Below are 57,671 nucleotides of genomic sequence, written 5' to 3' on the forward strand. Positions count from 1 at the left end.
ACATGAGGTATGGCGAGGCCGGACGGTTGATGCCGGCAGAACCATGCACCATGCTCATCGAATCCTCGACGCTGATCAGCTGCGAAGTGCCTTCGGCGTTGAGATCCATCTCGGTGCGGCCGAGGCAGGGCAGGATGAAGGAAACCTCACCCGGCATCAGATGCGAGTGGTTCGGCTTGGTGGCGATATTCACCGTAAGCTTCATGCGACGCATCGCCTGTTCGACGATGGCGCTATCCGGCGTGGCACGGGCAAAATTGCCGCCGAGCCCGATAAACACTTCCGCCGAGCCATCCAGCATGGCGCCGATGGCGGCGAGAACATTATGGCCTTCATGGCGCGGCATGGCGACGCCAAAATGTTTTTCCAGCGAGTCGAGGAAGGCAACCGGCGGCTTTTCGTTGATGCCGACCGTGCGGTCGCCCTGCACGTTGGAATGGCCACGCACCGGGCAAAGGCCGGCGCCCGGCTTGCCGATATTGCCGCGCAGGAACATGAAGTTGGAAATTTCGCGAATGGTCGCGACGGAATGCACGTGCTGGGTGACGCCCATGGCCCAGGTGCAGATCACCCGGCCGGCTTTCATGTAAATATCGGCAGCACTCTCGATCTGGGCGCGCGACAGGCCGGACTGATCCTCGATCTGCGCCCAATCGGTGGCATCGACGGCGGCTCGGTATTCGGCCAGGCCGACACTGTGTTCGGCAAGAAATGCGTGATCGAGCACGGCCGGTTGGCCCGCCGCGATTGCCGCATCTTCCGCTGCAAACACGGCCTTGGCCATGCCTCGCACGGCAGCCATGTCGCCGCCGAGGCGCGGCTGCAGGTAATCGCTGGCGATATCGGTTGCGCCACCGCGCAGCATTTCCAGCTTGTCCTGCGGGTCGGTGAAGCGTTCCAGACCGCGTTCTTTGATGGGGTTGAACACGACGATCTTGGCGCCACGGACCGCGGCGCGGCGAAGATCACCCAGCATGCGTGGATGATTGGTGCCGGGGTTCTGGCCGATCACGAAGATGGCATCAGCCTCTTCGAAATCCTCGAGAAGGACGGTGCCCTTGCCGACGCCGATCGACTGGCGCAGGCCGACGCCGCTCGCCTCGTGGCACATGTTGGAGCAGTCGGGGAAATTGTTGGTGCCGTAAAGGCGCACGAACAGCTGGTAGAGATAGGCGGCTTCGTTGCTGGCGCGGCCGGATGTGTAGAATTCGGCCCGATCCGGGCTGTCCAGATTCTTCAGCATGCTGCCGATTTCGGCAAAAGCGTCAGCCCAGGCGACGGGCAGGTATTTGTCGCTGACGGCATCGTAACGCATCGGATGCGTCAGACGGCCGTGAAGTTCGAGTTCGTAATCGGTCAGCTTGCGAAGGTCGGAAACGGTGTTTGCGGCGAAGAGTTCAGGGGTTGCGCGTTTTTCGGTTGATTCCCATGCGACGGCCTTCACGCCGTTTTCGCAGAATTCGAACGAAGACCCGTGCGCAGGATCGCCCCACGCACAGCCGGGACAATCAAAGCCATCCGGCTGATTGGCCTTCAGCATGGTACGCGCGCCGGAAAGCGGCGTACCACTTTTCAAGAGCTGCTTGCCGCAGCTTTTCAATGCACCCCATCCACCTGCGGCGGACGATTTCTTACCGATAAATCCTGTGTCCATTTGCCGCATTTCTGACAAATCGCAAAAATGATCAAGCGGATCAAACCCATAGGCCGATAGAAAAAATCTATCGTTGGGCGTGACATAGAGCCGCGCGGCAAAGCGCAGCAAAAAGAACGGGCCGATCTTGCGACCGGCCCGCTGATATTTTCAGTTGAATCGAGAGACCTCAGGCGGCCTTCAGCGTCGCCATGTCGATCACGAAACGGTAACGCACATCGCTCTTGATGACGCGCTCATAGGCTTCGTTGATATCCTTGATATCGATCAGTTCGATCTCGCTGACGATGTTGTGGCGGCCGCAGAAGTCCAGCATTTCCTGGGTTTCCTTGATCGAACCGATCATCGAGCCGGAGATGCTCTTGCGGCCCGGGATCAGCGAAAATGCGTGAACCGGGATGGCATTTTCCGGCGCGCCGACGACCACGAACGAACCCTCGACCTTGAGCAGGCCCATATAGGCATTCCAGTCGATCTCCGCCGAGACCGTGCAGACGATCAGGTCGAACGTACCCGCCAGTTTGGTGAAGGTCTCCTTGTCGTTGGTCGCGTAATAGTGATCCGCACCAAGACGCAGGCCGTCTTCCTTCTTCGACAGCGACTGGCTGAGAACCGTCACTTCAGCACCCATGGCGTGGGCGATCTTGACGCCCATATGGCCAAGGCCACCCATGCCGACGATCGCGACCTTCTTGCCGGGACCGGCCTTCCAGTGATGCAGCGGCGAATAGAGCGTGATGCCGGCGCACAGAAGCGGGGCAGCGGCGTCGAGCGGAAGGTTGTCCGGAATGGACATGACATATCCTTCCTTGACGACGATGCTGTCGGAGTAACCGCCCTGCGTCGGCGTCTTGCCGTCGGCTTCGACACTGTTATAGGTCTGAACCAGGCCGGGCATGTACTGCTCGAGATCGACATCGCGGGTCGCGCACCCAACGCAGCTATCGACGAAGCAGCCGACGCCGACATGGTCACCAACCTTGAACTTGGAAACCTTGGAACCGACTGCGGTGACGACACCGGCGATTTCATGGCCCGGAACGATCGGATAGACCGCACCGCCCCATTCATTGCGCACGGTGTGGATATCGGAGTGGCAAACGCCGGCGAACTTGATGTCGATCACGACATCATCGTCATTGGGTTCGCGGCGTTCGAAGGTGAAGGGAGCGAGGGGTTTGGATGCATCCGTCGCGGCATAGCCTCTTGCAATAGCCATGATGAGAACCTTCCGATTTGAATTGAATGGAAACTCGGCCCTTTCGGACCGATGGGCGAAACATAGGGCCGAGCCGCAATTTAGGCCAGTTCATTCCACCGAGATGATTGCACGATCCTCCGACGCCATGGCGCAAGAGTAAGCATCAATACGGCAGGCCGACATAGTTTTCGGCCAGCGATCTGGCGGCTGCGTCGGAATGGGTCAGATAATCGAGTTCGGCCTCCTGGATTTTCTGGCCAAAATCGCCACCCTCCGGGAAGCGATGCATCAGCGTCGTCATCGACCAGGAGAAGCGCACGGATTTCCAGACCCTTCTCAGGGCTCTCTCCGAATAGGCATCAAGCGCTGTCTGTGTGTGATCGAGATAATGGTCGCGCAGGCCTTCGAACAGGTAATGCACATCGCTTGCCGCGAGGTTCAGCCCCTTGGCGCCGGTTGGCGGCACGATGTGCGCGGCGTCACCAACCAGAAACAACGAGCCAAAACGCATCGGCTCGGCCACGAAGGATCGCAGCGGCGCAATCGATTTCTCGAATGACGGGCCGACCACCAATGCTTGTGCATGCGTCGTCGGCAGCCGGCGCCGCAACTCGTCATAAAAACAGTCGTCGCTCCAGTTTTCCACTTTTTCGTCAAGCGGGCATTGGATGTAATAACGACTGCGGCTGGCCGAGCGCATCGAGCAAAGGGCAAAACCGCGTGGGTGATTGGCATAGATCAGTTCGTGGCTGACAGGGGGCACGTCCGCCAGAACACCAAGCCAGCCGAACGGATAGGTTCGCTCGAAGGTCGCAATCGATCTTTCGGGCACGGATTTACGGCTTATGCCGTGATAGCCATCGCAACCGGCGATGAAATCACAATCGATACGGTGCGTTACGCCATCCTTCTCATAGGTGACATAAGGGCGACCACCGCCAAAGTCATGCGGCATGACATTTGTCGCCTCATAGATGCTGACGCCGCCAGTCGCTTCACGCCTGTCCATCAAATCGCGGGTCAGTTCGGTCTGGCCGTAGACCATGACCCGTTTGCCGGTGAGTGCGAACAGATCGATCCGATGATCACGGCCGTCAAAAGCAAGCGAAAAACCGTCATGCGGCAGGCCCTCTTCGCGCATGCGCATATCTGCGCTAGCGTCTTTCAGGAGGCCAACTGTCCCCTCTTCCAGCACGCCAGCACGAACCCGGCCGAGGATGTAATTCTTGGCGACACGATCGAGGACGACATTGTCGATGCCGGCATTGCCAAGCAACTGACCGAGCAGAAGGCCCGAGGGCCCGGATCCGATGATAACGACTTGAGTGCGCACGATATCCTCCCAGTACGGTGCGCGCAAAGATTGACGAATGACAGAATGGCTTACAATGGACATTTGAAGCGTATTCCTGCACAAATCGAACATCGCTCGGGAGGCGTTTTTGATGTCGCGAACAATTCCGACCTACGATCTGTTTGGCGAAGACCGCGACGACAGTGCGCATTTCCAGCTTCATTGCGAAACCATAGCGTCGCGCAGCAGTGCCTATCATTGGGAAATCGGCCTGCACCGCCATGAGCATTTTCTGCAATTTCTCTACATCTGGGATGGCTCCGGCGATGCCATGTTCGATGGCGCCACGAAGCCGCTCAAGCCACCCTGCGTGGTCTTCATCCCGCCCGGCCCCGTTCACGGCTTTCGTTTTTCGCAGGACATTGCCGGCCTTGTCATCACGGTCATGGCGGCGAAATTGCCATCCCTGCAGGCCGGTCGAGAAGCACAGGTGATCCTGCTTGATGCATCCGGCCCCGACACCGTTTATCTGGACCAGACCTTTCATCGTATCGCTGAGGAGTATGATGCCGCACGACCGGGTCGAACGACCATTCTCGACGCCTATCTTTCGGTCGTCGCCGGACTGGTTTTGCGATCGGACAGCCCTGCCTCCGCTTCAGCCGATATTGTGGTCGATGATGCACAACGTCATGTTATCGCTCTTAACGAATTGATCGGCCGCCATTTTCGCCAGCAGATGACAGCGGCGGAATATGCGGCGCGGCTCGGGCTCTCGCCTACGCACCTCAACCGGGTCGTGCGAAGGGTCACGGGCATGACCGCCCACGATATGATCATCGGCCGCTCCATCGACGAAGCCAGGCGGGCGCTGGCACTTACCGGCGCTAGCATCCAGCACATTTCCGAAAACCTCGGATTTTCCGACGCCACCTATTTTTCCCGCTGCTTTCGACAGCGCACCGGCATGTCCCCAAGCGATTATCGACGGGCGCAACGATCTCAGCAGACAGATGCCGCGTGAACATTCGCACCGCTTGTTAACCTTTTTCATTGCTCCGCCCCGAAAATGCCATGCGCATGGATCGAATTGGCGATGGATTCGTTAACGGATCGCCAGCTTGTCTCATCGCCGGAATGAAGATGGCGGCAACAGGGATTTTTAAGGAGACTGACATGAAGAAGATTATCGCCTTGGCACTCGCCGCCACACCGGTCCTCGCCAGCGCCGGCGCTGTTTATGCCGCCGATGTTGTGCGTGCAGAACGCCCCGTCGTCGTTGAGGAAGGCGCTCGCAACGGCGTCAAGATCGGCTATCTTGATTGCAACATTGCCGGTGGCGCAGGGTATGTGCTCGGTTCCGCCAAGGAAGTCGACTGCGTATTCAAGTCGACCATCGACGGCGAGCCGCTCGACCACTATTCCGGCGCGATCCGCAAGCTGGGCGTCGATATCGGCTTCACAACCCGCAGCCGCCTGATATGGGCCGTCCTTGCCCCGACAGCCGGTTATCACCATGGTTCGCTCGGCGGCATCTATCAGGGCGCCACGGCTGAAGTGACGGCAGGTGCGGGCATCGGTGCAAACATTCTGGTGGGCGGCACGACCGGCTCGATCCATCTGCAGACGGTTAGCGTCACAGGCCAGCTTGGACTCAACGTCGCAGCGACCGGCACTTCGATGACGCTGGCGTCGGTCAACTAAACCGAAGGACACTGTCCTTCTATCAAATGGCGCAAATCCGCTTGGGTTTGCGCCATTTTTCATTGTGTTCCACGGGTTTACCAAGATCTCTTGTTGAAAGCCGCTCCGTTGCAGATATCTTCATGCGACCGCAAAGCGAACGACCGCATCAGGCTTGAAGCGATAGGGAATTGTCCTGTTTGCTGAGGCCCCATCCGTTGGAATTTTGGAGCAAGCATGACCGAGACCGCCGTTACCCTCTCTTATGCCGATCTTGTTACCCTGCTCGAACAGATTTTTGTGAGAAACGGAGTGTCGGAGCAAAACGCGGCAATCCTGGCTGAAAACTGTGCGGGCTGCGAACGTGACGGCTCCCTCAGCCATGGCATATTTCGCATGGCCGGGTACGTTTCATCGCTCAAAAGCGGCTGGGTGGATGGCACGGCGGTAGCGGAGGTCGAGGATGTCGGCCCGGCATTCGTGCGTGTGGATGCAAAGGGCGGGTTTACCCAGCCGGCAATGCTTGCCGCACGGCCATTGCTGATCGAGAAGGTCAAGGCAAACGGCGTCGCCGTTCTTGCCATCCGCCGGTCACACCATTTCAGCGCGCTGTGGCCCGATGTCGAACCATTTGCCGAAGAGGGTTTTGTGGCGCTCAGCGTCGTCAACAGCATGGCCTGCGTTGTGCCGCATGGCGGCAAAAAAGCGGTTTTCGGCACCAATCCGGTCGCTTTCGCCTCGCCGCGCGCGGGTGCTGCCCCCTTCGTCTTCGATCAGGCATCGTCAGCGATCGCCCATGGCGATGTACAGATTGCAGCACGCTCCGGCCATGACCTCAAACCCGGCATGGGTGTCGATCGGGATGGTCAGCCGACCAATGATCCGAAGGAAATTCTGGACGGCGGCGCGCTTCTGCCGTTTGGCGGACATAAGGGCAATTCGATCGCGCTGATGGTGGAAATCCTCAGTGCCGCGCTCACCGGCGGATATTTTTCCGGCGAATTCGACTGGAGCGGCCACAAGGGCGCTCAGACGCCGTTCACCGGCCAGTTTTTTATCGTCATCGATCCGGCACGCGGCGGCAATGACGTGTTTGCCGAACGGGTCGCCGGCATCTGCGATCTGGTGCTGGACGCCGGCCAGGAACGACTTCCCGGCGAGCGCCGCCACATTACCCGCGCCAAGGCGGAGAAGGACGGCATTCCGCTGTCTCGCGAAAATTACGAGAAGCTGAAGGCATTGGCCGAAGCCTGACAATCAACGCTGCAGCGCCACGCCCGATGCAAATTTCCTCAGGATCGTACAATCATAGCGGCTGTCTGGGCGCTTGTGTCAGGATCGCCACGTTATCCGTTCTGAACACGGCGGCAGCATTTTCCTGCAGCATCTGGTCGGTCAGGCTGTCGGCCAATCCTCCCATCCGCGTCAGATAACCGGCATCGCCATAGCGTTTATAGCTCAGCGCCAGCCGTCGCAGCCAGGTGTTCGGGTCCGAAAGCCGTCCAGATTCCGCAAACTCGATATCCGAGCGGATGCGTGCCGTATCAGTCTGCCGCGCGTATTCCGGCATGTTCCTGAGGACGGCAAGTGCTGCCTCCGCTAGTTCCTTTGCCCTTTCCGGAGCGCAGTAGAATGACAGGCTGCCGATGGCGCGATTGCTATCCGTATCCAGTTCCAACTCGAATTGCAGGGTATAGATACCCGCCAGCCGGTACCGCAGCTCGTTTTTCAATGCCTGCTGCGCGACGGGCGTCAGAGCGGAGACAAGAAAACTTGCCTCCGGCGTCCAGTTCATCGGCGTGAAGAAGGAGAGCTGTACGCGGGCACGATCTTTTCCGGCACCTTCACTTTCCGCAATACGAACACCTTCGGCCTGCAAAAGCGGTTCCGGTGTCAGAGCCACGCCACGCGGCACGGCGCCAATCACACCGGCAAAGGCATCGCGTATGGCGGCATCCGGCGCCGGTCCAACAGCAAACCATGTGACGCGCTGCGACAGCAAAGCCCTGGCCGCTGCCTCGAAATGTTCGGCAGAGACGGATGGGGTAGAGCTAGCCGCGCCTTCGACCTCATCCTTTCCGTACAGAAGCCGGGAATAGCTATCGTCGCGACCATCGAGCGACACTCGGTCCTCCTCGACGGCATTGACGGCTTCTTCCCGAACGGTACCGAAAGCGACATCTCGCGCATAACGCTCGAGCATTTCCGGCAGATTTGCGGGTTTGGCGGCAATGGCGACATCCAGCATGCCGGCCTTGAGCGCATAACTCCAATGCCCGCCGTTCGATTGCGCCGAGTTCCAGACGTCATACTGATCCTGCGTCCAGAAGCGATATCCGCTCTGCGTCCACAGTTGCAGGGCAATCTGTGAGGTGGCGCTGCCGTATTCGGCATTCATGAAACCAACCGCCGATTGCCCGGACAGATAGGTTTTTGCGTCCGGCGTATCCCTGACCAGCCAAACAACCCGGTCGCCATTGGAAAGTGTCCATTCGCGAACCTCGGGTGATGTCCGGTGTTCCTGCGATACAATCGTTCCAGTGCGCGCCACCTGCACATCAGCCGGCCATTGTGGAACGGTTGCGGTTTCGTCTTTCGCGCTTGTCTTCAAGGCCGGCAATTGCGCAAGCACGGCGCGTGCCGACAATTCGTCCCGCATGGCCTCTATTTCGGCGGCCATTGGTGCGCTACGCGTTTTACCGCCCGGCAGCTGGTAGAACACGACCTGATCCGGCGCCGCGAGCATTTCCCGCATCCGTGCCTGCAAACCCTCAAACGTGATGCTGGCCAGAAGTTCCTTCGTGCGTTCCGCCCTTCGCGCCGGATCGTCGAGAACGGACCCCATCAGCACGGCGGAGGTGATGCGATCCTCCCATTCGGCATAGGTTCGCTGGCTGGCGGCTTCTATATTGGCTTCATTCACGCGGCGGGCCGAAGCCATGGCGGCATCGAATGCCTTCTGCGAGATGCCCTCGCGCCGCAAGCGCTCGACCGCTTCCAGCAGGATCGACAGGGCAACATCATGGTCTTGACCCGACGCATTGAAGGCCAGGATCAACCGGCGTTCTGTCGTCTCCTGCGCCACGAAACCGAGGCTTTTGACCGTGTCGGCGTAATGCGGTGACTGCGCCTGAATGGCATCGCGGATCAGCCGGGTGAGCAGATATTTCTGCAGATAGGCAAATTGCCCCTCCTCGCTGCTGCGCTCGGGCATTGCCATGCGGAATGCGTATGTCGTCTGCGATGACGAACCGGCTGGGTCCTGAACCAGACCTGCCGTCAGGCTTTCTTTCAGCGGAAGCTCGACATAAGGGCGGGCCGGCTTTGGCTTTTTGGGCGCATTTCCGAAAAGGCGGCGGATTGCCGCTTCTGCCGAGACGCGGTCTATCCGGCCCGAAACGATCAAGGTCATGTTGGAGGCGGTATAAAATTGTTCGTAGAAGGCGCGGATATCCTCGATCGATGCCGCCTCGATGCCCTCGCGTGTGCCGATCGTCGGTCGATCGACGTAACGCGAGCCAACGCGCAAAACCGCCTTCTTCTGGCGGCTGATCCTATCCGCGGCGCTATCGCCCTGCCGCAACTCCTCCAGAATGACAAAACGCTCCTTTGCCCAATCCTCGGCACGCAGTTCGGCGCCGAACGCCAGGTCCGCCGCCAATGCCAGCGATTGCGAAAGGTCCAGCGCATCGTCGGGTCGGGTGCGGATCATGTATTGCGTTTCGGTCTCGCGCGTTACCGCGTTGACCTGAACACCCTGGCGCCAGCCGATCTCCTGAATGTAGCGATGAATGCTTTGCGGATGCGCGCGGTTTGACTGGAAGACCATGTGCTCCAGCATATGTGCGGCACCGCTCGGCCGATCCTCATCGACCGAACCTGCATGGACGACAAGCCGGATATTGAACGGGTCTTCGGGCTTGCCGCTATCGTGCAGGATATAGTTCAGGCCGTTATCGAGCGTGCCGCGGGTGAGACGAGGATCCCACTGCGCCTCGCCGGCGGTGACCGGCAGGGCGATGGCGACGAACAGCAGGAAGGCGAAAAGGCGGGTCATAACTGGCATGCTTAGAACGTCGCCTTTGCACCGACCCAAAAGGTGCGACCGATTACCCACGGCCTTGTATCCGAGGTTTTGCCGTTGCCGATCTGATCGAAAACGTTCTCGACCCGCACATTGAAGCTCAGGCCGGCATTATCCTTTTTGTAGACCTCATAGCTTGCTGCAAGATCGAAGGTCATAAGCGATTTGAAATCGAAATCTTCGTAAATGGAATGCTGTTTGCCGTCGACCGAGATCGTGTCTTCCGTATCGAGCGCGGCCGTATAAGCCAGATTGTAGTTAGCCGTAACATCCAGTTTCAATGCATCGTCGAGCCAGCTGCTTGATAGCCCCGTCTGAAAACGGACAGGAATATCCATGTTTCCGGTCACAACGCTGAAGCCCGCCTTCGAGTAGGATTGCCCCTTGTAATAGATGTAATCGTCCTCGAACGAATCCTCATAATAGCTGTCGTTGGAAACTTCGCGCTTTGACCATGTCACCGATGCATTGAAGAGCAAGGCATCAAGCCCTGGCAATTCAGGTGCCTTCAACTCTTTTGAATATTCTGCAGACACTGACTGATATGCGCCGGTACCATTGTTGGTCAGCGTGTAGCTGTTGCCTGATTTGTCAGAAGCAAACTGGTCTTTGGAGCGCCGGTCCATGAAGCGCAAACGCCATTGACCTCCCAGAAGCGGTTCAATTCCAGATAAGCCGACAGTGAACTCGTCGGTATAGGGTGTATCAAGACCCGTGGCCGAGCTGGTGAAATAAGTTTCAGCAAGCTCTTTCCAGTTTTCTTCGGCGGGTTTAAGGATGTTGCGGGTGGATGTCACCGGCCGTGGTTGGCGCTCACGGATGGCATAGGCAAGGCTCTGGGCATTATAATAACGGTTGGCCCCTAGTGAGATCGAAAAATCCTGCCATGGCGTAATGGTTGCGACCACACGCGGCGCCAGGTCGACGTTTTTCATGTAATCGTCATAGCTTACCCGCCCGCCAGCCCTAAGGTTGAACCATTCCCAAGTCTGTTCCACTTCGGCATAAGCGCTGAACTGGTTGAGCTTTGCGTCGACGTCAAATGCCTTGTAGACAGTCTTGTTGCTGGCATATTGCTCTTCGTTGCATTCTTCGGTCGTTTTGCAAACGAAACCAGTGACGCCTGCTTCTCCTTTTGAGGTGTAAACACCGTAATAAGTCGCGTCTTCGGGTCGGCGGCGATATGCGTCCGTGTGGACGTATTCGCCACCCAGCTTGAAAGAGCCGTTCCCGACATCGCCGGACAGGTCCTGCGACCATGTCAACTGTTCCTGTCCCTGCTCCTTGTCGCCGGTGGCACCATCATAGCAGATCGTCGTCGTCGTAATTCCGGGAGGAGTACGGCACCAGTCGGAGATACCTGACAATTCTGTAGCTTCAAATAACTTCCGGTTAGACCGGTAAAATGTCTGCTTGTAAGCGCGGGCAACATTGCCGTTCATATCGTTGATATTGTCCGACGTGCCATATCCCAGCTTGGACTCAAGCCTGACGTTCGAAAGCGCCATGCCGGCAAGGTCGAAATCCGAAAATTCATAATCGTGTTGCAGCTTGGTATTCAGTCCCTGCGCGATCTGGTCGATCCGCATGTTGCGCCAGCTCGCGTATTCCCACGCCTGCACGTAATCGGTGTAAACACCTTCCAGCGTGAAATCACCGAGGTCGGTCGTGGCCTTGATTTGCGCCCTGTAGAATTCATTCTGGGCTTCCTCTCCGACGCGCTGACTCTCGCTATACTGATAGTCCTTGTCTTTTTCTGTCACCGCTGTCTGGCAGCTATACTGACCCAAGATCGCGATGTTGTCGGTGATCGGCCCGCTGATGGAAATGGCCTGCCGTCGCTTCAGGTAATCCGGCGTGGCGACACCGGTCGGGTTCAGGCCGCTTTTCGATGCAACATGATATCCGGTCCAGTCGCTGGTGGTGAAGTCGGTACTAACGCTGCCGGTCCAGCGATCGGTAGACACCTGCTGCATTCGATAGGACACCACGCCACCCTGAAAATTGCCGTAAACGGCGGAGGCATTGCTGTCGATAACCGTCACATCCTGCAGGAAATCGGTGGGCACATACACAGACTGTGAATGAAGGCCGAAAAAACGTTCCTGGGCGGGAGGGCTTCCCCTATCGAGGTCATCAAGCTCTGCACCCGTGCCAAATTCTTCGCTGCCTGTCACCGTGTTGATGGCCATGCCTTCAAGAAGAAAATTGTTCTCGTAGACACGCCCGCCGGCAATAGACACTTCACGCGGCTTCAGATCGATCACATCCTGATCCGACACGCCCGCATCGTCGTCGACATCGTTCTGGTACTGCACGTTCGGCAGGTTGCGCAGAATATCATTGGCATCGTTTCCGGCAGAGCGGGCGACGATCTGGCCGGCGGCAATGGTCGTCGTGCCGGTGTCGGAAACGCTGTCGGTGCCGAGGTAAACGCCCTTGTTGGTGCCATCGACGGTGATCGTGCCGAGAACCGTGCTGTCACCGCCATCGACTGCGGTTGCAGCGTCCGCTTCGCCGATCAGCGCAACAGTTTCCGGCCCGGTAACGCGCATACTGATACCAGTGCCGGCAAGCATTGCCCCCAATGCCGCCTCAGGTGCCATCCGGCCGGAAATGGCACTCGATGATTTATTCTGCAAAAGGGCTGCCGGATAACCGACCTGCCAGCCGGTAGCGCGGATGAATGCCTTGATAGCAGCGGTCAGCGGCTGGGCGGGAATAGCAAAGGAAATATCCCGGCGGGCCGTCGCTGCTGGTTTGGCAGTTTGTGCAGACGAAATCCCCGGAGTAACCAGAATGATCGCCGAAGAAGTCAACAAAATCGCAAGCTTCTTGCCAACCTTCGCGCCGTGAGCCCCCGCCCCGCGCTTCAACCCCGCCTGCAATGCCATTCCCATCTCCTGAACGCCCCCTGCCATCCGTCATGGATGGCAGGCATTTATCGTCACCAAGCCGCTGAGCCCCTCGGCTCAACGGTTGCCTGCCGTCATGCAACAGGCCTCAGTAGCGTTCGACGTGCGAGGTCGATCGATCTCACAAAAAAAGTTGAGAATTTAACGAATGATTATGTAACCGCCCGGAAGAACGGTGGTTTTTCCGCCAGCAGCGGCAGCGAGGCCGGCAATGGCGGCCTGGGCGCGGTCGGTGCGATAGTCGCCGCTGACGGTGACATCCAGCAGGCTGCGATTGAGCACCATCACCCTGCCATCGAAGTAACGGCCAACCTCCGCCAGTGCATCGCCCAGCGGTTTTGCGTCGATCACCACCCGCCCCTGTAGCCAACCAAGATCCCGCTCGTCGTCGAATTTTTCGACGGGCGACATCGCATCGCTGGAGGCGACGACCATTTCTCCCGGCACAAGATGGACCAGGGAGATCGACTTCTGCTCATGAACGGCGTCAACCGCACCGCGCTGGAGCAGGACCGTATCGGCATCACCTTGAACCTTGACGACAAAGGCGGTGCCTTTCACCTGAACATCACTGTAATGCCCTGCCACATGAAACTGCCGCGTGGCGTCATGCACGACATCGAACCAGACTTCACCCTCGATCAACCGCACGCCGCGTTTGCTTCCGGCAAAATCCAGATACACGGCGCTATCGGTATTGAGGATCATGCGGGAGCCATCCGGCAGTGTGATCTCGCGACGCTCACCGGCGTCCGTTGTGTAATCCGCCAGCATGCGCGGCATGGATTGCAGGGCGAGATACGTCGCGCCGATGACAACGGCCAGACAGGCAGCGGCGGCCCAGGCCTGCGAACCGATACGGTGTCGCGGCATTTTGCGAGCAGCATCCAGTGGCACGGGCAGGCCGCGCAGGTGGATATCCAGTTCCTGCGCCGCGACGAGCGTTTCCGGTGAGGCCCAGAGCGTCTTGATCTCCTCGAAGGCGGCACGGTGGCTCGGCTCGGCATCCAGCCAGACGTCGAACTCGGCCCTGGCGCCACGATCGACAAAGCCGCCGGCTTCAAGGCGAACCAGCCAGTCCAATGCTTCATCCATTGCCCGGTCCGGATGCCGGTAGGCCTCGTTCAATTCCTGTCCCGCCGTGTTCTCACGCATGGAAAACGCTCACATGCCTATCCATCAGGTGACCATATGAATGATGACGATTGGCCTGCGCCTTTCTCACAAAAAAACAGGTAGGACATTGCAAAAAATCGGGTCGAGCTGAAAAGCGGTCCTGAAACATCATTCTGCATCCATCTTCTTGCGAAGTTCCAATAACAAGGCCATCACCATCTTGATGTCGTTGAAAACGGTATTCGGCGACACCCCCAGATGCGCGGCAATCCGTGGATAGGGCCAGCCCTCGACGCGGCTCAAGACCCAAACTTTCTGGGCGCGAGGCGGCAATGTCCGCAAGGCATCGCCAACCACGCGGAGCTGATCCTTCTGGATGGCGTGATCTTCCGCCGAAGGCTGCGGGTCCGCATAGGTCTGCTCGCCGGTAACGCCTTCATCCAGAGGTTCGGTACCACTGCGCACCTTTTTCCAGCGGATATGATCCAGCGCCAGGTTACGGGCCGTCTGCCATAAAAGAGCCTCCAGATGGCGCGGCTGCGACGTTTCCAGTGCCTTGCGGGTACGAAGATAGGCATCGTGGGTCAATTCTTCGGCGACGGCGACATCGCGAACGATACGCAGAATGAACCTCACCAATGACGGACGCATGCCGGGAAAGATCGCATCGAGCCGCGCGATATCGCGGTCCATGGTCATGCAATGCTTTCTGTGGCGCTGGTCACTGTCAGTCCGAACAAATCTGGAGTTTTATAGTCGTGTTTCGTTATCGTCTCGTCATGGTGTTTTCAATCATCCATCGGGCGATCTGCATGAAACCAAAGACAACCTATGGACGTTGCCGATGCGCATGGGCGTGGCGCCGGTCATAAACGTTATCGATGGTGCCCATGTTGTCGGTTGACAGCGATCGTAGGACATCATATCTCTTAATACGGTTTTACTGCCTTGGAGGAGGCGGTCGTGATTGGGAGGATCGATGATGAAAAAACCGTCCGTTAAGCTGCTTGCCACCATTCTGCTTGGCTCTACCCTGCTATCTCAGCCGGTTTACGCGGCAACACCGCCGACCATGCTCGTGGTCGGCTTTTCCATGAACAACATCCTGACACTGGACCCAGCCGCTATTACCGGCAAGGAGACCGTTCAGGTTCTCGCCAACATATATGATAACCTCGTCTCGCTTAACGCCATCGAGCGCGCCAAGGTGGATCCGCAGCTGGCGGAAAGCTGGACGATCGCTGCCGACAACAGCTCGATCACCTTCAAGCTGCGCGATGGCGCCAAGTTCGCATCCGGCAACCCGGTCACTTCCGAAGATGTGGTCTGGTCGTTCAAGCGCCTGATGAAACTGAACCTTGCGCAGGCTTCGTTCCTGAAGACGCACGGCTTCACCGCCGCGAATGCCGATGCCAGCTTCACTGCTCCCGATGCGCAGACTGTCGTCGTGACGCTGCCGAAGAAGGTCGATCCGCAGATCATCGTTCAGACGCTCGGCATTGTTGGCCCCGGCTCCATTCTTGATAGCAAGACCGTGATGGAGCACGACAAGAACGGCGATCAGGGCGCCGCATGGCTCACCAACAATTCGGCAGGTTCCGGCCCGTTCACGCTCGGCCAGTGGGCTTCCAACGAACGCGTCATTCTTGACCAGAACGCCGAATACTGGGGTGAGAAACCGGCGATGAAGCGCATCATGATGCGCCATCTGGCGGAGTCCCAGAGCCAGAGACTGATGCTCGAAAAGGGTGATATCGACATCGCCTTTTCGATGTCGGCGGCAGACCTGAAAGCGCTGGAAAAAGACGAAAATGTCGAGATCCAGACCAATGGCGGCAGCGGCTTTTATTATCTCGCCGTCTCCATGAAGGACGAGAAATTTCAGAACCCGAAAGTGCGCGAGGCACTTCGTTATCTCATCGACTATCAGGGCTTGAACGACAGCGTTCTCCCCTATTTCGGCACGTTGCGTGATCGCCCGATCGCCAGCGGCATCTTTGGCTCGCTCCCAAATGCCGGTTACAAGCTCGACGTGGAAAAAGCCAAGGCACTTCTGGCTGAAGCCGGTTTCCCCAACGGTTTTTCGACCACGCTGCGCGCCATTTCCGACGTGCCGTTCATGAGTGCCGCGACCGCCATCCAGGCGACCCTTGCACAGGGCGGCATCAAGGCCGAGATCATCACCGGCACTGGTGATCAGATTTACGGCGCCATGCGCGAGCGCAAGTATGAATTGCTTGTCGGCCGCGGCGGCGGTGGCCAGTTGCCACATCCGGACTCGAACCTGCGCGCCACCGTCTACAATCCGGACAATTCGGATGCGGCAAAGCTCACCAATTTCCAGGGCTGGCGCACGTCCTTCTACGACGAGAAGATCAACAAGATGATCGATGATGCTCTCGTTGAAGGCAACAAGGACAAGCAGATCAAGGATTACGAGGCGATCCAGACCTATTACGCCGACATGGTCCCTGCCCTGCAGCCGTTCTCCGAAGTCGTCGACAGCGTCGGCTTCCGCGCCGACGTCAAGGGTCTGCAGCTGAACCCGTCCTGGTCGACGCAGCTGCGCACGGTCACGAAAGAGCGCTAACCGCTCCTTGCCGCGGCGCTGCCTCTCGTCTTTTCGCAGCGCTGCGGCCTCCCACGTCATATTGAGGAGGCTCCATGAAGTCCGAGAGTTTCACCGCCTTTGGGCGGCAGGCCGGAACGATTTTCGTTACCCTTGTCGGCTTGCTGATCCTGACTTTCTGTATCGGGCGCATGATGCCGGTCGACCCCGTTCGCGCCATCATCGGCGAAGAAGCGGATCAGGCGACCTATGAAATGGTGGCGGAGCGTATCGGCGCCAATCTGCCGATCTACCAGCAGTTCTTCCGGTATGTGACCGATCTGCTGCAGGGCGATTTTGGCACCTCGATCCGCACCGGCCAGCCGGTCATCAACGATATTCTGCATGTCATGCCGGCAACCATCGAGCTCGCCACTTTCGCCATCCTCTTCGGCGCCGGTCTCGGCATACCGCTGGGTATCCTGGCGGCGGTGCGCCGCAACAAGCCGATCGACCACGTCATCCGCTTTCTCACCCTGATCGGCCACTCGATGCCGATCTTCTGGACCGGCATGATCGGCCTGATCATTTTCTATGCGGTGCTGGATCTGGTCGGCGGTGGTGGACGCATGTCCGATTTCTACATCGGCCTTGTCCCCGAAACGACCGGCTTCCTTTTGATCGACAGCGTGATCGCCGGTGACTGGGAAGTTTTTTGGGATGCCGTCAACCATCTTCTGCTGCCGGCCAGCATTCTCGGCTACTCGTCGATGGCCTACATCACCCGCATGACCCGCAGCTTCATGCTGGATCAGCTGAACCAGGAATACATCACGACGGCGCGCGTAAAAGGTCTCTCCAAGAGCCGCACCATCTGGCACCATGCATTTGCCAACATCCGCGTTCAGCTGGTGACTATCGTGGCACTCGCCTATGGCAGCCTGCTCGAAGGCGCCGTGCTGATCGAGACCGTGTTCTCGTGGCCGGGCTTTGGCCAGTACATCACCAACAACATGCTGATCGGCGACATGAATGCCGTCATGACCTGCGTGCTGCTGGTGGGCATCATCTTCATCGCGCTCAATCTTCTATCCGACGCACTCTACAAGATTTTTGATCCGAGGACGCGCTGATGGCTATCGAAACGCTCAACACTCAGGAACACGCTATGCCGGCTTCGCTATCGAACCCGAACTCGTCCCTGCGGCGGTTTATGGCGATCATTCGCGAGCTGCTCGGCAATCCCTCTTCGGGTTTCGGCCTTGTCGTCATCACCATCCTGCTTCTGACGGCACTCGTTGCACCGCTGATTGCGCCCTACGAGCCCAATGTGATCAACCTCAACAACGTGCTGCAGCCGCCGAATGCCGCGCACTGGTTCGGCACGGATGAACTCGGCCGCGATATCATGAGCCGCATCATCTACGGCACCCGCATCAGCCTGACGATCATCACCATCGTTTCGGTCATCGTCGGCCCGGTCGGCCTGCTGGTCGGAACGACGGCCGGCTATTTCGGCGGCTGGTACGATACGGTGATGATGCGCATCACCGACATTTTTCTCTCCTTCCCGAGCCTCATCCTGTCGCTGGCCTTTGTTGCCGCACTCGGTGCCGGTCTGGAAAACGCCATCATCGCCATCGGTCTCACCGCCTGGCCGCCGATTGCCCGCCTCGCGCGCGCCGAAACGCTGACCTTCCGCAATGCGGATTATATCTCCGCCTCGTGCATGCAGGGTGCATCCAGCCTGCGCATCATCGTCAAGTCGATCGTGCCGATGTGCATGCCCTCGGTTCTGGTGCGCATCACGCTTTCGATGGCAACGGTCATCCTCACCGCTGCCGGCCTCGGCTTTCTCGGCCTCGGCGCGCAGCCGCCATTGCCGGAATGGGGCGCGATGATTGCCACAGGCCGCCGCTACATGCTCGACAACTGGTGGCTGGTCGCCTTCCCCGGTGGCGCCATCCTCATCGTCAGCCTTGCCTTCAACCTTCTGGGTGATGGCCTGCGCGACGCTCTTGACCCGAAACAGCATTAAGGAGTGACCGCGATGGACAATAACCAGCCTCTCCTGAAAGTCGAAAACCTGCGCGTCAGCTATCGCAGCGGCAAGAGCTACAACACCGTGGTCAAAGGCGTTTCCTTCGATCTCGGTCGCGAGCGCCTCGGCATCGTCGGGGAATCCGGCTCCGGCAAATCCACGATCGGTCGCGCGCTCTTGAAACTGCTGCCGACCGCCAAGATCGAAGCCGACCGCATGGATTTCAGTGGCACGGACCTTCTCGCCGCCAGCGAAAAACAGATGCTGAACATTCGCGGCCGGCGCATTTCGATGATCCTGCAGGACCCGAAATTTTCGCTCAATCCGGTGCACCCGGTCGGCGCCCAGATCGCCGAAGCTTACCGCGTCCATTACAGCGCTTCGACGCAGGTCGCCAAACAGAAGACACTGGACATGCTGGCGGCAGTGCAGATCCGCGATCCCGAACGGGTTTTCGATCTTTATCCGCATGAAGTGTCGGGCGGCATGGGGCAGCGCATCATGATCGCCATGATGCTGATCCCCGAACCGCAGATCATCATCGCCGATGAACCGACCTCGGCGCTCGACGTGACGGTGCGTATGCAGGTGCTCAACATCCTCAACGAGCTCGTCACCAACAAGGGCATCGGGCTGATCATGATCAGCCATGACCTCAATCTGGTTCGCAATTTCTGCGACCGGGTTCTGGTCATGCGCCACGGCGAGGTCGTCGAGGAACGTGCAGCGCCTGACATGCGCAACTGCACACATCCCTACACCAAGGGTCTGCTGGCCGCCCAGCCGCATATCGGCGGCAGCAGAAAGCCTTTGCCCGTGCTCAACCGACAATCGCAGATGCCGTCGCAGGAAACACTGGAGGTGCGCTCATGAGTGCCATCGAAGTTCGCGATCTTTCGATCAGCCTCGGCTACAGCGCCGCCAAGAAACGCATCCTCGGTGATGTCTGTTTTGCAGTCGAAGCCGGTGAGTCTTTCGGATTGGTCGGCGAGTCCGGTTCCGGTAAATCGACCATATTGCGCTGTATCGCGCGATTGCTGAATTCGTGGGACGGCGAAGTGCGGCTGGAAGGCACTTCGATCAACGACATGCCGTTTGCCGATTATTGCCGTGCCGTGCAGATGGTGTTTCAGGACCCATACGGATCGCTGCATCCGCGCCAGTCGATCCGCACTGCGCTGCAGGAGCCGCTGCGCATCCACCGCATGGATAGGCAGGTAGAGCGCATGGAGCGTGCGCTGATCGATGTCGGCCTCAACCCGGATTTTCTGTCGCGTTATCCGCATGAACTGTCGGGTGGCCAACGCCAGCGTGTGGCCATTGCCCGCGCCCTCATTCTCGAACCGCGCATCCTGCTTCTCGATGAACCGACGTCTGCGCTGGACGTATCGGTACAGGCGGAAGTCCTGAACCTGCTGGCGGACCTGCGCGCTAAACGGAACCTCACCTACCTGTTTGTCAGCCACGACCTTGCCGTCATCGATCATATGTGCGAGCGGCTGGCGGTGATGCAACACGGCCGCATCGTCGAGATTATGAGCCGCGATGTGCTGGCGACGGGACAGGCGAAAGACCCTTATGCCCGCGAACTCATTCAGGCCAGCCTGGAATATGATCAGGCAGTTTGAATTCAAAACCGGAGGCCTTTGCGATGACAGTTGAAGCCCCACCCGCCACCTGGGCTCGCCGGGAAAGCCTGAGCTCACAGATCGTGCGCGTGCTTTCCGACCGGATAAAGCAGGATGAATATCCGCGCGGCTCCAAGATGCCGACGGAAAAAGCATTGATGGAGGAACTGGGCGTCAGTCGGACGGTCGTGCGTGAGGCGGTCGCCAACCTGCGCGCCAGCGGGCTGGTGTCGATCCAGCACGGGATCGGCGTTTTTGTTCGCGACGATGCCGGCGTGACACCATTCCGGCTTGGCGATGCCGACCTGATGCAGGCCGGAAACATGGTCAAGGGACTTGAGTTGCGCATCGGCATCGAGTCGGAAGCTGCGGCACTGGCAGCTGAGCGTCGGAATGCGGCCGACCTCAAGGCCATGAAAGCCGCCTGCGACACCATGGAAGACGCGGTAGAGAACGCGACGCGCAATACGCTGGCGGATTTCGAATTTCACTGTGCTGTGGCGGCGGCCAGCCACAACGAGCATTTTTCCGGCATTTTCAACTATCTGGGCGAAACCTTGATGCCACGCATGCGCCGGACCACCCATGCCGTCGATGACAAGACGCTGTCCACTCTTCTTGCCCGCGTAAACAAGGAGCATCTCGCCATTCTGACCGCCATCGAGGCAGGTGATCCCGATGGCGCAAGAGCAGCAATGCGCGCGCATCTGATTGCCAGCAAGGACAGAACGCTCGCAAAAATGCGGCAGGACTGATGATCGACGCGGAGAATATGTGCGGCATCGCCCGCCGTCTTCGCGACCGCAATCATTTCGAATGGAACTTTGATCCTGAATCGCTGGATTTTCAGTCTTGGAAATCAGCAACCTGCGGGAAGGTGCGAGCTGCACTGCATGTCGATCACGTATCGCGGGCAACGTCCTCGGTCATTTCGGAATGGTCTGACGGCGACGCGCTTGGGCAGGAACTGGAACTCGGTTTTTCGAACGGCGAAACGACGCGTGCCTATTTGCTGCGCCCCAAGACTGCCGCGCCGACGGCAGCCGTCCTCCTGTTGCACGATCACGGCTCGTTCTTTTCGATCGGCAAGGAAAAGCTGATCAACCGACCGGATGAAAATCCCCAACTGCTCGCCGATATCGAGCAATGGAGTGCCAAACTCTATGGCGGCCGGTTTGTCGGCAACGAACTCGTTCGCCGCGGCTATACCGTGCTGTGCGCGGATGCGCTCGGCTGGGGCAGTCGCAAGGGTAACGGTTACGAGGCGCAGCAGGCGCTGGCGGCAAACCTGATGCAGTTCGGCATATCCTATGCCTCGGTCATTCTTTCGGAAGATCTCGAGGCGCTTGCCTTCCTTCGCGACCTGCCCGGCATCGACAAATCCCGCATCGCCAGCCTTGGCTACTCGATGGGCGGTTCACGCTCGTGGCAACTGGCCGCTCTTTCGGATGACGTTTCCGTCTGCGTTGCCGGTGGATGGATGGGAACACTGCAGGGACTGATGCAACCGGGAAACAACCAGTGGCGTGGCCAGTCTGCCTTTTCCATGCTGCACCCACAGATCGCCGGAAAGCTGGATTATCCGCATTTTGCCGCGCTTGCCGCACCGAAACCGGCATTGTTCTTCACCGGAGCCGATGACCGGCATTTTCCGGAAAGCGTGGCCACTGAAGCCTACCGGCAGCTTCAGACAATCTGGAATGCTGCTGGCGCACCGAGCCGCCTTGAAACGCGGCTGTGGCCGGGTGGCCATGTGTTCTCGATAGAACAGCAGGACCATGTTTTCGACTGGCTTGCTCAGAACCTTTGAGAGAAGCCCGGCTCTGCGTAAGCCGGGCTTCTGTCTCTAAGCGATCAACCGACCAGATTGGCGTTGATGAAGTCGAAATTGATGTCTTCGCCAAGGCCCGGCTTGTCGGAGATATGCACGAAACCGTCTTCATCCATCGGGTCGACGAGTTCGTTCAGGTATTCGAAACCGTCATCATATTCGAGGAAGGGATGCAGCAGACCACGCTCATACCACTTCGCGTTTTTCACGCAGGCGGCGACGATCAGGTTCGGTGCGCCATTGCCATGAATTTCGCAGTTCATGCCGAAGGATTCGGCCAGATGCATGCATTTCATCGCCGGGCTGATGCCGCCGACATCGTGAACACCGGTGCGGAGAATGTCGCAGGCCTTGGATGTGATCCATTCCGCACGATTGAAATGTTTGCCATGCGCACTTTCAGGGCCTACGACCGGAATGTCGAGGTTTTCCGCAAGCCACGCGTAGGAGGCCGAACTCTGTTCGTCCATCGGCTCTTCGATCCAGGCGAAATCGAGCTTTTCGAGGCCGCGGCCAAGCTCAAGCGCTTCGGTGCGCGTGTACCAGTGGAAGGCGTCGATCATCAGGTGGATATCCGGGCCAACCGCCTCGCGCACGGCCGCGCAGGCCTTCAGGTCCATCTTCACGTCCGGCGCCCAGGAAACCGGCGGCATCCAGGTGTGCAGCTTGATGCCCTTGTAGCCGCGCTTGACCAGCTTTTCGGCAAAACGACCGTAATCCTCCGGCGTTGCCAGGCCGTTTTCCAGTTCGTCGCCGCACATGATCGAGCCATAGGCCGGGATCTTTTCGCGGTAGGTGCCGATCAGCTTGTGGACCGGCGTATTCAGCTTGCGGCCGGCGAGGTCCCAAAGTGCGCAATCGACGATCGCGAGCGTCCGGTCCGTCAGCTGCATGGCGCTGCCGCGCTGCCAATGCGCCAGATCCTGCCACAGACGCTCGCGCGCGAACGGATCTTCGCCGATCAGAACCTTCTTGATGAATTTGTCGACCACATGCGGGCGAACGACTTCCGGCGCGGCAAAACAATATCCTTCGGTGCCATCATCAGCGACGACGGTCAGAAGCGCCAGATTGACCTTGTGCGGTGGACCCGGATGGGCATGACCCGCCGTATCCTGATGTCGCTGCGTTGTATGGGAAAACACCCGCACATTGACGTCTACAATCTTCACAATTTCCTCCTCACTCAGCGCCAGAAACTGCGCCATTTCGATTCTGTCTGTCCCGCTTCGTGTTGTCGACCAGGTCGCCATCAACACGCTCGCTCCCGCGGACGTTTCATGTCATCATACATCAGACGTCCTGTCATAGTATAGTCCGAAGCCGCTGCGTCAACGAATTTCTTGCATCCTCCTTGACAAGCAGGCACGCTTTCAGGCCAGTAAGTCACTGAAATGGCATCACCGGAGCGGAAACGGCCTTGACGACATCAGATAACATCACCGCCAAAGCGCCGGCTCGCAAAGGTCGCAACCTTGTCGAGACGGTCAGCCGACGCATTCGTGATGCGATCACCAGCGGCAATCTCAAGCCTGGCGACAAACTGCCGACCGAAAGCGGTCTGACGGAGCAGCACCAGGTCAGCCGCACAGTAATTCGCGAGGCGATCGCCTCCCTGCGCGCCGACAGCCTTGTTGAAGTTCGACATGGCGTGGGCGTTTTCGTGCTTCAGCCGCAGGACGGACTTCTGCAAGGCGGCCTGCGAAACGTCGATGCCGGGCGCGTATCCTCCATTATTGAAATGCTTGAAGTTCGCGCGGCGATAGAAATCGAAGCCGCCGGCCTTGCTGCCCTGCGCTCGTCGCCGGCCCAGCAGGAAACGATTTTCGAATGTCTTGAGGCGATCGAGCAGCAGATCGCTGCCGGAAACCCGACAGTCGAGAGTGACCGCGCTTTCCATCTTGCCATTGCCGACGCCACCAACAATCCCCGTTTTCGGGAGCTTCTTGAGGCAATCGGCAAGCAGATGATCCCGCGCTCCCTGTTGACCGAAGGCGACACGTCGCCTTCCCCCGCAGACTACATGGCGCAGATCCAGAAGGAGCACAGCGCCATTGCCCGTGCGATTGCGGAGAGCAACGATTCGGCCGCACGCGATGCCATGCGAACCCATCTGAAAGGCAGCCAGCAGCGCTACAGATCGCTGATCAGGCGCCCCTGAGGCTCAGGCAATATATTATCTCAATTGACAGTCATAATATCTCTTGTTAGCTTGCTGAAAATCGCAGCAACAGAGGTGCAGGATGTCTACGAACCCGAACGAACTCAAGAAGGCGCTTGGCGCAGGTCTTCTCTCCTTTCCGGTAACTCCGTTCGGCGCGGACGGCCTGTTCAACCGCAAGGCCTATGAGCAGCATGTCGGCTGGCTGGCCGGCTTCGACGCCACCGTCCTGTTTGCCGCCGGCGGCACCGGCGAGTTCTTCAATCTGGAACCTTCGGAAATTCCGGAAATCATCAAGGCCGCCAAGGCATCCGCCGGTTCGACACCGATCGTCGCTGGCTGCGGTTACGGCACGCGTATCGCCGTATCGATCGCCAAGTCTGCCGAAAAGGCCGGCGCCGATGGTATTCTTCTGCTGCCGCATTACCTGATGGATGCCAGCCAGGAAGGCCTCTACCAGCATATCAAGACCGTCTGCCAGTCCGTCGGCATCGGCGTCATGGTCTATAACCGCGACAATTCCATCCTCACGGCCGAAACACTCGCCCGCCTGTGCGATGCCTGCCCGAACCTCGTTGGTTTCAAGGATGGTTCCGGCGATATCGGCCTCGTTCGCAAGATCACCGCGAAGATGGGCGATCGCCTGACCTATCTCGGCGGCATGCCGACAGCCGAACTGTTTGCCGATGCCTATCTTGGTGCCGGCGTGACCACCTATTCCTCGGCGGTGTTCAACTTCGTACCGGGCCTTGCACAGGATTTCTACAAGGCGCTGCGCGCTGGTGATACGGCCACCACGAACAGGATCCTCATCGACTTCTTCTATCCATTCATGGAAATCCGCAACCGCCAGAAGGGTTACGCAGTGTCCGCAATCAAGGCAGGCGTTCGCCTGATGGGCTTCGATGCCGGCCCCGTGCGCGCACCGCTGACAGACCTGACTGCGGAAGAGGTGAAGATGCTCGAAGCGCTGTGCGAACCTTATCGCAACGCCGCGCCGAAATTGCAGGCAGCTGAGTAAAACCTGCGCCGATTTCGACGGACAAGGCCGGCAACGCATGCCGGCCTTGTCTGTTTTCACGCGCTGACATGCAGTTGTCAGATGTCTTCAATCTCGCCGCCATATTGTTCGTGCGACACCTTTTCCATCCAGTCGGCCGTATTGCCGTCAAACGCTTCCTGAATGGCGATATGGGTCAAGGCCGTATCGGGACCGGCCCCGTGCCAATGTTTTTCACCGGCTGGAAACCAGACCACATCGCCGGGGCGAATGGGCCGGATCGGCCCGCCCCATGTCTGGACAAGACCGGCACCGGACGTCACGACCAGTGTCTGTCCAAGCGGATGCGTATGCCATGCGGTGCGCGCGCCTGGCTCGAAGGTCACGCTCACGACTTGTACAGAACCCGGCGCTTCAGCCTTCGCCAGCGGGTCCTGGCGAACCTGACCGGTGAAATAATCCGCAGACGGCGTCAGAGACGGGCGAGCTTCGCTCCGTGTGATTTTCATGATGGAACTCCTTTAGCGGCAAACGTCCGCGCAGCGATTTGGTTTCGTCTCAAGCGACTTCTACGCTCGACAATCATCCACCGACACGCAGTTCCAGACAGGCCAGATCCAGCCAGCGCCCAAATTTCCTGCCGACTTCGGTAAAGGTGCCGACTGTGCGAAAACCCAGTGCTTCGTGGAGGCGGATCGACGCCGCGTTCTGGGCCTCGATACAGGCAACCATGACATGGATATCACCGCTCTGAGCGCGTTTGATCAGCGCTTCCATCAGCAATCGTCCCACACCATGGCCGCGCGCACCGCCATGAACATAAACCGAGTGTTCGACCGTGTGCAGAAAACCTTCAAAGGCCCGCCAGTCGCCATAGGAGGCGTACCCCATCACACGGCCATCGATCTCGGCCACGAGAACCGGAAAACGGCGTGCCATGCGCGCTGAAAACCAATCCTCTCGGTTCTTCAGGTCAACGACATTATCGTTCCAGATCGCCGTCGTGTTCAGTACGGCATCGTTGTAGATATCCATGATTGCGGGAAGATCGGCGGCGGTTGCGTCGCGGATGATGGGGGTCGAAGACATGAGCTATCCGTCTGAGAGGTGGTGGCCCATGTAAGAGGGGCAAGGCCCGACTGTCCAGCGTGCGGAACAGCCTTTACGCTCCCATTCCGGACAGACTGAAACAGGTCATCACCGCGGAATAATGGACTGCGGCAGCGGCAATCACGAAAGCATGCCAGATTGCCCTTTGGAATCGCAGCCGTTCCCAGACATGAAAGACGACGCCGAGCGAATAAATCATGCCGCCGGCAACAATCAGCCAGACGGTGACCGGTGGCAGATATTCCGAAATCGGCCCGGCGACCATCACACCGCTCCATCCCATGGCGAGATAGAGCAGGATTGCCAATCGATCATAGCGGCCGGGAAACACGCATTTCAGCACGATGCCACCGATCGCCACCAGCCAGATGGCAGCCAGCATGATGGCAATCATCGGCTCATGCGAACCGCGCTGCAGAAACGGCGTGTAGGTCGCGGCAATCAGCACGAAAATCGCGGAATGATCAAAACGGCGAAGTATCCATTTGGTGCGCGAGGTCGGCCAGATATTGTAGGTGAACGACACGGCGATACAGAGCACCAGGCCGAGACCATAAATCCATGCAGCAGCCAGTTCGCCATGGCTCGACCACAGCGTTGCGTAAAAGATCAGTGCCGTGACGCCGATAAGCGCGAATACCAGACCGACACCATGGACGATGCCATCGGCAACGATCTCTGCAAAATCATGTGCACGTCCAAAATCGAAAAGCTCGCTTATCGGTTTGGCAATCGCGTTGCCGAGCCTTTTGGTCTCGGCCGCGTCCGATAGACTGGTCATGGTCGCTCCATCTCTTTGACCGTCAGAATGACCAAGCGCATGCGGCAAGGCAATGGCTGCGTCGCATCTTCGGAATCACATTGCGTTGCACGCTGAAAGACGTTGCCCGCGCCTTCACCTGTCGATCAACACCGAACAGCGGGCATGGCGGACAACCCGGTCGGCTGTGGCGCCGATGAAGTAGTTGGAAACATCCGGCACATGCGAGGCAATCAGAATGAGGTCGGCTGCATTCTGCTCTGCCGATGCCAGTATTTCGCGCGCAGCGGCACCCTGACGGATTTCGATCTGCGCATTCACGCCGAGGCGCTCGCACAGCGCCGTCAATGTCTCATCGGCAGCCTTGCGGGCGGCAACGGTCAGATCGATAGGGTCTGCGACCGAAATATAGCTCGGCACGTCTTCAACCGCGTTGACCAGAACAAGAGCGCCGCCGGGCGCCACCATGCGCATCGCACGCCTCAAAATGCGCTCAGCCTTGTCCAACTGCGCCGTATCGATGGCGACGATAATTCTCTCGTACATGATTTCCCCCGGACGCCGCGGGTTCAGCACTGATGGCAGGCGATCCACGGCGATTGTCAACAACCAGCGAACGTTTAATCGCCAATAACTTACCTATCGTGAATGCCCAAAAACAAACATAAGCGATGGTGAAGAGGTGGCGGATCGCCACAGCGAGAGGATCGATGATGAGCAATACCCCCCTGCCCTTCGCCCTGACGCGGCCGGCCCATGTCAACCAGACCCATCTGGTGGTAACGGATCTGTCCACCGTGTCGAAATTTTATCAGGACGTCATCGGCCTCGCCTCGCTGGAGAAAACCGGAAGCGGCGAAGTGCTCGGTGTAGCCGGCGTGCCGCTTTTGACCCTCACTACAGGCAACGATGTCGTACGCGCGCCGCGAACGGCGGCGGGCCTGTTCCACACCGCATTCCTTGTGCCTGACCGTTCTGCTCTCGCAGCCTGGCTGGCGCATGCCGCCCATGCCGGCGTGCGTCTGGACGGCGCGTCCGACCATCTTGTCAGCGAGGCGATCTATCTCTCCGACCCGGAAGGCAACGGCATCGAGATTTACCGCGATCGCAAGCCCGACGAATGGACGATGTTGCCGGACGGAACGGTACAGATGGCGACCGAAGGACTGGATCTGCAGGCACTTTACGACAGCGCCGACAAGGGCAGATGGGCCGGCATGCAGGAAGGCACCGCCATCGGCCATATTCACCTGCAGGTCGGCAATGTGCCCGAGGCTGAAAAATTTTACCGCGACGTACTCGGCCTTAAGGTGATGGCGCGTTATCCGGGCGCGAGCTTCTTTGCCACCGGCGGTTACCACCATCACATCGCGGCCAATATCTGGAACAGCCGCGGCGCCGGCGCGCGCGCAGATAGCATGTCGGGCCTGTCGGATTACTCGCTTCGCTTCAACGACAAGGCAGCCTTGGAACAGGCGGTGGCATCGCTGGACAATCTGGAAATCGCCTCCGCCCGCACCGCCGAAGGCGTATCGCTGAAAGACCCTTGGGGGATAGGCCTGACACTGTCGGCGTGATCTGTTCCTGCTGATTGTCAGGCTGGCGGAACCGGATGCTTTTTGCCGCGTTAGTGGGCGTCAAGGGGAACCGGTGGAACATGGTCACGCTCAGCATCAAAAACAGCAGATACAGAAAACACAGCGCAGAGCCGCCGGTCCTGCGTGCCGATAACCTGTCGGACGATGCAGACGATCCGACAACGTTTGCGCCGCTGGGGCGCGAGGCTCTGGAGGTCGCGAGCTCCTGGGCGCTGATCGGCATTTTTCTGATCATCGGCTTTGCGGTCGTCAACCACATGTCGCTGATCCTCATTCCGGTGACTCTGGCTATCGTCGTCGGCATGATCCTCGGATTGGCGGCAGAAAAGCTCGGCCGCGCCGGCGTGCCGCGTTTCGGCATCGCCATCATCCTGTCCTCGTTGGTCGCCGCTGCGGTCTTCGCGCTCATCAATGCGCTGGCCGAACCGGTCACGACGCTGCTGGACGAAGGGCCGAATTTCGTCGAGCGTACGATCGACAAGCTGATGCCATTTCTCGAGCGCCAGCACTGGCTGAACATCAGCCCGGCCAGTTTCGAAACGGGGCCAATGTCGATGCAGTCGCTGATCGACAATAGCGGCAATATTCTGGGCGTCGTCACATCCAGCCTTACCCCCGCCATCGTGCAGGGACTGATCTTTTTTGCAGCACTTCTGCTGTTCCTGCTCGGCCGTCTGCGGCTGCGCCGCACCATCATCCTGGCTTTCCCGCACCGTCAGCAGCGGCTGGTCGCGATCCGCGTGATCAACTCGATCGAGGAAGTGCTGGGCTATTATTTCGCCACGGCAACGATGATCTATGCCGGTCTCGGCGTTTCGATGACGATCATTGCCTATGTCGGCGGTTTGGCGGCACCGATCCTGTGGGGTGTGTTTGCCTTCGTTTCCAGCTTCGTGCCCTTCCTCGGCATCACGCTGATGACGCTTTCGGTGGCTGTGGCGGGCATCATCACCCATGACTCGCTGCTTTGGGCGCTGGCTCCGGCGGCGGTGTTCTTCGCGGTCCACCTCGTGGTGGAAAATCTGGTTTTCCCGTCAGTGATGGGGCGGCAATGGGAAATCAATCCGTTCGTGGTGTTCATCGCCATCCTGTTCTGGACATGGATGTGGGGTGCGGTCGGCGCCATGCTGGCGCTACCGCTATCGCTGATCATGATGACGGTGATTTCCGAACTGTTCCCGGAACGCAAGACCGTGCCGCGCCTGCCGGCCTGATAAAATCACTATCACCCATCGGTTTGCGGAGCTGCCGGGCCTCTGGTCCGGGCGGTCTCGCGCGCCGCGTAGCGAAAGACCATATTGTGAGCGATAACAGTTTCGACTTCGAGGCAACCACGCAAACCGATCTGGTTACCGGTAAATCACCTTGGGGTGGGCATGCCACAAGCCCGGCGAGCACGCCGCTCACCGAGAGTTTTCGTACAGGCATCGCCATTATCGGCGGCGGCATTACCGGCTCGCTCGCCGCCGAACACCTGACCGCGCTCGGGCATCAGGTGACGATCATCGATCGCGAACCGGCAGGTCTTGGCAGCACCGCCGCAAGCACCGCCATGCTGCAATGGGGGATCGACGCCCCACTTGCCGAACTCACACGTTATTACGGTTTCGAGCGCTCGGCCGATATCTATCGCCGCAGCCTTTCCGCCGTCGCGGGTCTCAGCGCACTGGTCGAACGTCACGCGCTGCCTTGCCATTTTGCTGCGCGCCAGACGCTCTATCTCGCGGCCGACGAGGTGAATTCCGCCACGCTACTGGAGGAACATGGCCTGCGACAACGGGCAGGCCTGCCCGGAACGTTTCTCGACTACACCACGCTGCGCCGCGAATTCGGTTTTGACCGTGAGGCTGCCATCCATTCCGAAGGGTCAGCCGAGGCCGATCCCTTGCTCATGTCATGGTCATTGCTCAATCTGGCGGTATCGCGTGGTGCCGGATTGATCGAAGCATCCGCAACCGGGTTTTCGGAAGAAGGCGGCCGCGTGGTGATCGCCACCGACGGCCCGTATGTGATCGAGGCCGATCATGTCGTGCTGGCCAGCGGTTACGTGATGCCGCAGTTCGTGATGCCGAAACTGCATTCGTCGGCATCGAGTTTCGCGCTGGCCACCGTGCCACAGGACCCTGCAAAACTGTGGCGGGATCGGGCCTTGGTTTGGGAGGCCTCGGAAAGCTACCATTACCTGCGCGTCACCGCAGACAACCGCATCATCATCGGCGGAGAGGATGACGAGATCGCCGATCCGGACAAACGCGATGCCATGCTTGCCGACAAAGTGGCACGGCTATGGGAAACACTGGGGCGAATGTGGCCGGATATCGATCGCCGCGTATCACATACATGGTGCGGTACGTTTGGTGAAACTTCGGATGGGCTGCCACTGATCGGGCTGGTGCCCGGCACGAAGAAGATTTTTGCAGCCTATGGATATGGCGGCAATGGCATCACCTTCTCCTACATGGCATCGCGCATGATCGCCTCGATGATCGGCGGGCAAAGGCAGGCGTGGTTCGAGGCCTTTGCCCTTGACCGGGATGACCCGACCGACAAGGGTTGACGCTCAATCGTAGAGATAGAGACGATCCCATTCACTGCGCGGGATTTTTTCGCCGATCTTGTAGTCAAACGAAACGATGCCGAGCCCCTCGTCGCCGGTACGACATTTGAACTTCAGCTTGTACCAGTCGCCTGCGCTGCGAAAGACGGCACCCGGCGCGCGGATATCGTCACCCTTTTCAATGATATCGGCACGGCTATAGGCGATGACCTTGTCGGGCCGAAACCCCTCGCCTGCCTTGGCAATACGCGACATCGCCTCGATATCGCATCTCTGCTCGCGCCGCTCCTGCGGATCGAGCGCATTCAGTTGCCGTGCGATGCTGCTGTCGATGGCGTGCGCGGGTGCAATGGAGGCGGTGCTGGCTGCGATAACGGCTGCCGCCAGGAAAACTACGGTCTTCAACAATATCCCCATAGATCTGACTCGGACGGCGGCAAAACTAGAAGATGGATCAGAAATTGACCACCTATCATGACGCGAAACAGAATGATGTGAACAGATTGAGGTTCCCCCTTCAAAACCACGGCAACAGGTTTGACGTTCACATGTTGATGCGACGCTCGTATGCGAGTGCGAATTCAAGCGTCGCCCTGTCGGCGCGGGGTGGGCCAACGAACTGGACGCCTGTCGGAAGCCCGCCGGCGCCGAACCCGGCTGGCATGGCCGCAACAGGAAGCCCCGCCATTGTCGGACCGATGACAACCTCCATCCAGCGATGATAGGTGTCCATGCTGCGCCCGGCAATCTCGGTCGGCCACGGCAAATCGACGTCGAACGGGAATACCTGCGTGGATGGCATGACGAGGAAATCGTAACGTTCGAACAGCGCAAGCATATATTTGTACCAGCGCGTTCTGACGACGGAAGCGGCGTGAATATCCGCCGCAGTTTTACCCAGTGCCAGATCGAACTCGAACAGATATTGCGGATTGAGCAAAGCCCGCTTGTCCGGCTGATCATAAAATGCCCGCATGCCGTGGCTCACGTTGAAGCTGCGAAGCGTCAGCCACGCCTCCCACAGGGCCGGCAGGTCGAACTCCGGCGCGACGTCCTCGACCTCGCAGCCGATATCGGCAAGCACCGTCAGTGCGCTGCGCGCCGTATCGAGCACGCCATCCTCGAACGGCAGGTAGCCGCCGAAATCACCGAACCAACCGATCCGCATGCCCTCGGTCGCCGCGGGACCGCGCAGAGCGAGATCCTCGTTGGCGAGGCTCAACGGGTCACGCCGATCGTAACCGGCCTGGGTGGACAGGAGCAATGCGGTGTCGCTCACGGTCTTGCCCATGGGGCCGGCGATCCCGAGCTGGCCAAGGAAAAGATCCGCAGCCTTATCGCTTGGCACCCGGCCGAAACTCGGCCGAAAACCGACAACATTGTTGAAGGCGGCCGGATTGCGCAGCGACCCCATCATGTCGGAGCCATCGGCGACGGGCAGAAGCCGGGCGGCAAGGGCTGCCGCAGCACCGCCCGAGGATCCGCCTGCGGATTTGGTCAGGTCATGCGGGTTTCGTGTCGGGCCGTGAACGGGGTTTCTGGTATGCGAGCCGAGGCCGAATTCCGGTGTATTGGTCTTGCCGATAAAGATCGCCCCCGCACCACGAACCCGTTCCACATGGATGGTGTCCGCCGCGGAGACGTAGTCCGGGAATAGCGGCGAGCCGAAGGAACAGGGCATGCCCTTCACCTCTGCCAGATCCTTGATGGCCTGCGGAAAGCCATGCATCCAGCCTCGGCTATGCCCATCCGCCAGTTCGATATCGGCAGCTTTCGATTCCGCCAGAAGCTCCGGCTCTGGACGCAGATATATGATGGCATTGATATCGGGATTGAGGCGGCCGATACGGTCGAGATAGGCTTCCATCACCTCGACGCAGGATAGTTTGCGATCATGAATTGCGGTGGACAGATCCGCTGCGGAAAGATCCGTGATTTCATTGGTCAAAGATGGCACTCCAGTTCCGCGTCGAGACGCGGCTACGCCTCAACGCTTCCACGCAGGGAAAATTGAACAATCGGGATGAACCGCGACGGCAGGCAACCGCAGCAACGTGGCTGCTGTTAGGCCGCCAGGCGACGCTCGACGATCCGGGCAAGCAGGCTTGCACCCACCGGAAGGATACCGTCATCGAGAACGAAGCCGGGATTGTGCACCGGAACATTGCCCGCATGCCCGACCGTGCAGTAAGCGCCCGGCACCTTGAACAGCATGTCCGCGAAATCTTCGCTCCCCATTATCGGGCCGGTCTTGATGTAGACATTGTCGTCGCCGACAACATCGCGCGCGGCATCGGCAAAGCCGTCGACGAGCTCTTCGGTATTTACCAACACATCGAAGACGTTGCGGATATCGGTTTCGATCTCGACACCGAAGCTGGTGGCAATACCGGCTGCGATCTCCCGCATGCGATCCCTGATCTGCTCGTTCACCTCGCGGTCGAGATAGCGGACAGTCCCTGATATCGTCGCCTCTTCCGGTATGACATTGTATGCGGAGCCGGCATGGATCTGCGTGACCGAGAGCACCGCAGACTTGAGCGGCGAGACATTTCGCGACACCACCGACTGCAGGGCCGAAACAAGCTGTGTGGCGACGATGATCGGATCCTTGGAAAACTCGGGGCGCGCGCCGTGGCTGCCCACTCCCTTGATGCGGAAATCGAAGAAGTCCGCACCCGCCATCGCTGTGCCCGGCTTGATACCGATACGATACGGTTCGTCATCCGGTGCGTTGTGAAGACCATAGATTTCATCGCAGGGGAAGCGGTCGAAAAGACCGTCGGCGATCATCGCCCGTGCGCCGCCACACCCTTCCTCGCCCGGCTGGAAAATGAAAACGGCCGTGCCGGCGAAGTCGCGCGTTTCGGCAAGATAGCGCGCAGCCCCCAGCAACATGGTCGTATGGCCATCATGGCCGCAGCCGTGGAAGCGGTTCGGAGTGCGCGAGGCATAACCGAGATTGGTGCGCTCCTCCATCGGCAGGGCGTCCATATCCGCACGCAGGCCGATGGTCCGGCCCTCTCCCCTTGCACCCTTGAGAACGCCGACAACGCCCGTCTTGCCGATACCGCGATGGACTTCGATCCCCCACTCACCAAGCTTTTCGGCAACGATGCCGGAGGTACGGACTTCTTCAAATCCGATTTCAGGATACTGATGAAAGTCGCGACGGGTTGCCGTCAGCTCGTCTTTCCAGCCGGCAATCTTGTCCATGATAGGCATTTTAAGATCCTCGATTTTTCATAAAGCGAAATGTTTCAGGCAAATGTGCTGCCAAGTGGTGCAAGGCGAATGCCAGGGCGCAACTTCGTCCAGGGCAGCGACGCAGGGCTGACGGCCATCGGTCCGGGTGCCGCGCAGACAATAATGGTCTCGGCGATCGGTTCGAAATCTGCGCGGAAGTGAACGGAACTCTTGTTGACGAGAATGGCTTCCTTCTCCGGTTCAATACCGAGATAACGGAAAAGCCCCCGATCGGCCATTTGCACCTTTTGCGAGGCCACCGCGACACGCACGCCGCCGATGCGCAGGCAGGCCGAAGGCCCCAGATGCATGGGCGCATTGCCGTAAAACGGGCCTGAGACGCGGGTATTGCCATCGGAAATGGCCTCGACCACGAAATCCGCCTCGTAAGGTTCATCCCCGGCAATGCCGGACTGTCCGCCCAAGGCCAGGCGAATGGTTGCGCCAACACCGGCCGCCTGTGCGGCAAGGGCTGCGGCGGGATCGTAAAACAGGCCGAGCGACGCGTTTTGGGCATCGTTGTCGATCAGCGCCCGCAGCATGCCTGTCGTGTTGGAATCGCCGCCGGCGCCCGGATTGTCCTGCGTGTCGGAAATCACTACGGGCTTCTTTGCCATAGCCGCGATCCGCATCGCCTCCCTCACGCCCTCGTCCGGGGTAAAGACCTTTCCGGCGAATGCGGGTTCATTGAGATCGACCAGAGCCTTGATCTCGTCGGCTGCCGCATCTGCTGCCGATTGTGTTTTGCCATAGGCGAGAACGGACGCGCCACAGGCCGCGATATCCGCGGCGGGAAAGCCGAAGAAGAACGAAGTCGACGCCATGTCCCCAAGCTTTTCCAGTGCTTCCACCAGCGAATAAACCGATTTTGCCGGCTCCATCGTGGTGCATTGCCAGGAGATGGGAATGAGGTAATCGATCTGACGGTAGGCTTTTGCAAAGCGCTCGCCGCTCATCAGCCTGTCGAGCAATTCTGCAGCCCGTCTGCCGGTATCTGCCATATCGACATGGGGATAGGTGCGGTAGCCGACCAGCATGTCGGCATCCTTCATCGACTGTTCGGTGATGTTTCCGTGCAGGTCGAGACAAACGGAAATGGGAATGTCGTAACCGATCGCCTGCCGGATACGCGCCAGAAGTTCGCCCTCCCCGTCATCCACATGTTCGGCGACCATGGCCCCGTGCAGATCGAGAAAGATGCCGTCGAGCGGCAGGCTGGCCACGATGCTATCGACGATTTCGCTGGAGATACGTTCGAAGGCATCCTGCGTGACATGGGCTGAGGGGACTGCGCTGGCACGCAGGATCGGCACGATCTCCCAGCCAGCCATGCGCGCATGGTTCAGCGCACCTTCCGTGCCCGTATTCGCTCCCTCGACAGCGGCGATAATCTCCTGCCCTCGGGACATTGGCCGATGACCGGAGCCTCCGACAAAGGTCGCATAGTCGGCCTTGGTCGGTGCGAACGTATTTGTCTCATGGATGAAACCGGCGAAAGCAACGCGTGGCGATGTCATGTAGGCAATTCCCCCGATATCATGCGGCTGTCGGCTCAAGCGGCCGGAAATTGGCGAAATCCCAATGTCGGCCCGGAGCGGCGTCGATAAGCTGGCGTGTGTAGGCGTGCGAAGGATTGCTCAGCACTTCATGGCCCGTTGCATATTCGACGATCCGCCCCTTTTGCATGACGATGACATCGTCGCATATCTGCGCCGCGACGCGCAGGTCATGTGTGATGAACAGAATTGCGATCCCGAATTTTTCCTGCATATCGGACAGAAGATCGAGGACCTGGGCCTGAACGGAAACGTCCAGTGCCGAGACAGCCTCATCGGCAACCAGCACTTTCGGGTTCATGGCCACCGCCCGCGCAATCGCGATACGCTGCCTTTGCCCGCCGGAAAACTGATGCGGATAGCGATTGACGGCATCATCCGGCAGACCAACGATCTGTAGCAATTCCCTTGCCCGCCTGAATGCTTCGGCCTTCGACACACCATAGTTCATCGGCCCCTCGGCAATGCTGTCGCCAACGGTGATGCGTGGATTGAGGGATCGGTAGGGGTCCTGAAAGACCATCTGGATATGCTGGCGGTGGGGCTGGATCGCCCGTCGGGAAAAGTCGGCGATCTCTTGGCCCCCCACACGAATTGAACCGGAGGTCGGGTCGATGAGCCGCATGACGCAGCGCGCCACGGTCGACTTGCCGGAACCGGACTCCCCGACAATGCCAAGGGTACGGCCTTTTTTCAGGGTGAATGACACGTCCGTTGCGGCTCTGGTGCCGGCCTCGAATTTGCCGAACCATCCCTTCTTGCCATAGACCTTTTCCAGTTCCGAGGCGGAAAGAACCACCTCGGTCGATCCCTGTTGCCGGGGCGCTCTCGGGACAAGGCTCGGCACAGACGACAGAAGCTTGCGCGTATAGTCTTTTTGGGGATTGGTCAGGATCGCCTCGATAGGGCCGCTTTCCACGACATCTCCGCGGTTCATGACATAAACCGTGTCGGCGATCTCCGCCACGACGCCCATGTCATGGGTGATGAACAGGACGGCAGTGCCCTGTTTCTCCTGAAGTTCGTCGATCAGCTTGAGGATCTGCTTCTGGGTGGTGACATCGAGCGCGGTTGTCGGTTCGTCGGCGATCAACAGTTTCGGCTTCAAGATCAGCGCCATGGCAATCATGATGCGCTGCCGTTGGCCACCCGACAGCTGATGTGGATAAGAACCGAAAATGCGGTCGACATCCGGCAGATGCACTTCGCGCATCATCTCCAGCACAGCCTGTTTCTGCTCTGTCGCCGAAAGCCGGGTGTGCTCCTGCAGGACTTCGCATATCTGCTGGCCGACGGTTAGCACCGGGTTGAGGGCGGTCATCGGCTCCTGAAAAATCATCGCGATGCTTTTCGATCGAAGCGCACGCATGCGGCTGGCATCCGCCTTCAGCAGATCCTCGCCTTCGAACAGGATTTCACCAGCTCTCGGATCAAGCGATTGTCGCGGCAGCAATCCCATTGTTGCCAGCGACGTCACCGATTTGCCGGAACCGGATTCGCCGACAAGGCAGACCGTTTCTCCGGCACGGATGGTGATGGCAATGCCGTTCAGGACCGGAGCCGTGTCTTCGTCACCGGTGAGGCCGACGACAAGATTTTTGACCTCGAGAACGGCTGCCGCATGGCTCGCATCGAATGAATGATTGGTCATTTCGCGGCCTCTCTCTTTTTCATCCGGGGATCGAGAAGATCACGCGCGGTATCGCCCAGAAGATTGATGGACAGGATGCAAAGCGAAAGCGCCAGACCCGGCCAGAAGATCATCTGCGGGGCAATCTGGAAATAGGCGCGACCCTCCGCCATGATGTTTCCCCAGGTCGGCGTTTCGGTGGAGACACCGGCGCCGAGGAAGGACAGGATCGCCTCCGTGAGGATGGCCGAGGCGCAGACATAGGTTCCCTGCACGATCAACGGCGCGAGCGTGTTTGGCATCAGATGCCGCCACAGGATTTTAGGCAGACTGGATCCGGCAGCGATCGCCGCCTCGACATAGGGTTCTTCACGCGCCGTCAGCACCACCGACCGGACGAGGCGAACCACGCGCGGAACCTCCGGCACGGTGATCGCGAACATCACCGTCCAGATACTGGCACCGGTCAACGAGACGACCGCGATGGCCAGCAGCAGACTGGGGATCGCCATCAACGCATCCATGATACGCATCACGATCGCGTCGAGAACACGGAAAAAACCGGAAACGAGGCCGATTGCCAATCCGATGCCGACGGAAATAACGGTGGAGCCGACGCCGATGAACAGCGAAATCCGCGCACCATAGAGAACCCGCGAGTAGAGGTCGCGACCGTAAGCGTCCGTACCAAGCAGATAGGCATCACTCGAGGGTTTCAGCCGTGACGATGGCGTCATGGCCAGCGGATCATGCGAACTCAGCCATGGCGCAAGAAGTGCAACGATGACGGCAATAACCAGAATGGCAAGCGCCAGGCCGGGGACAAGAAAAGATCTGCGGTGCCGACCTTTCGACCGGAACATGGGCAGACGCATCGCGGCGCCAAAGAATGTAGACTGAGCCATCAGTACCGGATCCTTGGGTCGAAGAATGAATAGGAAAGGTCGATAAGCAGGTTGACCAGCACATAGATGCCGCTGGTCAGCAGGATCATGCCCTGAATGACGGGGTAATCACGCGCCAGGATCGCATCGACGGTCAGTCGGCCGATGCCGGGAATGTTGAATATGCTTTCGGTGACGACGACGCCGGTGATCAGAAGCGCGAAACCGGTGCCGATAATCGTCAGGACGGGAACGGCGGCGTTGCGCAGTGCGTGGCGAAACAGAACGGTTTTTTCCCGCAGCCCCTTCGCCCGCGCTGTCCGCACGTAATCTTCTCCCAGCACTTCAAGAACGGCGGCTCGGGTCATTCTCGCGATGAGCGCGATGTAGATCGACGCGAGTGTCACGGCAGGAAGAACCGCGCGTTCCAGAAACGGCCCGATCCCTCGCGTGATGCTGCGAAATCCCTGCACCGGAAACCATTTGAGGTCGATCGCGAAAATCTGGATGAGAATGTAACCGACGACGAAGACGGGCACCGAAAAACCGACGACCGAGATCGTCATGACGGTGTAATCGACCCATGTGCCGTGCCGCCACGCGGCGATGACACCGAGCGGAACCGCGATGGCCACCGACAGAACGATGGTCAGTAGCGCAAGGCTGATCGTCGGCTCTATATGCTGACCGATCATCTTGGCGACCGGTGTATTGGATATCAGCGAGGTCCCGAGATCACCCTGAACAAGCAGCCAGAACCACGAGAAGAACTGGACAATGATCGGCTTGTCGAGGCCGAGCGATGCGCGGATGCGCTCCAATTGATCCGGGGTGGCCATGTCCCCGGCGATGATGGCGGCGGGATCGCCGGGTGTCAGGCGCAGCAGGAGAAACACGAAAACGGCAACAGTGACGAGTACGGGCACAGCCGCCAGTATCCGCCGGAAAGTATAGGCCAGCATGAGCATCCTCACGTCGGTTTGCGTCAGGGATTGGGTCGGCCGCACCGGGCTTGGTGCCGCCGACCCGTCTGTGCGTTATTCCTCGGTTTTCTCGATATTCCAGAAGACCGGCACGGGTGCATCAAGGAGACCGGTCACCACGTTGCGCCAAACCGATGGCACGTTGTACTGACCAAGAGGAATGTAGCTCACCTCGTCCAGGGCGTGCGCCTGCAGCTCACCGGCGGCGGCCTTCTGCTCATCCGGTGTCTTGGCTGCCAGATATTTGGCGCGCAGCTCTTCCAGTTTCGGGTCGGTCGGCCAGCCGAAGAAGCCATTCTTGCCGCGCCCGTTGAGCATCGGATTGTTGAGCGGCGTCATGATCTCCGGCACGATCCAGTTGGTGAAGAACATGTTCCAGCCGCCCTCGGCCACAGGCTTCTGCGAGGCACGGCGGGTCACCACGGTCTGCCAATCCATCGGCTGAAGCTCGACATTGAAGCCTGCGGCGCGCAAGGCATTGGCGGCGACCACCGGCTGCGCCTTTGTCGTCGTCACGTCGGTCGGCTGAAGAATGACGACCGGCGTGCCATCGTAACCGGCCTCCTTCAACAAGGCTTTGGCGCCTTCCACATCCCCCGAACCGGTCAGCGTCTCGGAACCTGCTGTGGATTCGAATGGCGTGCCACAACCGAAAAGCGAGCCGCAGATCGTGTAATAAGCCGGATTGCCAATAAAGGCGTCGAGAACGTCCTTCTGGTTCATCGCCTTCAGCGCCGCCTGGCGGATCTTCTTGTTGTCGAAGGGCGGATAGAGGAAATTCATGCGGCCCATGGTCTGTCCACCAAGCGGGCTCAGTTTTCTGACGGTCAGTTCGTCATTGCCTTCCACCAGCGGCAGGAGATCGATCGGCGGCGCTTCCAGATAGTCGATTTCGCCCGACTGGATGGCATTCATCGCCGTTTGCGGATCCGGCATGGCGGTCCATTCGACACGATCGACCTTGACGACCTTACCGCCAGCCAGCCAGCTCGGCGCCTCCGAACGGGGAACGTAGTCGGCAAATTTCTCGTAAACGGATTTGACGCCCGGCTGATATTCTTCCGTTACGAACTTGAAGGGGCCGGAGCCGATGAATTCAGTGATGGCGGTATCGGCCGGGGTCGCAGCAATGCGCTTTGGCATCATGAAAGGCACGACCGAGGATGGTTTTGCCAGCGTCTCCGGCAAATAGGCGAAGGTTTCCTTCAGCTTGAAGGTAAACTCTTTTTCGCCGTTTGCCGTCAGGCTTTCGAGCTTGTCGAAAAGCACCTGTCCGGACGTGTCGCGTTTGCCCCAACGCTGAACCGAAGCGATGCAATCCTCGGCGGTGACGGGGGTGCCGTCATGCCATTTCAATCCGTCGCGAAGGGTAAATGTGTAGGTCAAGCCATCGTCGGAAACGGTGTAGCTTGCCATCTGCGGCTGCACCTTGAAGTCCGCATCAAATGCCAGAAGCGTGTCATAGATCATGTAGCCGTGATTGCGCACGATATGCGCCGTCGTGATGATCGGATCGAGAATTCGAAGGCCCGAATGCGGCACCACAACCAGTGTTTCGGCAGAAACAGCGGAAGCGAAGCCGCAGACACCTGTCGAAAACGTAAGAAAGGCGGCGGCCAGCACACCTTTAAGCAGAGAGGGTTTCGTGGTCTTGGTCGTCTGCATTTCAGCTGTTCCCTTATTTTTGATTGAACTTGAAATGGGCATGCAGGATCACCGCCCGCATCGACGCTTGCGGGCGTAATTCGTTAAATGAACAGATGGATTTTCGCCCAAAGACCGGACATCGAGCGGCATTGACGGAAGCCCGAAAGCCCCGACCCGGATGAACGTCGATGTGTGCGATCAAGTCAGCGCGCCCAGGAATCGACAACTGGATTCCAGGCGCACTCGCCCCAGCACCGTCTACCGACGGCGATTACCAAAATAGTGCTTCACGGCGTCCCCTTATGATTATTACCGCAATGCGATTGCTATTCTTGATATGCGATTATAAAGACCGCGAAATGCTTGTCAAAATTTTTCGTCGCAACGCAGCATTTTTTTGAGGAACGGATGTCCGAAACTACAGATCACCGTGCGCGGATTGCCTCCATCGGCAAGGCCTTTACGGTGCTTTCGCTGTTTGGCCCGGAGACACCCGAGCTGCGGATCACGGATATAGCATCGCGCGCGGAGATGACGCGGTCCAGCGCCCAGAGGCTCGTTCACACACTGTTGAAAAGCGGGTGGCTGCGCCGGGATACTTCCGGAACGCTGCTGTCGCTGACCCACCGCGCCGTGGATCCGGCATTCGTCTACCTGTCATCGAACCAACTCCTCGAGCTGGTCTTGCCATTTGCGGTGGAACTCAATGCGCGAACGGCACTGAGCTGCGATCTTTGGCTCCGCGATGGCAATGACATGATCACACTGGCGCGAATTCCCTCCCCGGCATCATCGCTTGCACTCGCCCCCGTGGGAAGCCGCATCGGCCTTGCAGGCTCAGCACCCGGTCGCGCCCTGCTGTCGGCATTGACGGATGAGCAACTCAAACAGACCCTGCCGTTCGTCACGTCAGCGACGGGGGAAGATTATCCGCATTTTCTGAGCAAGCTCGCCGCAGAACGGAAGGCCGGTTATGCCTTCGATCCCGAAGGTGGAAGCAGCAACGGAAATACGATCGCAGCTTCGTTTTGTGGTGCGAACGGCGAGCCGATCGGCGCACTGACGCTCTCCGGTCTTCGGGATGAAACCGCAGCACAGGAGACAGCCACTCTGCTGCGCGACGCGATCGGTAACATCAACGCGACACGCATTGCCCCGATCACCCGGCCAACGACGATCGATCCCGGTTCGCGGGTCATACGGCCGCTGGAGATCGAAGACGACCCGCTGGAGATCGCCGCAGTCAGCAAGAGCATTCATCTCCTGCAGTTTTTCTATCCCGACACGCCTCTGCTGACACTGACGGAGCTTTCCAGGCGAACGGGCTTCCCTGTGCCAACGGTGCAGAGGATCACCGATACGCTGATCGAACTCGGCTACCTTGCGAAATACGAGCCCAAGCGCGCATACCATATCGCGATCCGGTCACTCGATCTTCTCAATCGATTTCAGATGACAAATGATCTTGTTCGTTCCGTCTGGCCAAGGTTGATCCGGTTCCGCGAGGAATGCGGGTTGAGATGTTCGTTCTGCATCCTCGACGGCACCGAGATCGTGCACCTTCTTCACGTACAAAGCAGACCGGATCCCGACTATCGAACAGTGTATCCCGGCCGACGTTTCCTTGCGGCATCATCTTCGGGGGGAAGGGCAATGTTGTCATGGCTGCCGGAAGAGGAAACCCGCGGCATTCTGGCAAACAGCACTATCGAGGCCTTCACGGCACACACGGTAACCGACAAGGACGCCATTTTCGCGGATATCCGAAGCGCCAGTGCCAGAGGTATTGCATTTACCGATCGACAGTCCGTGCGTGACGAGCTGAATGTTGCAGCCGCTGTCCGTGGGCCTGACGGGCGCCCACTTGGCGCAATCGTCGTATCGGCGCCAGCGCGGACGTGGACGATAGACAGGCTGGAGAAGGACGTGGTTCCCTCATTGCTGTCCCACAGCAGAAGTGGCCTGATGTATTGAGGGATATCCGGCGATTACCGATCCGGATGCCATGCACCGCCTGGGAGGCGGGGACAGATTTCAGACTAAGGTCAATGCATCCCTGAGGCCGCGACCTTCCCGATGCTGCAGGTCGAGATCCGCCTCGATGTGGTCGATGTGGTGCACCATCAAGGCAGCGGCACGATCGGCATCACCTTTTTCCAGGGCATCGAGCACCGCCGTATGTTCCGAATGACCACAGCTGGAAGCGCCGGAACGTCCATAAAGAGCAATGACCAGCGATGACCGCGCCACCAGTTCATCCATGAATTTTTCGAGGATGACGTTTCCCGCTGCAGATGCCAGCATCAGATGAAAATCGCCGGACGCCTTGATTTCAGCGCGACGCGCTGTCGGGCCGCGCTCATTCATATGGCGCGCTTCCTCATCCAGTTGCGCGCGGAACCTGGCGATATCGGCAGGCGTGATCCGTTCGATCGCCGCCGCGACAATCCCCGGCTCTATGAGCCTGCGGGATGCAAAGATCTGACGCGCTTCTTCCGGTGAAGGATTGGAAACGAAGGCGCCGCGGTTGCGCTCGGTCTTAACCAGCCCTTCGAAGGTGAGCATCTGCAGCGCGGCACGGGCCACGGTACGGCTTACATCGAACAGCGAGCCGACTTCCGCTTCCGACAGTTTTGTGCCGGGCGCAAGCCGCCGGTCGATGATGGCGTTGCGCAAAGCCTCGCGGATAGCCAGGGAGCGATCCTCCATACCGGCATCGGCAGAGATTGCAGTGTTCTCGAGCAGGGTCATAGGCGTTTATCCGGCATGGCCTCTTCTAACCCGCCTCCCCTTGCCTGCATAGTGTGATGTTTCGCAATCCCACCTCGACATTGCATACAATTTGACCACAAGATCGAAAACCATCGCCGCAAATTTGCTCATGCTCGGCGACTGACCCTGCTCATCTTCGAAAACTCCCTTTCGTTTCAGCGGTAAAACGAACTGGCACGGCCCCTGCATGGATAAATTGTCGCAGGAGAATGCCTATGAGCAAAGCCGCCGAAATAGACATCGTATCCGTCTCCAAGATCTATGGCGCCACCACGGCGGTCCATGAGATCAGTTTGAAGATACCGGCCGGAACCTATTGCTGCCTGCTCGGCCCATCCGGTTGCGGCAAGACCTCGACGCTGCGGATGATCGCCGGCCACGAGACGATCTCGACCGGCGATATCCGGCTCGGCAACACCGTCGTCACCGACTTATCCCCGGCAAGACGCGGCACGGCCATGATGTTCCAGTCCTACGCGCTGTTCCCGCATCTCGACCTGATCGACAATGTCGCCTTCTCGCTGAAGATGAAGGGCGTGCCGAAGGAAGAGCGCCGCAGCAAGGCGATGGAGATGCTGCGACTGATGCAGCTCGAAGCCTATGCGACGCGTCGTCCGGCCCAGCTTTCCGGCGGCCAGCAGCAGCGTGTGGCGCTGGCCCGCGCATTGATCACCGATCCGGAAGCGCTGTTGCTCGATGAGCCGCTTTCGGCGCTCGATCCGTTCCTGAAGATCCGCATGCGTGCGGAACTCAAAAAGCTGCAGACCTCGCTCGGCATCACTTTCGTGCATGTGACGCACAGCCAGGAAGAAGCAATGGCGCTGGCTGATATCATCGTCATCATGAATGACGGGCGCATCGAACAGGCCGCCCATCCGCGCACCGTGTTCGAACGCCCGGCAACGGCCTTCGTCGCAAAGTTCATGGGCGATCACAACGTAATCTCGGGCCGCGTCACCACCAGCACCAGCGATGACCTGATGATCTCGGTGCCGGCCGGCGGCGATTTTCTGGCCACGGGCCAGGGTAGCGCGGGCCTGAGCGAGATGGCGGATATCGCAATCCGCACGGACCGCGTGCGCGTTGGCCCGTCCTCGGAAAAAGGGCTGGGTTTCACCGGCTCGGTGTCCAATGTCGAATATCGCGGCGCTTCGGTGAAGCTTACCGTCAACGGCGCCGGTGTGGAGGATTTCACCGCCATCCTCAGCGACAAGGACTATTTCGCCAGCCCGGTGAAGGTTGGCGACGCCATTCCGCTGACCTGGGAGCGTGAGGATGCGCTCGTGCTGGGCCGGCTGAAGCACTGAAAGACAACAATAAACCTCAAGAGGAGAACTGACATGACCGAGACCAAGAAGACAGCCAAAGGCATTTCGCGCCGCTCGTTGCTGAAAACCGCGTCGGCTGCGGCGGGTCTTGCCGCCGGCTCGGGCGCCATCACCGGCTTCCCGACCATCTGGGCACAGAACCCGATCACGTTGCGCCAGTTCGGCACCGGCGTGTCGAACCTCAATGCGATCGCCGAAAAGTGCAAGGCCGACCTCGGCATCACGCTGGAAATGACCGCAACGGATTCAGATGCCGCCGCACAGCGCGCCGTCACCCAGCCGAAATCCTATGATATCGCCGATATCGAGTACTGGATCCTGAAGAAGGTCTATGCGGCCAATGTCATCCAGCCGATGGATGTGAAGAAGCTGAAATATTACGACAAGGTCGTGCCGTTGTTCAAGAACGGCAAGCTGAAGCCGGACAGCGTGATCGCGCAGGGCACCGCGCCGCACACGGTCGGCTTCGTCGGCAAGCCGGGCGACAAGACGTTCGCCAAGGAAGAGACCCAGTGGTTCACGATGATGCCGACGATCTACAATGCCGATACGCTCGGCATTCGTCCGGATCTCGTCGGCCGCGAGATCACCACCTGGGCCGATATCATGGACCCGAAATTCAAGGGCAAGACCTCGATCCTCAACATCCCGTCGATCGGCATCATGGATGCCGCGATGATCATGGAAGCGCTCGGCAACATCAAATATGCCGACAAGGGTAACATGACCAAGGAAGAGATCGACAAGACGATCGACTTCCTGATCAAGGCCAAGCAGGACGGCCAGTTCCGTGCGTTCTGGAAGTCGTTCGACGAGTCGGTCAACCTGATGTCGTCCGGCGAAGTCATCATCCAGTCGATGTGGTCGCCGGCCGTCGCCGCCGTCCGTTCCAAGGGCATCGCCTGCAAATACCAGCCGCTCAAGGAAGGTTATCGCTCGTGGGGCGGTGGTCTCGGTCTTGCAGCCCACCTGACCGGTGCACAGCTCGATGCCGCCTATGAATATATCAACTGGTACACGTCGGGCTGGGTCGGCGCCTATCTCAACCGCCAGGGCTATTATTCCGCCTGCATGGAAACCGCCAAGGAACACATGTCGGCCGACGAATGGGGCTACTGGATCGAAGGCAAGGCTGCGGCCGGCGACATCGTCGCGCCGGATGGCAAGGTCATGGAAAAGGCCGGCGCTATCCGTGATGGCGGCTCCTTCGAGGAGCGCATGGGCCATGTCGCATGCTGGAACTCGGTGATGGACGAAGACCGCTACATGGTTCGCCGCTGGAACGAGTTCATCGCGGCTTAAGGGAAAACCCCTCCCCACCCTCCCCACAAGGGGGAGGGCTTAACCCTGCCTGACCGCCGAACCTCACTTGAGGCAAAGCGAATGCCGCGGATTTTCTCCCCCCTTGTGGGGGAGATGGCCGGCAGGCCAGAGGGACCAAAAGCGAAGCCTTCCCGCGAGGAAAGGTTCAGATGCTCACGGGAGACGATGCAATGGCCACGATCACATCATCAGAAACCGGAAAAGTCGGACGTGTGCGAAACAGCGGCTTTCGCCTGCCGCTTGCCGTCATCTCCTATCTGCAGGCCATTCCGCTCACCCTGATCCTCGGCTTTTTCCTGCTCCTGCCGATCCTCATGATCACGGTCGTCAGCTTCTGGGACTATGATTTTGCCCAGATGTATCCGGATTTCCTGACGATGAACTACGAGGAAACCCTGGGTTCATGGGTGACCTGGAAAACCTATCTCAACACGCTGAAATTCGCCGTGCTGGTCTGGGCGATCACGCTCGTCATCGGCTTCTGGGTCGCCTATTTTCTGGCCTTCCATATCCGCACGACATCGATGCAGATGGTGCTGTTTCTCGTCTGCACCGTGCCCTTCCTGACATCCAATATCATCCGCATGATCTCGTGGATCCCGGTACTGGGGCGCAACGGCCTGATCAATTCGGCGCTGGTCAATTCCGGGCTGATTTCCAATCCGATAGAATGGCTGCTCTATTCGGATTTTGCGGTCGTGCTAGCCATGGTGCATCTCTACACGCTGTTCATGGTAACGCCGATCTTCAACACCCTGATGCGCATAGACAAATCACTGGTGGAAGCGGCGCGGGATGCCGGCGCATCCAGCTGGCAGATCCTCACCAATGTCATCATTCCGCTCGCTAAACCCGGCATGGCGATCGGCACGATCTTTGTCGTGACGCTGGTCATGGCCGATTTTTCGACGGTGCAGGTCATGTCCGGCGGGCAGAGTGCATCCGTAGCGCTGATGATGAAGAACCAGATGTCGCTGTTGCAATATCCGGCCGCAGCCGCAAACGCCGTGGTGCTGCTGGCACTGGTCCTCACGATGGTGGCGGGCATCCTGCGCGTCGTCGATATCCGCAAGGAGCTTTGAGATGCACCGCGAACCCCGCTCCCGCGAATTCTATCTTCTCGCGATCTTCTTCGCCGTCTTCGTGCTGTTCCTTTACGGGCCGCTTTCGGCAGTGCTGATCCTTTCCTTCCAGGGACCGAATGGCGGCCTCACCTTCCCGCTCAATGGCGTGTCCTTGCGCTGGTTCGCCAATCTGTTCGAAACGCAGGCAGTGGGCGACTTCGGCGGCTCGTTCAGGCGATCCGCCATGCTCGGCATCATGGTCATGCTGGTGACCGTCGCCGTCTCTCTGCTGGCGGGGCTTGCCTTCCGCCGCGGCTTTATCGGCGCAACAGCACTTTTCTATCTAGCGGTCGCCAGCCTCGTCGTGCCGTCGATCATCGTGTCCTTGGGCATCGGTGTGCTGTTCAACCAGCTTGGCCTGCAACCCGCCTGGTATTCCTCCGGTTTCGGCGCGCATCTGACATGGACCCTGCCTTTCGGCGTGCTGATCATGTTTGCCGTGTTCAACCGCTTCTCTCCGGCTTACGAGGAAGCGGCGCGCGACCTTGGCGCCTCGTCGTGGCAGACGTTTTCCAATGTCGTGCTGCCGATGATCGCGCCGAGCCTGATCGGCGTCGGCCTGTTCGGCTTCACGCTATCCTATGACGAATTCGCCCGCACACTGATGACATCCGGCTCGTTCAATACGCTGCCGCTCGAAATCTACGGCATGACCACCAATGTGACGACGCCGGTGCTCTATGCGCTCGGCACGGTAACGACCGTCTTTTCCTTCCTCGTGATCGCCGGCACGCTGGGGCTGATCGTCCACCTCAACCGCCGCCGCCTGAAATCGTAAAGCCAGACCATGCGCATCCTCGTCATCAATCCCAACACCACCGCCAGCATGACGGCAACGATTGCCGACTCGGCGCGCCGCGTCGCCGCTGCCGGCACCGAGATCGTTGCGGTCACATCGTCCATGGGCCCCGTCTCCATCGAAGGGTATTACGATGAGGTCTTTGCCATTCCAGGCCTCCTGAAGGCGATCGCCGAGGGCGAGAAGACCGGCATCGACGCCGTCGTGATTGCCTGTTTTGATGATACCGGGCTCGACGCCGCACGGGCGCTGGCAAATGTGCCGGTGATCGGCATCTGCGAAGCGGCAGTGTCTGCCACCGCGTTCATTGCGCAAAAATTCACTGTGGTGACAACGATGGAGCGTTCACGGTTGCCGCTCGAACATCTGGTGCATCGTTACGGCATGTCGTCGCGCTGCAAGGTCAGGGCCGCCGATATTCCTGTCCTTTCGCTCGAAGACCCGAACTCGAATGCCCGGGAGCGGCTGCGCAGCGAAATTGCGCTTGCCCTGAAAGAGGACCGGGCGGAGGCAATCGTGCTCGGCTGCGCCGGCATGGCGGATTTGACGGCAGAGTTGAGAGCAGAATTCGGCGTACCGGTGGTGGATGGCGTTGCCGCAGCGGTCAAGCAGGCGGAATCCCTCGTGACGATGGGGCTGACAACCGCCAAACGAGGCGCATATGCCACGCCGATCTCAAAACCTTATCAAGGGCTGATGGAAGCTTTCGAACCCGGAAGGCTAACGGAGGCATGACGACACCGATGATCCGCCCGCTTGATGCTCAGGAAGTGGGAAAACTGCTCGAATGGGCCGCAGATGAGGGCTGGAACCCCGGTCTCGCAGACGCACCGGCCTTCCTCGCCGCGGACCCCGAGGGTTTTCTGGGCTGTTTCATAGCCGATGAAATGGTCGCCGGGGTTTCCGCCGTGCGGTATGACAGCGATTTCGGGTTCATCGGGCTGTATATTACGCACCCGGATTTTCGCGGAAAAGGTTTTGGCCGGCGCGTCTGGGATGCAGGCATGGCGCATCTGGCGGGTCGAACGATCGGTCTGGATGGCGTGCCGCAACAACAATCCAACTATCGAACCATGGGTTTCTTACCCGCCTATGAAACATTTCGCTGGAGCGGACGCGTTCAGGGTGCTCATTCCGAGGACGTTGTTCGGGTTGGCGAAGATCTGCTCCCGCCCATTGTCGCTTACGACCGTCGCTTCTTCCCCGCCGGCCGGCAGACATTTCTGGCCGAATGGCTGAAACCGCCGAGAATAACCTTCGCCATACTGCGCAATGGCGCGATCAATGGTTTTGCGGTGTTGCGCAGATGTCAGGAAGGTTTTAAAATCGGGCCGCTTTTCGCCGAGAATTCGGCCGATGCCGAAAGCCTATTGGTCGTCTGCTCCGCGCAGGCGGGCGATGAAATGCTGCATATAGACGTTCCCGGCGCACAGCAGACATTCGCCGGTTTTCTGAAAAATCACGCCTTCACCAGAGGCTTTGTGACATCGCGCATGTATCGTGGTGCCCCGCCAGTGCTGGACGACCGAGGCGTATTCGGCATCACCACGCTGGAACTCGGCTAGTTTGCTTTTACACTTCAACGTCGGGCAACATGCCCGCTGATCTCGGCGCCGGCATTCGGGTGGAAGCGAAGATTCCAGATCGTGGCGGTAATCGAAATGAGCGTCACGACAATGAATGCCGTCGAAAAATCCGCGAGCCCCGGCTGGGAATTTCCACCAGCCGCCATCGAGCCGCGCAGCGCAAGGGCACCGATGCAGATACCCAGAGACAACATCAGCTGCTGAATTGTCGTGTAGAAGCTGGTGGCCGAACTCATCCGCTCCGGCGGTATCTCGTCATAAGCAATGGTGTTGTAAGCCGTGAACTGGAACGACATGAAAAATGCCCCCAATGTCATGACCAGGAACATCAGCCAGACAGGCCAATCCGGCCCGAACATGGCACAGATGCCATAACCGATCGTGCCCAGAACACCGTTGACCGCCAGACTGATGCGAAAACCCATATAGCGGTAAACCGGTTTCGCGAACGGCTTCATCAAAAGTGAGCCGATCGCGGTGGCAATGACCATCTGGCCCGCTGCGGCCGCTGAATAACCAAAACCGAGCTGAAACAACAAGGGCAGCAGAAAGGGCTGCGCCCCTTGTGTGATCCGGGTCAGCGATCCGGCGATGACGGAGGTGCCGAAACTCGGCACTTTCATCAGCGAAAAATCCATGATCGGTGCCGGATGCCTGCTGGCATGGCGCAGATAGGCCATGCCGAAAACACAGCCGGTCGCGATCAGCCCGATAGCCAGCCATCCCTCACCTTCATGACTACCAAGCTCGAAGCCAAACAGAAGTGCGCCCAACGAGACGCCTGAGATCAGGAACCCGACCCAGTCGAACCGGGTGATCGTTTCTCCCTTGAACTCCTGAATGTAGAGCGAAACGACAATCATTCCGACGATGCCGATCGGCACGTTGATGTAAAAGATCCAGCGCCAGTCGAGATAGGTGACGATCAGGCCGCCGATAGGTGGCCCGAGAATCGGCCCGACCAATGCCGGAATGAGAAGCCAGGAAATCGCACTCACCATATCCTTGCGCGCCACACTGCGCATCAGGACAAGGCGGCCGACCGGCATCATCATCGCCCCGCCGGCGCCCTGCAGCAGACGCGCCAGAACCAGCGTCGGCAGGCTTGGCGCCAGCGCACAGCAGATCGATCCGACGATGAAGACAAAAATGGCGGTACGGAAAACGGTTCGAGATCCGTAACGGTCGGCAATCCTGCCGCTTGCCGGAATGAAGATCGCAAGACTGAGAAGGTAGGATGTCAACGCGATCGACATTGCCGGCGCATCGACGCCAAAATCCCGTGCCATGGTCGGAAGCGCCGTCGCGAGAACCGTTGCATCGATGTTTTCCATCAGCATCGCACTGGCGACGATCATGGCAATGACGCGGAAATTCGCTACGGGACGGTCAACGTCTAACGACGAATAAGGCTGATCTGACATCAGGGAGAACGCACTCGGTCTTCTTGCGACCACGCGCGGCGGCCTGTCGGAATGATGGTTTGAATGCGGTCAGGAATGGAGGGCTCGGGCCGCAGGCGAATCTGATGAAAAATATGCTTACTCCTAAAGCGCGCATTTCCAAGGCCATTTGCCACACCAACTGGCGCGAAAAGTCACCTTTTAAGCGACATGCGGCCGCGTCGTGACGGCAGAGGGGTCAGCGTAGAGAAGAGTTGCCGGCATAACGGCGTGGCGCGCTCACCAGAGATTGCCGTGACTGGTGCGACGCATGGAAGAGGCGATCGAGCAGGTCATACCCTTGCGACCACCGACCGAACCCGCTCTCCACATTGATATGTCCTGCCGCGCCGATACTGACCAGCTCGCTTCCCCACAAAAGCGCCCGGCGCTGGGCTTCCGCGCCGCTCATGTAAGGATCATTCGAACTCGCCACGAGAATGCTGGGGAATGGCAGGACGCTCAGAGGCTCCGATCCAAATCCTGCCAGGCAGGGATGCATCATGGTTGCCGTATCGAGCGCGCACGGTGCGACCAGCAATGCCCCTTCGATCTTTCCAGCCAAAGGCCGATCCGCATAACTGGCGGCCAGAAGGCAACCAAGGCTGTGGGCAACAAGAAAGGCGCCGTCGGTCATCGACAGCGCCTCATCAAGCTTCTCATGCCAATCCGACAAGGTCGGACATGACCAGCTGTGCTGCTCGACGACCAAAGAGCCTGGACGGTCGCTCGCCCAGATCCTTTGCCAGTGCGCGTCGGAAGAACCGTTAAATCCGGGGAGAATAAGCGTTTGTGCCATTTCGCTTTTCCATGATCGTCTTCCTGATCTTAATCGAGCGATCGGCGCGGTCAGCGAAAGGCGGCCCAAAAACCATTACATTAGTAGATTATTTTTCTGACCTACCGGATGACAGTCAATCGACGGTTCCTGCCCGCCTCTATCGCTTTAGGAAAAGAAACGGTTCACCGGCCGTGGCAACCCAAGGTGCTGGCGCAAAGTCGTGCCCTCATACTCTTGGCGGAAAAGGCCGCGGCGCTGCAATTCAGGAACCAGCCGCCCGGTGACGTCGTCCAGCCCCTGCGGCAGGAAAGGAAATGCGATCGTAAATCCGTCCGCCGCCGACTGTTCCAGCCATTCCTGCATTTCGTCGGCAATGGTTTGCGGCGTGCCGACGAATGCGAGGCCGGCATAACCGCCATAGCGCTGCGCCAGTTGGCGGACCGTCAGGTTTTCCTGTTCGGCCAGACGCAGCACGGTTTCGCGACCCGACTTGCTTGCATTGCTTTCCGGAATTGCCGGCAGAGGACCGTCAGGATCGAAACCGGAGGCATCGTGGCCGAGCGCGATCGAAAGTGAGGCGATGGCGCTGTCATAATGAACGAGACTGTCGAGCTTGGCGCGCTTGGCCTTTGCCTCCTCGACGGTATCGCCGATGACGATGAAGGCAGCGGGCAGGATTTTCAGATGGTTGGGCGCCCGGCCGATCGCCGCCATGCGTCCCTTGATATCCGCATAGAGCGTCTTGGCCGCATCGATATCCCGCGGCGAGCAAAAGACCGCTTCGGCCGTTTCGGCTGCCAGCTGCCGGCCCGGTTCGGATTGCCCGGCCTGCACGATCACCGGCCATCCCTGCACCGGGCGAGCGATGTTGAGAGGGCCGCGCACCTGCAGTTCCTCGCCCTTGTGGGCAAGAACATGCATCTTTTCCGGATCGAAGAAGATGCCGCTCTCCTGATCCCGAATGAACGCGTCATCGGCAAAGCTGTCCCACAGGCCAGTCACCACATCATAGAATTCCCGCGCTCGACGATAGCGGTCGGCGTGTTCGACATGCTCGTCCATACCGAAATTGCGGGCGGCGTCCGGGTTGGAGGTGGTGACGATATTCCAGGCGGCACGACCATCGCTGATATGATCGAGTGAGGCAAAGCGGCGGGCCACATGATAGGGCTCGTCGAACGTCGTGGAAGCGGTCGCCGCCAATCCAATCTTTTCGGTTACCGCGGCAAGCGCCGAGAGGAGCGTGAACGGTTCGAAAGATGTGACCGTATGGCTGCGCTTGAGCGCTTCCGTCGGCATATTCAGCACCGCCAGATGGTCGGCCATGAAGAACGCGTCGAATTTGGCATCTTCCAGTTTTCTAACAAAAGACTTCAGGTGGGCGAAATTGAAATTCGCATCCGCGTAAGAGCCGGGATAACGCCAGGCCCCCGTATGCAGGCTGACGGGTCTCATGAATGCGGTAAGATGCAGCTTCTTGGACATGGTTGCTCTATGACGTGAGAGGAGAAGAGATACTGTTTCGACCGCAAATATTGTGCGCTGCGACGTTGACCATTTAGATGTTGGCGCGCATTTCGCCTTATGCAAGAGCGCCCCCTGCGTCGTCTTCCACAAAGGAAAAATCTTTTATTTCCAGCCGTTTCCTTAGAATTTGTGATGCGACCCAATGCCGTCATCCTATTATACGCGCAATATCAACCCATCACCGCACCGCCGACGTCCCTTTCAGAGCCGAAATTTTGCAATGCGGAATAACTCTGTCGCAGAGTCCGCTTTTAACAAAAGAAACATTCCCGGCAGCGTCGCAAAATAGAATAGTAAAGCCATGGGCAAACGTCACAAGTGAGTAGGCTCAGGTCATCCATCAACGCTGGAAATGACCATGACGCCTTACCGCAAAATTCTCGCCCTGAGCCTCGGCCTGCTCGCGGCCACCGCCCTACCAGCCCTGACCCGAGCAGCCGATGCGCCGGTAAAGGGTGGCACGCTGGTCTATCTGGAGCAGCAGGCGCACACCAACCTCTATTCGCCGGCCGGCGGTTTTTATCCGAATGGCGGCATTCTCAACCAGATCACCGACAAGCTGACCTATCAGAACCCGAAGACGCTGGAGATCGAGCCCTGGCTGGCTGAATCCTGGCAGATCAACGAGAATGCCACGGAATATACGTTCAAGCTGCGCTCGGGCATCACCTTCTCCGACGGCACGCCGGTGGATGCTGCCGTGATCGCCAAGAATTTCGATACCTACGGTCTTGGCGACAAGGCGCTCAAGAAGCCTATCTCGGAAGTGGTCAACAATTACGAGCGCAGCGAAGTCATTGATCCGCTGACCGTGAAATTCTATTTCAAGAAGCCATCGCCCGGCTTCCTGCAGGGCACCTCGGTGATCGGCTCCGGCATTGTATCGCTCTCCACGCTGGCACTGCCTTTCGAGCAGCTGGGTGACGCGACGAAGATCATCGGCTCAGGCCCGTTTGTCGTGGCCGCCGAAACGATCGGCAAGACGCTCGATCTGAAAGTCCGCGAGGATTACAAATGGGGTCCGGCCAAGCTGGAGCATCAGGGCCGCGCCTATCTCGACGAGATCAAGTACATCGTCACCGGTGAAGACAGCGTGCGTATCGGCGCGCTGCTGGCCGGCCAGGCCGATTTCATCCGCCAGATCCAGGCCTATGACGAAGGCCAGGTGGAAGCCCAGAGCTTTACCATCTACGCGCCGGGCACGCGCGGCATGAACAATTCCATCGCCTTCCGTCCGGACAACCCGCTCCTTGCCGACGTCAAGGTGCGCAAGGCCCTGTCGCTTGCCGTCAATCGCGACGAGATCATTTCGACGATCTTCTCCAAGAACTATCCGAAGGCAACCTCCGTCCTCGCGTCCACTGCGATCGGTTACGTGCCGCAGACCGACAAGCTGGAATTCGACCTTGAAAAGGCAGAGGCGCTGCTGGACGAAGCGGGCTTCAAGGCGGGCTCCGACGGCATCCGCGAAAAGGATGGCCAGAAGCTGGTGCTGACGGCGTATGCATCGCTGCCGCAGCCGCAGAGCCAGGCCGTGTTGCAGCTGATCGCGCAGCAGTGGTCGAAGATCGGTGTAAAATTCAACGTTCTGGCCGGTGATGCCGGCAGCAAGGTCGTCGATGAACTCGACCCGCTGAAGACGCCGATTGCAGTCGCCATGGTCGGCCGCGCCGATCCCGATGTGGTGAAAAGCCTCTATTACCCGACGCTGCGCAACCAGCTGCTGCAGCAGGGCGGCACCAGCGACAAGGTGAAAACCTTCTCCGACGCCAAGCTGAACGCCATCCTCGACGAGATCGCCTCCCAGCCGGATCGTGAAAAGCGCCTGAAGGCGGTTGCCGATGCGCAGGCTTACGTTCTCGATCAGGCCTATGCCGTGCCGATCTTCGAAGAGCCGCAGGCCTTTGCCGGCGCGCCTTATGTCAAGGGCATCGCTTTTGAAGCGGTTGGACGCCCGTCCTTCTACAGCACCTGGCTCGACAAGTAAGAAGCAAGGGGATGGCCGCCTGAAGGCTGGCCGTCCCGCCCTTTCCCGGAGAGACCCATATGTCACGCTACGTCGTCGGACGGATAGGACAGGCACTGCTCGTCCTGTGGGCAGCTTTCACGCTGTCCTTCATACTTTTGCAGGCCATGCCCGGCGATGCGGTGCTGATCAAGTTCCTCAACCCCGAATTCGGCCTCAGCGCCGACCAGATCCGGGAAATTCGCGCCGCCTATGCGATCGATTCCGGGCTTCTGGTCCAATATGCCAACACATTCGCAAACTTCCTGCAGGGCGATTTCGGATATTCCATGCAGGCCGGCGTGCCGGTCTCTGCACAGCTGGCGACCAACCTGCCGCCGACGCTGAAACTGGCCGGCCTCGGATTTCTGGCGGCAACCATTCTCGCCGTCTTCATTGCCTTCCTCTCCACCATGGCGCCTTTCGCCTGGCTCAAGAACCTCATCCAATCGCTGCCGTCACTGTTCATCTCGGTGCCGGTCTTCTGGCTGGCGATCATGCTGATCCAGATCTTTTCCTTCCGCCTGAAGCTGGTCTCGGTGATCAATCCCGGCCCTTGGGAAAGCGTCGTGCTGCCGGTCGCAACGCTGGCGGTCCCGATCGCCGCGCCGCTGGCGCAGATCCTCATCCGCAATATCGACGAGATCCGCACCCGCCCCTTCGTGCCTGTCGCGCGTGCCAAGGGCGCCAGTGAAATCGGCATCCTGTGGCGGCATGTCGCCCGCAACGCCATCCTGCCGGTCCTGACCATTGCCGGTGTGCTGTTCGGTGAGCTTCTGGCCGGCGCCGTCGTCACCGAAACCGTTTTTGGCCTCAACGGCATCGGCGGCCTCACCGAAAAGGCCGTCAGCAATCAGGACCTTTCTGTTCTGCAGGCCGTCGTCGTCATCTCGGCCGCCGCCTTCGTCACCATCAACCTTGCCGTCGATCTGGCCTATCCGCTGCTCGATCCGCGCCTCAGAACCCGGAACGGAGCCACGGCATGACCACCGCAGACACATTTTCCGATCTCGACACCGGCAAGCGATCGAAACGTGCAGGAACCTCCCGCAGCCTCGCGTCGATCCTTCTCAACTTTCCCTATGGTCTGGCGCTGGCATGGCTGGTGATCGCCACCGTGCTGCTGTGGACGCTCGTCCCCGGCCTGTTCACCGCCTACGATCCGTTGCAGGGCGTGCCCGGCGGCCAGCTGAAAGCGCCATCCGCCGCCCATCTGCTCGGCACGGATTCGCTCGGTCGTGACCTGTTTTCGCGCATCGTGCATGGCGCCGTGCATTCGCTTTCGGGCGCCATTGCCGCCGTCGGCGTCGGCCTCGTCGTTGGTACGGGGCTCGGGCTTTTCGCAGGCTCGGTGCGCGGCCGGGTGGACGAAATCATCATGCGTTTCGTCGATGTGCTGCTGTCGATCCCGACACTGCTCCTGTCGCTCAGCATCATCATCCTTCTCGGCTTTGGCACGATCAACGCCGCCATTGCGGTCGGTGCCACCGCGATCGCCGGTTTCGCCCGCCTGATGCGCTCCGAGGTGGTGCGCGTCCGCAATGCCGAATTCGTAGAAGCCGCCTTCGGCTCCGGCGGCACGTTCGGCAAGGTTCTGTGGCGGCACATTCTGCCCAACTCGCTGACCTCGGTCGTCGCCTACACGGCCGTGCAGTTTGGCTGGGCGATCCTGCAGATCTCGACGCTCGGTTTTCTCGGTTATGGCGCGCCACCGCCGACACCGGAATGGGGCCTGCTGATCGCCGAGGGCCGCAACTATCTGGCCACCGCATGGTGGCTGACGGCAGCCCCCGGCCTCGTCGTTGTCGCCGTCGTGCTGTCGGCCAATCGCATCAGCCAGTCTATCGGCAAGACCAA

49 protein-coding genes (2 of these 49 cut by a window edge) are annotated in these 57,671 nt (G+C 59.2%); 25 read left to right on the plus strand and 24 right to left on the minus strand.

Annotated features, from left to right (window positions below; genetic code table 11):
• The 3 genes from EDF70_RS13025 to pobA form a co-directional block, all read right to left on the minus strand.
• Window positions 1-1,654, minus strand: the 5' portion of a protein-coding gene (locus tag EDF70_RS13025; RefSeq protein ID WP_132273947.1) for an FdhF/YdeP family oxidoreductase. The gene continues 641 nt to the left of window position 1, outside the view; 1,654 of the gene's 2,295 nt are visible here — the first part of the coding sequence; the start codon lies at window positions 1,652-1,654; its stop codon lies off the left edge, out of view.
• 169 nt (window positions 1,655-1,823) lie between these two features.
• The gene (locus tag EDF70_RS13030; RefSeq protein WP_132273950.1) at window positions 1,824-2,873 is read right to left on the minus strand and encodes an NAD(P)-dependent alcohol dehydrogenase; all 1,050 of its coding nucleotides are present in this window, start codon (window positions 2,871-2,873) and stop codon (window positions 1,824-1,826) included.
• 145 nt (window positions 2,874-3,018) lie between these two features.
• A complete protein-coding gene (pobA, locus tag EDF70_RS13035) occupies window positions 3,019-4,188 on the minus strand; it encodes a 4-hydroxybenzoate 3-monooxygenase (RefSeq protein WP_132273952.1) in 1,170 nt (389 codons plus the stop codon).
• A gap of 112 nt (window positions 4,189-4,300) precedes the next feature.
• Between pobA and EDF70_RS13040 the strand changes: the two genes are divergently transcribed.
• From EDF70_RS13040 to EDF70_RS13050, 3 genes are all read left to right on the plus strand, one after another.
• Window positions 4,301-5,173, plus strand: a complete 873-nt coding sequence (locus EDF70_RS13040; protein WP_132273955.1) for a helix-turn-helix domain-containing protein — start codon at window positions 4,301-4,303, stop codon at window positions 5,171-5,173.
• Window positions 5,174-5,325: 152 nt separating this feature from the next.
• On the plus strand, window positions 5,326-5,853 hold the full coding sequence (locus EDF70_RS13045; RefSeq protein WP_132273958.1) for a DUF992 domain-containing protein: 528 nt from the start codon (window positions 5,326-5,328) through the stop codon (window positions 5,851-5,853).
• Between the two features lie 216 nt (window positions 5,854-6,069).
• A complete protein-coding gene (locus EDF70_RS13050) occupies window positions 6,070-7,086 on the plus strand; it encodes an Ldh family oxidoreductase (RefSeq protein ID WP_132273961.1) in 1,017 nt (338 codons plus the stop codon).
• A gap of 52 nt (window positions 7,087-7,138) precedes the next feature.
• Here EDF70_RS13050 and EDF70_RS13055 read toward each other — a convergent pair whose 3' ends face one another.
• From EDF70_RS13055 to EDF70_RS13070, 4 genes are all read right to left on the minus strand, one after another.
• Window positions 7,139-9,889, minus strand: a complete 2,751-nt coding sequence (locus tag EDF70_RS13055) for a pitrilysin family protein (protein ID WP_165932020.1) — start codon at window positions 9,887-9,889, stop codon at window positions 7,139-7,141.
• Window positions 9,890-9,900: 11 nt separating this feature from the next.
• On the minus strand, window positions 9,901-12,810 hold the full coding sequence (locus tag EDF70_RS13060; RefSeq protein ID WP_165932021.1) for a hypothetical protein: 2,910 nt from the start codon (window positions 12,808-12,810) through the stop codon (window positions 9,901-9,903).
• Between the two features lie 162 nt (window positions 12,811-12,972).
• Window positions 12,973-13,986: a FecR domain-containing protein gene (locus EDF70_RS13065; protein WP_132273969.1), complete on the minus strand. Its 1,014-nt coding sequence runs from the start codon at window positions 13,984-13,986 to the stop codon at window positions 12,973-12,975.
• A gap of 129 nt (window positions 13,987-14,115) precedes the next feature.
• Complete coding sequence (locus EDF70_RS13070) at window positions 14,116-14,646, minus strand: sigma-70 family RNA polymerase sigma factor (protein WP_245519160.1); 531 nt, start codon at window positions 14,644-14,646, stop codon at window positions 14,116-14,118.
• A gap of 283 nt (window positions 14,647-14,929) precedes the next feature.
• On the opposite strand from EDF70_RS13070, the gene EDF70_RS13075 reads away from it, so the two are divergent.
• The 7 genes from EDF70_RS13075 to EDF70_RS13105 all read left to right on the plus strand — a co-directional run bounded on the left by EDF70_RS13075 (window position 14,930) and on the right by EDF70_RS13105 (window position 21,974).
• Entirely contained in the window at window positions 14,930-16,537 is a 1,608-nt protein-coding gene (locus EDF70_RS13075) for an ABC transporter substrate-binding protein (RefSeq protein WP_132275785.1), read from the plus strand.
• Window positions 16,538-16,611: 74 nt separating this feature from the next.
• Window positions 16,612-17,628, plus strand: a complete 1,017-nt coding sequence (locus EDF70_RS13080; RefSeq protein WP_132273972.1) for an ABC transporter permease — start codon at window positions 16,612-16,614, stop codon at window positions 17,626-17,628.
• An 80-nt stretch (window positions 17,629-17,708) separates the two neighbouring features.
• On the plus strand, window positions 17,709-18,533 hold the full coding sequence (locus EDF70_RS13085; protein WP_245519198.1) for an ABC transporter permease: 825 nt from the start codon (window positions 17,709-17,711) through the stop codon (window positions 18,531-18,533).
• A gap of 12 nt (window positions 18,534-18,545) precedes the next feature.
• Window positions 18,546-19,409: an ABC transporter ATP-binding protein gene (locus tag EDF70_RS13090; protein ID WP_132273977.1), complete on the plus strand. Its 864-nt coding sequence runs from the start codon at window positions 18,546-18,548 to the stop codon at window positions 19,407-19,409.
• Complete coding sequence (locus EDF70_RS13095; protein ID WP_132273980.1) at window positions 19,406-20,164, plus strand: ABC transporter ATP-binding protein; 759 nt, start codon at window positions 19,406-19,408, stop codon at window positions 20,162-20,164. Before EDF70_RS13090 ends, EDF70_RS13095 begins: the two co-directional genes overlap by 4 nt.
• Before the next feature lie 23 nt (window positions 20,165-20,187).
• Complete coding sequence (locus EDF70_RS13100) at window positions 20,188-20,919, plus strand: FadR/GntR family transcriptional regulator (RefSeq protein WP_132273982.1); 732 nt, start codon at window positions 20,188-20,190, stop codon at window positions 20,917-20,919.
• A complete protein-coding gene (locus EDF70_RS13105) occupies window positions 20,919-21,974 on the plus strand; it encodes an alpha/beta fold hydrolase (protein ID WP_132273985.1) in 1,056 nt (351 codons plus the stop codon). The genes EDF70_RS13100 and EDF70_RS13105 overlap by 1 nt, the downstream gene beginning before the upstream one ends.
• Before the next feature lie 44 nt (window positions 21,975-22,018).
• Here EDF70_RS13105 and EDF70_RS13110 read toward each other — a convergent pair whose 3' ends face one another.
• Window positions 22,019-23,167 (minus strand): mandelate racemase family protein, encoded by a 1,149-nt coding sequence (locus EDF70_RS13110; RefSeq protein WP_132273988.1) that lies wholly within the window; start codon window positions 23,165-23,167, stop codon window positions 22,019-22,021.
• Window positions 23,168-23,415: 248 nt separating this feature from the next.
• On the opposite strand from EDF70_RS13110, the gene EDF70_RS13115 reads away from it, so the two are divergent.
• Both EDF70_RS13115 and kdgD read left to right on the plus strand, forming a co-directional pair.
• Window positions 23,416-24,156: a FadR/GntR family transcriptional regulator gene (locus EDF70_RS13115; protein ID WP_132273990.1), complete on the plus strand. Its 741-nt coding sequence runs from the start codon at window positions 23,416-23,418 to the stop codon at window positions 24,154-24,156.
• 82 nt (window positions 24,157-24,238) lie between these two features.
• Window positions 24,239-25,177 (plus strand): 5-dehydro-4-deoxyglucarate dehydratase, encoded by a 939-nt coding sequence (gene kdgD / locus EDF70_RS13120; RefSeq protein WP_132273993.1) that lies wholly within the window; start codon window positions 24,239-24,241, stop codon window positions 25,175-25,177.
• A 77-nt stretch (window positions 25,178-25,254) separates the two neighbouring features.
• On the opposite strand, the gene EDF70_RS13125 is transcribed toward kdgD, so the two are convergent.
• From EDF70_RS13125 to EDF70_RS13140, 4 genes are all read right to left on the minus strand, one after another.
• Entirely contained in the window at window positions 25,255-25,665 is a 411-nt protein-coding gene (locus EDF70_RS13125) for a cupin domain-containing protein (protein ID WP_132273995.1), read from the minus strand.
• Between the two features lie 73 nt (window positions 25,666-25,738).
• Window positions 25,739-26,245: a GNAT family N-acetyltransferase gene (locus EDF70_RS13130; RefSeq protein WP_132273998.1), complete on the minus strand. Its 507-nt coding sequence runs from the start codon at window positions 26,243-26,245 to the stop codon at window positions 25,739-25,741.
• 73 nt (window positions 26,246-26,318) lie between these two features.
• Window positions 26,319-26,987, minus strand: a complete 669-nt coding sequence (locus tag EDF70_RS13135) for a hemolysin III family protein (protein ID WP_165932048.1) — start codon at window positions 26,985-26,987, stop codon at window positions 26,319-26,321.
• A 174-nt stretch (window positions 26,988-27,161) separates the two neighbouring features.
• On the minus strand, window positions 27,162-27,572 hold the full coding sequence (locus tag EDF70_RS13140) for a universal stress protein (RefSeq protein ID WP_132274003.1): 411 nt from the start codon (window positions 27,570-27,572) through the stop codon (window positions 27,162-27,164).
• A gap of 167 nt (window positions 27,573-27,739) precedes the next feature.
• Between EDF70_RS13140 and EDF70_RS13145 the strand changes: the two genes are divergently transcribed.
• From EDF70_RS13145 to EDF70_RS13155, 3 genes are all read left to right on the plus strand, one after another.
• The gene (locus tag EDF70_RS13145; RefSeq protein ID WP_132274005.1) at window positions 27,740-28,603 is read left to right on the plus strand and encodes a VOC family protein; all 864 of its coding nucleotides are present in this window, start codon (window positions 27,740-27,742) and stop codon (window positions 28,601-28,603) included.
• Window positions 28,604-28,683: 80 nt separating this feature from the next.
• Complete coding sequence (locus EDF70_RS13150) at window positions 28,684-29,838, plus strand: AI-2E family transporter (RefSeq protein ID WP_132274008.1); 1,155 nt, start codon at window positions 28,684-28,686, stop codon at window positions 29,836-29,838.
• Between the two features lie 86 nt (window positions 29,839-29,924).
• Window positions 29,925-31,181: an FAD-dependent oxidoreductase gene (locus tag EDF70_RS13155; protein ID WP_245519161.1), complete on the plus strand. Its 1,257-nt coding sequence runs from the start codon at window positions 29,925-29,927 to the stop codon at window positions 31,179-31,181.
• 3 nt (window positions 31,182-31,184) lie between these two features.
• Here EDF70_RS13155 and EDF70_RS13160 read toward each other — a convergent pair whose 3' ends face one another.
• The 8 genes from EDF70_RS13160 to EDF70_RS13195 all read right to left on the minus strand — a co-directional run bounded on the left by EDF70_RS13160 (window position 31,185) and on the right by EDF70_RS13195 (window position 41,145).
• Window positions 31,185-31,589, minus strand: coding sequence for a DUF930 domain-containing protein (locus EDF70_RS13160; RefSeq protein ID WP_245519199.1), 405 nt, complete (start codon window positions 31,587-31,589; stop codon window positions 31,185-31,187).
• Window positions 31,590-31,725: 136 nt separating this feature from the next.
• Window positions 31,726-33,129, minus strand: coding sequence for an amidase (locus EDF70_RS13165; protein ID WP_132274013.1), 1,404 nt, complete (start codon window positions 33,127-33,129; stop codon window positions 31,726-31,728).
• 116 nt (window positions 33,130-33,245) lie between these two features.
• Window positions 33,246-34,406: a M20 aminoacylase family protein gene (locus EDF70_RS13170; protein WP_132274016.1), complete on the minus strand. Its 1,161-nt coding sequence runs from the start codon at window positions 34,404-34,406 to the stop codon at window positions 33,246-33,248.
• A gap of 35 nt (window positions 34,407-34,441) precedes the next feature.
• Entirely contained in the window at window positions 34,442-35,944 is a 1,503-nt protein-coding gene (locus tag EDF70_RS13175; protein ID WP_132274019.1) for a M81 family metallopeptidase, read from the minus strand.
• A gap of 19 nt (window positions 35,945-35,963) precedes the next feature.
• Window positions 35,964-37,634 (minus strand): ABC transporter ATP-binding protein, encoded by a 1,671-nt coding sequence (locus EDF70_RS13180; RefSeq protein WP_132274022.1) that lies wholly within the window; start codon window positions 37,632-37,634, stop codon window positions 35,964-35,966.
• Window positions 37,631-38,476, minus strand: a complete 846-nt coding sequence (locus EDF70_RS13185) for an ABC transporter permease (RefSeq protein ID WP_245519200.1) — start codon at window positions 38,474-38,476, stop codon at window positions 37,631-37,633. The genes EDF70_RS13180 and EDF70_RS13185 overlap by 4 nt, the downstream gene beginning before the upstream one ends.
• A 41-nt stretch (window positions 38,477-38,517) precedes the next feature.
• Window positions 38,518-39,459 carry an ABC transporter permease gene (locus EDF70_RS13190; protein ID WP_132274027.1) on the minus strand — a complete coding sequence of 314 codons (942 nt, stop codon included), beginning with the start codon at window positions 39,457-39,459 and terminating at the stop codon, window positions 38,518-38,520.
• A gap of 75 nt (window positions 39,460-39,534) precedes the next feature.
• Window positions 39,535-41,145 carry an ABC transporter substrate-binding protein gene (locus tag EDF70_RS13195; RefSeq protein WP_132274030.1) on the minus strand — a complete coding sequence of 537 codons (1,611 nt, stop codon included), beginning with the start codon at window positions 41,143-41,145 and terminating at the stop codon, window positions 39,535-39,537.
• Window positions 41,146-41,535: 390 nt separating this feature from the next.
• On the opposite strand from EDF70_RS13195, the gene EDF70_RS13200 reads away from it, so the two are divergent.
• Window positions 41,536-43,101: an IclR family transcriptional regulator gene (locus tag EDF70_RS13200; protein WP_132274033.1), complete on the plus strand. Its 1,566-nt coding sequence runs from the start codon at window positions 41,536-41,538 to the stop codon at window positions 43,099-43,101.
• Window positions 43,102-43,161: 60 nt separating this feature from the next.
• On the opposite strand, the gene EDF70_RS13205 is transcribed toward EDF70_RS13200, so the two are convergent.
• A complete protein-coding gene (locus EDF70_RS13205) occupies window positions 43,162-43,878 on the minus strand; it encodes a GntR family transcriptional regulator (protein ID WP_132274036.1) in 717 nt (238 codons plus the stop codon).
• A 236-nt stretch (window positions 43,879-44,114) separates the two neighbouring features.
• Between EDF70_RS13205 and EDF70_RS13210 the strand changes: the two genes are divergently transcribed.
• The 6 genes from EDF70_RS13210 to EDF70_RS13235 all read left to right on the plus strand — a co-directional run bounded on the left by EDF70_RS13210 (window position 44,115) and on the right by EDF70_RS13235 (window position 50,038).
• Window positions 44,115-45,206, plus strand: a complete 1,092-nt coding sequence (locus EDF70_RS13210; RefSeq protein WP_132274039.1) for an ABC transporter ATP-binding protein — start codon at window positions 44,115-44,117, stop codon at window positions 45,204-45,206.
• A 33-nt stretch (window positions 45,207-45,239) separates the two neighbouring features.
• Window positions 45,240-46,529: a PotD/PotF family extracellular solute-binding protein gene (locus EDF70_RS13215; protein ID WP_132274042.1), complete on the plus strand. Its 1,290-nt coding sequence runs from the start codon at window positions 45,240-45,242 to the stop codon at window positions 46,527-46,529.
• 191 nt (window positions 46,530-46,720) lie between these two features.
• Window positions 46,721-47,632: an ABC transporter permease gene (locus tag EDF70_RS13220; protein WP_132274044.1), complete on the plus strand. Its 912-nt coding sequence runs from the start codon at window positions 46,721-46,723 to the stop codon at window positions 47,630-47,632.
• Between the two features lies 1 nt (window position 47,633).
• A complete protein-coding gene (locus tag EDF70_RS13225; protein WP_132274047.1) occupies window positions 47,634-48,452 on the plus strand; it encodes an ABC transporter permease in 819 nt (272 codons plus the stop codon).
• Window positions 48,453-48,461: 9 nt separating this feature from the next.
• A complete protein-coding gene (locus EDF70_RS13230) occupies window positions 48,462-49,208 on the plus strand; it encodes an aspartate/glutamate racemase family protein (protein ID WP_132274050.1) in 747 nt (248 codons plus the stop codon).
• Window positions 49,205-50,038 carry a GNAT family N-acetyltransferase gene (locus EDF70_RS13235; protein ID WP_132274053.1) on the plus strand — a complete coding sequence of 278 codons (834 nt, stop codon included), beginning with the start codon at window positions 49,205-49,207 and terminating at the stop codon, window positions 50,036-50,038. The genes EDF70_RS13230 and EDF70_RS13235 overlap by 4 nt, the downstream gene beginning before the upstream one ends.
• 14 nt (window positions 50,039-50,052) lie before the next feature.
• On the opposite strand, the gene EDF70_RS13240 is transcribed toward EDF70_RS13235, so the two are convergent.
• From EDF70_RS13240 to EDF70_RS13250, 3 genes are all read right to left on the minus strand, one after another.
• The gene (locus EDF70_RS13240) at window positions 50,053-51,483 is read right to left on the minus strand and encodes an MFS transporter (RefSeq protein ID WP_132274056.1); all 1,431 of its coding nucleotides are present in this window, start codon (window positions 51,481-51,483) and stop codon (window positions 50,053-50,055) included.
• A 217-nt stretch (window positions 51,484-51,700) separates the two neighbouring features.
• The gene (locus tag EDF70_RS13245; RefSeq protein WP_132274059.1) at window positions 51,701-52,300 is read right to left on the minus strand and encodes an alpha/beta hydrolase; all 600 of its coding nucleotides are present in this window, start codon (window positions 52,298-52,300) and stop codon (window positions 51,701-51,703) included.
• Window positions 52,301-52,447: 147 nt separating this feature from the next.
• Window positions 52,448-53,767 (minus strand): LLM class flavin-dependent oxidoreductase, encoded by a 1,320-nt coding sequence (locus EDF70_RS13250; protein ID WP_132274061.1) that lies wholly within the window; start codon window positions 53,765-53,767, stop codon window positions 52,448-52,450.
• A gap of 400 nt (window positions 53,768-54,167) precedes the next feature.
• Here EDF70_RS13250 and EDF70_RS13255 point away from each other — a divergent pair, with 400 nt between their 5' ends.
• The 3 genes in view from EDF70_RS13255 to EDF70_RS13265 are tightly spaced (at most 59 nt apart) and all read left to right on the plus strand, a layout consistent with a single transcriptional unit that may run on beyond the window.
• Window positions 54,168-55,796 carry a TIGR04028 family ABC transporter substrate-binding protein gene (locus EDF70_RS13255; protein ID WP_132274064.1) on the plus strand — a complete coding sequence of 543 codons (1,629 nt, stop codon included), beginning with the start codon at window positions 54,168-54,170 and terminating at the stop codon, window positions 55,794-55,796.
• A gap of 59 nt (window positions 55,797-55,855) precedes the next feature.
• Window positions 55,856-56,800: an ABC transporter permease gene (locus tag EDF70_RS13260; protein WP_132274067.1), complete on the plus strand. Its 945-nt coding sequence runs from the start codon at window positions 55,856-55,858 to the stop codon at window positions 56,798-56,800.
• Window positions 56,797-57,671 carry the 5' portion of an ABC transporter permease gene (locus EDF70_RS13265; protein WP_132274069.1) on the plus strand. The gene runs 16 nt beyond the window's last position, so only the first 875 of its 891 coding nucleotides appear in the window; its start codon is at window positions 56,797-56,799; its stop codon lies beyond the right edge, outside the window. The genes EDF70_RS13260 and EDF70_RS13265 overlap by 4 nt, the downstream gene beginning before the upstream one ends.

Source organism: Neorhizobium sp. JUb45, from assembly GCF_004343585.1.
GTDB lineage: Bacteria > Pseudomonadota > Alphaproteobacteria > Rhizobiales > Rhizobiaceae > Neorhizobium.

Bases quoted from the DNA above. Each gene is read 5' to 3' on its own strand.
- EDF70_RS13105 (WP_132273985.1), top strand. From the start codon at position 20,919: ATGATCGACGCGGAGAATATGTGCGGCATCGCCCGCCGTCTTCGCGAC.
- kdgD (WP_132273993.1), top strand. From the start codon at position 24,239: ATGTCTACGAACCCGAACGAACTCAAGAAGGCGCTTGGCGCAGGTCTT.
- EDF70_RS13090 (WP_132273977.1), top strand. From the start codon at position 18,546: ATGGACAATAACCAGCCTCTCCTGAAAGTCGAAAACCTGCGCGTCAGC.
- EDF70_RS13140 (WP_132274003.1), bottom strand. From the start codon at position 27,572: ATGTACGAGAGAATTATCGTCGCCATCGATACGGCGCAGTTGGACAAG.
- EDF70_RS13170 (WP_132274016.1), bottom strand. From the start codon at position 34,406: ATGCCTATCATGGACAAGATTGCCGGCTGGAAAGACGAGCTGACGGCA.
- EDF70_RS13130 (WP_132273998.1), bottom strand. From the start codon at position 26,245: ATGTCTTCGACCCCCATCATCCGCGACGCAACCGCCGCCGATCTTCCC.
- EDF70_RS13200 (WP_132274033.1), top strand. From the start codon at position 41,536: ATGTCCGAAACTACAGATCACCGTGCGCGGATTGCCTCCATCGGCAAG.
- EDF70_RS13075 (WP_132275785.1), top strand. From the start codon at position 14,930: ATGAAAAAACCGTCCGTTAAGCTGCTTGCCACCATTCTGCTTGGCTCT.
- EDF70_RS13195 (WP_132274030.1), bottom strand. From the start codon at position 41,145: ATGCAGACGACCAAGACCACGAAACCCTCTCTGCTTAAAGGTGTGCTG.
- EDF70_RS13060 (WP_165932021.1), bottom strand. From the start codon at position 12,810: ATGGCATTGCAGGCGGGGTTGAAGCGCGGGGCGGGGGCTCACGGCGCG.
- EDF70_RS13245 (WP_132274059.1), bottom strand. From the start codon at position 52,300: ATGGCACAAACGCTTATTCTCCCCGGATTTAACGGTTCTTCCGACGCG.
- EDF70_RS13145 (WP_132274005.1), top strand. From the start codon at position 27,740: ATGAGCAATACCCCCCTGCCCTTCGCCCTGACGCGGCCGGCCCATGTC.
- EDF70_RS13040 (WP_132273955.1), top strand. From the start codon at position 4,301: ATGTCGCGAACAATTCCGACCTACGATCTGTTTGGCGAAGACCGCGAC.
- EDF70_RS13175 (WP_132274019.1), bottom strand. From the start codon at position 35,944: ATGACATCGCCACGCGTTGCTTTCGCCGGTTTCATCCATGAGACAAAT.
- EDF70_RS13260 (WP_132274067.1), top strand. From the start codon at position 55,856: ATGTCACGCTACGTCGTCGGACGGATAGGACAGGCACTGCTCGTCCTG.
- EDF70_RS13180 (WP_132274022.1), bottom strand. From the start codon at position 37,634: ATGACCAATCATTCATTCGATGCGAGCCATGCGGCAGCCGTTCTCGAG.
- EDF70_RS13030 (WP_132273950.1), bottom strand. From the start codon at position 2,873: ATGGCTATTGCAAGAGGCTATGCCGCGACGGATGCATCCAAACCCCTC.
- EDF70_RS13095 (WP_132273980.1), top strand. From the start codon at position 19,406: ATGAGTGCCATCGAAGTTCGCGATCTTTCGATCAGCCTCGGCTACAGC.
- EDF70_RS13045 (WP_132273958.1), top strand. From the start codon at position 5,326: ATGAAGAAGATTATCGCCTTGGCACTCGCCGCCACACCGGTCCTCGCC.
- EDF70_RS13240 (WP_132274056.1), bottom strand. From the start codon at position 51,483: ATGTCAGATCAGCCTTATTCGTCGTTAGACGTTGACCGTCCCGTAGCG.
- EDF70_RS13080 (WP_132273972.1), top strand. From the start codon at position 16,612: ATGAAGTCCGAGAGTTTCACCGCCTTTGGGCGGCAGGCCGGAACGATT.
- EDF70_RS13185 (WP_245519200.1), bottom strand. From the start codon at position 38,476: ATGTTCCGGTCGAAAGGTCGGCACCGCAGATCTTTTCTTGTCCCCGGC.
- EDF70_RS13255 (WP_132274064.1), top strand. From the start codon at position 54,168: ATGACGCCTTACCGCAAAATTCTCGCCCTGAGCCTCGGCCTGCTCGCG.
- EDF70_RS13065 (WP_132273969.1), bottom strand. From the start codon at position 13,986: ATGCGTGAGAACACGGCGGGACAGGAATTGAACGAGGCCTACCGGCAT.
- EDF70_RS13150 (WP_132274008.1), top strand. From the start codon at position 28,684: ATGGTCACGCTCAGCATCAAAAACAGCAGATACAGAAAACACAGCGCA.
- EDF70_RS13225 (WP_132274047.1), top strand. From the start codon at position 47,634: ATGCACCGCGAACCCCGCTCCCGCGAATTCTATCTTCTCGCGATCTTC.
- EDF70_RS13210 (WP_132274039.1), top strand. From the start codon at position 44,115: ATGAGCAAAGCCGCCGAAATAGACATCGTATCCGTCTCCAAGATCTAT.
- EDF70_RS13085 (WP_245519198.1), top strand. From the start codon at position 17,709: ATGGCGATCATTCGCGAGCTGCTCGGCAATCCCTCTTCGGGTTTCGGC.
- EDF70_RS13070 (WP_245519160.1), bottom strand. From the start codon at position 14,646: ATGACCATGGACCGCGATATCGCGCGGCTCGATGCGATCTTTCCCGGC.
- EDF70_RS13215 (WP_132274042.1), top strand. From the start codon at position 45,240: ATGACCGAGACCAAGAAGACAGCCAAAGGCATTTCGCGCCGCTCGTTG.
- EDF70_RS13205 (WP_132274036.1), bottom strand. From the start codon at position 43,878: ATGACCCTGCTCGAGAACACTGCAATCTCTGCCGATGCCGGTATGGAG.
- EDF70_RS13190 (WP_132274027.1), bottom strand. From the start codon at position 39,459: ATGCTGGCCTATACTTTCCGGCGGATACTGGCGGCTGTGCCCGTACTC.
- EDF70_RS13220 (WP_132274044.1), top strand. From the start codon at position 46,721: ATGGCCACGATCACATCATCAGAAACCGGAAAAGTCGGACGTGTGCGA.
- EDF70_RS13100 (WP_132273982.1), top strand. From the start codon at position 20,188: ATGACAGTTGAAGCCCCACCCGCCACCTGGGCTCGCCGGGAAAGCCTG.
- EDF70_RS13230 (WP_132274050.1), top strand. From the start codon at position 48,462: ATGCGCATCCTCGTCATCAATCCCAACACCACCGCCAGCATGACGGCA.
- EDF70_RS13055 (WP_165932020.1), bottom strand. From the start codon at position 9,889: ATGACCCGCCTTTTCGCCTTCCTGCTGTTCGTCGCCATCGCCCTGCCG.
- EDF70_RS13250 (WP_132274061.1), bottom strand. From the start codon at position 53,767: ATGTCCAAGAAGCTGCATCTTACCGCATTCATGAGACCCGTCAGCCTG.
- EDF70_RS13050 (WP_132273961.1), top strand. From the start codon at position 6,070: ATGACCGAGACCGCCGTTACCCTCTCTTATGCCGATCTTGTTACCCTG.
- EDF70_RS13125 (WP_132273995.1), bottom strand. From the start codon at position 25,665: ATGAAAATCACACGGAGCGAAGCTCGCCCGTCTCTGACGCCGTCTGCG.
- EDF70_RS13235 (WP_132274053.1), top strand. From the start codon at position 49,205: ATGACGACACCGATGATCCGCCCGCTTGATGCTCAGGAAGTGGGAAAA.